The following is a 47,237-nucleotide window of genomic DNA, read 5'->3' as shown; positions in this document are numbered from 1 at the left end:
GCCTGTTGCTGAAAGTGGTGCAAGTTAAAAAACGTTTGAAAGTAACTTATAAATCAAGCGAAAAATAGCTGTTCCAGCGATCGCACCCAAAGCACCCAACCATCCCACAAACAACACGCCAGTGATCGCAGAATTCGGATAAATCGCAACTGCAGCCGTCTGTAAAGCCGGGAAAAACCACAGCAAAGCCACAGTACCTGCACCAATAATCAACATCTCAGTTTGTTCGATCGCCCTGCGGTACTGGCCGTAAATCAAACCCGCCACAATCATCCCCAACAATCCGATACTCAAGCCAGGAGAGGGCAGCAAACTCGTCAGGGCGATCGCCAGCACCCCCCCCTCAAAACCCGTAAACGCCGCCCCGGACAAAACCTCCCAAATCGAAAAAATCGCTCTCTGCGAAGGTTGCAGCCCTCCTGGAGGAGTCGCAGGAACAGGTACAGGAGGCTGCTGAGTCGGTGGTAGCTGCTGAGTCTGTAGGGGAGTCGGAGTCCGTAGGGTCGGTGGCTGCACGACGATGTTAGGCTGTTGAGGCCGAGACATCAGAGCCGCTTCCACCTCACTCGCAGATTGAAAACGCTGACTGGGAGCTGATAATAACATTCGATCGAGAACATGAGCCAAACGCGAACTTACCTGCACCCGCGACTGCCAATTCCACTCATTTCTATAACTATCAAAAAGCTCCGTCGGCTGCAAACCACTCAGCAAAGTAATACAAGTCACAGCCAAAGCATACAAATCCGTTGCCGGATAAACTTCTTGCCCGCTCATCTGTTCTGGCGGAGCATAACCCAAAGAATAAATACCAGTCGAAGCTTTTGAACTCCCAACACTTTGTGTTACTTGTTTAACAGCCCCAAAATCTAATAAATAAAGCCGACCGTTTTTACCCCGCATAATATTAGCAGGTTTAATATCCCGGTGAATCGAACCGCGAGAGTGTACAAAATCGAGAACCTTCAAAATTTCCCGCAGCACCTCCACCGTTTCCGCCTCCGAAAACCTGCCTTTAACAGCTAGTTCATCCTCCAAATTTTTACCGTCAATAAATTCTTGAACCAAATAGAAAAACTGATCGTTTTTTCCCGGCGGCAAACTCGAAACAGTCACCTCAAAAAACGCTAGCAAACTCGGAATTTGCGAATGTTCGTTTCCCAGCTCTTCCAGCACCGCCGCTTCCCGTTCAAACAGAGTTTGAGCGATTTTTAGCTGTGCCGGAGTCAGACTTACCGACGGCTGCAAAAGTTTAGCAACGCACTGCCGCATCGCCGGAGTATCGCGGTCTCTGGCCAAAAACGCCGCCCCAAAACCGCCTTGACCCAACAACCTCACGGGCAAATAGCGGCCCCTCAAAATCAGGGGCATCCCGCAAGTCGTGCAAAACTTTTGCTGCACCGTTTTTAGCCGCGAACTGTCATCGAGGTCGGGAAAATAGTTTTGAGGGCGCGGGCAGCCCGGGCGGGTGCAGTAAACTTCCATTTTGGTTTGGTAATTGGTTGTTGGTAATTGGTAATTGGGAATTGGTAATTGGGAATTGGTAATTGGTAATTGGCCATTTTTCCCAGGGGTTATCAAACCAGATTTTAATCTCTCAACTAACCGCAAACTGCTCACAACCGGCGACCTAATAGATTAAGCTCCCGCAGAGTTGGGAGTTGCTATTTCTATGAATCCCACATCGAGCGCTGGGGGTTCTTTCTTCTCCAGGATGGTCGAATAAGTAGCAAAGGAAGGCAAAATTTCATTGCTGAAAGCCTCTGCTGCTTTAGAACGGTAGCGGTTGGGGTTGTAAATCAGCGACAAAATGCGAGTTACCAAAACTTCGTCCATTTGAGATTTGTGCAAGACGCCCATGAGCAACTCTTTTTCGATCGCCGAAACCGAGACAAAAGCAGCTCCCAGCCCCGACTGAACGGCATTTTTAATGGCTTCGATCGAATTTAGTTCCATCTCTATTTTCAGGCGGCGCGTGTCAATGCCGCAGCGAGTCAGTACCTGATCGATTACTTTGCGGATCGTAGACTGGGAATCGAGGGATATAAACTGCAATTTGTAAAGGTCTTCTTTTTGGATACTTTCTTGTTGTACCATCGGGTGAGATGGAGGCAGAATTAGAGCCAGTTCGTCCTCAGCGTAAGGAACAATTTCTAAAGCTTCTACAAGTTCGGTAGGAATTTCTCCGCCAACAATTGCCAAATCGATTTGCCCGTTGGCCACACTCCACGCCGTGCGGCGAGTCGAGTGAACGTGAAGCTGTACTGCTACATCCGGGTACTTTTGGCGAAACATTCCAATCATCCGGGGCAGCAAATAGGTTCCCGTTGTTTGAGAAGCGCCAACAATCAAAGTACCGCCTTGGAGATTTTGCAAGTCTTCCAGAGCTCGACAAGTTTCCTGGCAAAGCGATAAAATTTTCTCGCCGTAACTCAGCAGCAGGTGTCCGGCTTCGGTCAGTTGCGCCCGCCGCCCCCCCCGGTCAAACAGTGGCACGTCCAACTGTCTCTCTAAGTTTTGCACCTGCAAGCTAACTGCGGGCTGGGATACATAGAGGCTGTCCGCGGCGCGTTTGAAGCTTCCTTCAGAGGCGATCGCCTTGAGAATGCGTAACTGGTCTAAAGTGAAAGGAAGGTCAGACATATATCTAAATTGTCAGTTGTCAGTTGTCAGTTGTCAGTTGACGGTTGACGGTTGACTGTAGGCAGCGAACAGCAAACAGCGAACAGTCAACAGCGAACAGTCAACAGCGAACAGCGAACAGTCAACAGCGAACAGTAAACAGTTAACTGACTGATAACCGCTGAATGCTCCCATAGATACTTTGTGACACAAATTGGCCGAGAATCAATAACTTTTCTTAATATTTGCAATGACGATCGACTTGGCGCTCGACTCCCACTTAGTTATTCTGGGCCTGTTACTGGTTTTTGCGATCGCCCACAGCGGTTTAGCAGCCCTCCGGCCCAAAGGTGAAAAGCTTATCGGGCCGAGACTTTACCGCGTTTTGTTTGCCCTTGTCAGTTTGCCGCTGGCCGTCATTCTGGTGGTCTACTTTTTCAACCACCGCTACGACGGCGTACAGCTTTGGCAAGTACAGGGATTACCCGGAGTTAAACCCGCAGTTTGGATACTTTCGGCAATTTCCTTTCTGTTTTTGTACCCAGCAACTTTCAACCTCCTAGAAATTGCCGCCGTCCAAAAGCCCCAAGTTCACCTCTACGAAACTGGCATCATTCGCATCACCCGTCACCCGCAAATGGTGGGACAGGTGATTTGGTGCGTCGCCCACACGCTGTGGATTGGCACTAGCTTTACCCTCGTCACTTCCATCGGTTTGGTACTTCACCACCTGTTCGGAGTGTGGCACGGCGACAGACGGCTTCAGGCTCGTTTTGGAGAATCCTTTGAAACCATCAAATCTCGAACCTCAATCATGCCTTTTTTGGCAATCCTACAAAAGCGTCAAACCCTTGATTTGCTTGAGTTTCTGCGCCCTTCCTACGTAGGTGTAGTCATTTTTACTGGTTTGCTTTGGGAAATTCATCCTTTTTTGATGCGTGTCACTAGGAACATATACTGGTAGCATGATCCCTAGGATAGAAAAAAATTATTAAATTTTGAGGGCTCATGGTGTTGTCGGTTAGCGAACGCACTTTTGCACAAGAGGTGTTTCAAGCCTCTACCCCCGTTTTAGTTCACTTTTCGGCTCCTTGGTGCGGTTTGTGCCGCGCGATCGACCCCACGCTTAAGACTTTTGAGGCACAGTGGGCAGAAAAAGTCAAGCTAGTTGGGGTGAATGCCGATCAATGTTTTAAGTTGGCCCACACTTATCGGCTGACAAGTCTGCCCACGCTGATTTTGTTTGAGGGCGATAAAGTTCGATTTAGATTGGAAGACTACCAAGGGCGCGAGGAACTGCGGCGGACTCTGGATTCCTGGATGCTTGCGGCTCACGTAGCTTCCCCATCTCAACGGCTCCAACTTCAGGAAGTCGCCAACAGGTAACGGTTCCAAGGCATTCGGCTCTTGTGAATGAAGGCCTTCGGCTTTTATGTCGGAAGCAAAAGGCTTTCCCCATTTGTCCATCAACCATCTGACACCAAAATAAATCTCGCCGTCTTGAACGCACAGGACTGTGAGATTTGTCGTAAAATAGTTTCCGTTTTCCCCGGAATAATAATTTTCGGCGTTGAGTACGATCGTCTCGCGATCAAAAAAGTAGTGCGATCGTCTCGCTCACGATTGCGCTCGGCTATAGAAATACTTAAAGAATTGGATCAAGTATTTTGGCCCAGTCGCGCAGGCGTGTGTCACAATTGTTTACAGTTTTGGCAATATCTAGTAGAAACTTTAAACTACCTATCAGTCATGGAACTGCTTTATCAATACGCTTGGCTGATTCCAGTCCTGCCACTGGCAGGCGCAATGCTAGTAGGTCTAGGCTTAATCACCTTTAACCAGGCAACCAACAAACTCCGACAAGCGAATGCGATATTAATCGTCTCCGCGCTCGGAGGGTCAATGGTACTCTCTTTCGCATTGCTGTGGAGTCAACTACAGGGCCACGCACCCTACACCCGCACTATTCAGTGGGCTTCTGCTGGCGACTTCTCGCTGAATATGGGCTATATTATCGACCCCCTAACGTCGGTGATGCTGGCGATCGTCACTACGGTCGCCTTTTTGGTGATGATTTACACCGACGGCTACATGGCTCACGATGACGGCTACGTGCGCTTTTACGCCTACCTGAGCATCTTCAGCGCCTCGATGTTGGGTCTGGTAATCAGCCCGAACATCGTTCAGATTTACATTTTCTGGGAACTCGTAGGTATGTGTTCGTACCTGCTAGTCGGATTTTGGTACGATCGCAAACCCGCTGCTGACGCTTGCCAAAAAGCTTTTGTCACCAACCGCGTCGGCGACTTCGGCCTACTGCTGGGCATTCTCGGCATTTACTGGGCCACCGGCAGCTTTGAATTTGAGGTGATGGGCGAACGCCTGCACTCATTAGTCGAATCCGGTGCTCTTTCGGCGACTCTGGCGACAATCTTCGGCGTCCTGATATTTTTGGGGCCAGCAGCCAAATCCGCTCAATTCCCCCTCCACGTCTGGCTCCCAGACGCAATGGAAGGCCCGACACCGATTTCGGCATTAATCCACGCCGCGACAATGGTAGCCGCCGGCGTATTCCTGATCGCTCGGATGTACCCTGTGTTTGAAGGGCTGCCGGCAGTCATGAATTTGATCGCCTGCACCGGCTGTTTTACGGCATTTATGGGTGCTTCGATCGCGATTACCCAAAATGACATCAAAAAAGGCTTAGCCTATTCCACCATCTCCCAACTCGGCTACATGGTGATGGCAATGGGCGTCGGCGCTTACAGTGCCGGACTTTTCCACTTGATGACTCACGCTTATTTCAAAGCAATGCTGTTCCTGTGTTCGGGTTCAGTGATTCACGGTATGGAAGCAGTTGTAGGCCACAACCCCGCTCTCGCTCAAGATATGCGAGTCATGGGCGGCTTGCGGAAATATATGCCGATTACCGCTTCTTGCTTTTTAATCGGAAATTTGGCAATCTGCGGAATTCCGCCGTTTGCTGGTTTTTGGTCAAAAGACGAAATCCTCGCCAGCGCCTTCTCCGCAAATCCCGCTCTGTGGGCTGTTAGCTGGTTGACGGCCGGGATGACCGCGTTTTATATGTTCCGAATGTATTTCAGCACCTTTGAGGGTGAATTCCGGGGAAATGACAGCGCCATCAAGCGACAACTCCTGCAACCCGGTGTTGTTTTCGGCCCTGGAGCGATGAACGTTAAGGAATTGGCATCAACTGGCGAAAGTCACGACGAGCACGACCATTTCCCTCACGAATCTCCTCTGACAATGGCTCTGCCGCTAGTGTTGCTGGCAGTACCTTCTGTGTTTATCGGTTTTCTCGGTACGCCCTTTGCCAATTATTTCGAGCAGTTTGTTCGCGCGCCAGGGGAGTCTCTGGAAGAAGTTTTGGAACACGCTGCTGAGTTCAATTTGACGGAATTTCTGATTATGGGGGGAAGCTCTGTAGGTATTGCTTTGTTGGGCATTACTTTGGCTTCTCTGATGTATTTGAGCCGTAAAATTGATGCTGGGGCGATCGCCCAAAAAATCAAACCGCTTTACGAGTTCTCCCTCAACAAGTGGTATCTCGACGATATCAACGAATTTCTCTTTGTCAAAGGCAGTCGCCGTTTAGCGCGGCAAGTCATGGAAGTGGATTTGCGAGTCGTCGATGGTGTCGTCAACTTAACAGGGTTTCTCACGCTGGTTAGTGGCGAAGGTTTGAAATACTTTGAGAGCGGTCGCGCTCAATTTTATGCCCTGATTGTGTTTGTCGCAGTTCTGGGTTTTGCGATCGTTTCTGGAGTCAGTTAAATCGGTAGGGACACGGTCTTGTCCAAATGGTGTCAACAAACAGGTAAAACCGATAGTCCGACAGGGAATGAATTCCCTGTCTCAAAGCTAAAGTCCTCTCAAGAGGACTGAAGAACTCCTTAAACCTCTTATTGTGGAACAGGCATCTTGCCTGTTCAATACTGGCTTTTTTGGAGATATCTATTAGTCCTCATAGCGAGGACTTTCGCTATTAGCCAGGGGTTGAAACCCCTGGCGGACTCGCCCAATTGCAGATGATCGGCTTAAGTTGACACCAATGGGCAATGCCATTTCGCACCAGAAGATATTTTAAGAACGGATATTAGCTCAAGAACTCACAATTGACAATTAGCAAATAGAAATAAATCTTTCATTAAAATTCACTGTTGCGATCGCATAAATTGTCCAAATAATAGCAAAAAAAAATGTTCCGTCTAAAGAAAGTATAAAATTTAGGCTAAAATTGCCAAAATGTGTTTAAACCTAATAACTGATGGATCATTTTAAAACGCAATGGATACAGCTAACTTTCCCTGGTTAACAACAACAATTCTGTTTCCCATTGCTGCGTCCTTGCTGATTCCTTTAATTCCCGATAAGGATGGCAAGACGGTGCGGTGGTATGCCCTAATTGTGGGTTTGATCGATTTTGCCCTACTTGTTTACGCTTTTTACACTCAGTACGACTTCAGCAATCCAGATTTGCAACTGGTAGAAAGCTATACTTGGGTGCAGCAACTCGATTTGAATTGGTCGGTGGGTGCTGACGGTTTATCGATGCCGCTGATTTTGCTGACTGGTTTTATTACTACGCTGGCTACTTTAGCAGCTTGGCCGGTCACATTTAAACCGAAGCTATTTTACTTTTTGATGCTGACAATGTACGGCGGCCAAATCGCAGTTTTTGCCGTGCAGGATATGTTGCTGTTTTTCCTAGTTTGGGAACTGGAATTAGTCCCGATTTACCTGATTTTGTCAATCTGGGGCGGCAAGAAGCGCCTCTATGCAGCAACTAAGTTTATCCTATACACCGCAGGCGGTTCGCTGTTTATTTTGCTGGGCGCGCTAACGATGGCGTTTTACGGCGATACTGTGACTTTCGATATGCGGGCGATCGCAGCTAAAGATTACGCCCCCAATGTAGAATTGCTCCTGTACTCAGGTTTCTTGATAGCTTACGGCGTCAAACTGCCAATTTTTCCTTTGCACACTTGGCTCCCTGACGCTCACGGGGAAGCAACCGCACCCGCCCATATGTTGCTAGCAGGAATTCTGCTAAAAATGGGCGGTTACGCTTTACTGCGGATGAATGCGGGAATGCTCCCAGATGCTCACGCTACCTTCGCACCCCTCTTGGTAATTTTGGGTGTGGTTAACATTGTTTACGCGGCATTAACTTCTTTTGCTCAGCGCAATTTGAAGCGGAAAATTGCTTATTCTTCGATTTCGCACATGGGGTTTGTGCTGATTGGGATAGCTTCGTTTACCGATTTGGGAACTAGCGGTGCAATGCTGCAAATGGTTTCCCACGGTTTAATCGGGGCGAGTTTGTTCTTTATGGTGGGTTGCACTTACGATCGCACTCACACGCTCATGCTCGACGAAATGGGCGGTGTAGGGCAGAAAATGCGTAAGGTTTTCGCGATGTGGACTGCTTGTTCTATGGCTTCTTTGGCTTTGCCGGGAATGAGCGGTTTTGTAGCAGAATTGATGGTATTTGTGGGTTTTGCAACCAGCGATGCTTACAATCCTGTGTTTAAGGTTTGCGTGGTATTTCTAGCTGCTGTCGGGGTGATTTTGACTCCAATTTACCTGCTGTCGATGCTGCGCGAGATTTTCTACGGGCCTGAAAATAAGGAATTGTCGGAGCACGAGGAATTGGTGGATGCGGAACCGCGAGAAGTGTTTATTATTGCGGCTCTGTTAGTGCCGATTATTGGCATTGGTTTGTATCCGAAAATTCTGACTCAGGTTTATGATGCGACTACTGTACAGTTGACTGCAAAGTTGCGCGATTCTGTGCCGTCGCTTGTGGCTAAGGCTGCTGCGGATAAAACTCTGTCTCTGCGTGCTCCGGCGATCGAGCCGAGTAAGTTGTGATTTGAATTGGATTTAAAAAGGAAACCCCCAAACTTGATTTTTAAAAGGGTTTGGGGTTTTCTATATACCGGATCGAAGTAAATCGATTAGATTTGGATTTTTAAACCGCAGATTTCAGCAGATAAACACAGATGAACGCTGATGTGATTTTCAGTATTGTCGTTCCTCAAAAAGCATAAAAGAGCATGAGAGACTATATTAGATTTTTCAACTGCAATATAATTAATAGTAGGGCAACATAAAAAGTTCTAGCCTAAGAGGGAGACGGAAAAATGAGTGACGACATACTTGGCTCGAAAGATGCGGTCGTGCTCTCAGCGGAAAGCATGAATAGCGATGATATCCGCGCGACGATCCAATCAAATATTGACTTTGTGAATGCACTATTTGAAGAGCTTCTCAATCTCTCAGAAATTTCTCACGACGCACTCCTCAGTTACTACGTTGATTATTACCTCGGGCAGGTGAATAATGGCGGTTTTGCTCAGTTTGTCTATAACACAAGGTGGCAGCCTGCTGTCATCGCGCTAGTTAAAGAAGGCCTTGGGCAAATCGGCGCGACACAACATACTGATCTTTTTGCAAAAGGAGAGGCGCTGGTTACAGCACGAAAGACAAAGTTAGCATCGTTCTTTTCGAGTGAGTTATTCGGCGAAAATGCTGAGAGAGACAGGCTAAATGGCATAAATGAGGACTTTTATTCGATCGCACAAGAGGAGAGTCTCGAACAATTAAATGCTAACTGGTTAAAAGCACGCCCCGGCCTGATTGTTGTAGCAGAAGATCGAATCCAACAGGAAGTCACTCGACGAGCATTGAGTATTTCCGATCGCGAGGCCCGGCTCGCCCAAGCCCGTGCTGCCGAGCCGAGATACATTAAACTGATACGAGCCTTGTGCCATGCAGCCGGCCATAAGCTTGAGCGCGTTACGGCAGGCGATACTATGAATGAGTACGGTGGCCAAAGAATACTCGCTTGGCACTTTATTACCGATAAGGGGCATCACTTTATGGTGGAGGCTGACGGGAAGGCAATGATGTTTTCTGGAAAGTCCAAGGAACAGATTGCGGAGCTGGTAGTCGTATAATTATGCGCCAAAATTAATAGTTAGGTTGATGTACTATCTTTTTTAGTCTTTACTCTTAGTTGTTCTAGTTTCTATACTTGCTAGAATAATCGATAATAAATAATATGCCATTTTCATTCTAAGAGAGTGCTAGCCATGACTGAGTTACTGGAGCGTGCGATCGCTAAGTTGAAAACCTGATCGGCCAGTGAGCAAGATGCGATCGCCTCAATGATTTTGGAAGAACTTCAAGACGCTCTAAGATGCGATCGAGCATTTGCTAGTTCTCCCGATGCTCTTGCCAAACTTGCAGCGACTGCAACTAATGCTAAAAACAATCGAATGAGCTTTATACTGAGGCATTTTTATGTTGAACGTGACAGTTGACGAAATTCAGCGCGATCCTTCAAAGTTTTTACGTCAAGTGGAGGCAGGTGAAACTTTTGTTATCCTGCTTGCAGATAAGCCGATCGCCGAACTCAGACCTATTTCTAGCAGCAAGCAATTGCGACCATTCGGTTTGTGTGCAGGCGAGTTTACCGTTCCAGATGATTTCGACGCTCCTTTGCCGGAAGATATCCTCAGTGCATTTGAAGGTAAATGAAGATTTTGCTAGATACGCATCCATAATAGGATCAAAAATTACAAAAAAGGGCAAATGTATGCAAACAATCCTTTTGAGTCGTGAAGAAGTCGCGCGTCGTGCGAAACATTTGTATGAGAGCACCATCCGCCAAAAAATTGAAATAGAAGAGAATATTGGCAAGATGGTCATCATTGATATAGAAACAGGTGACTACGAAGTTGATAAAACTGGGCTAAAAGCCGCACGTAGTCTGATGGCAAAGCATCCGTATGCTCGACTTTTTGGCATTCGTATTGGTTACAATGTGGCTGCTTCGTTGGGTGGTGTAATGGAGCGTGTCAACAAGTGATTTCTGGTATTGTGACCGATCGGCACGCGATCGTCGCGTTGACCTTTCTCCTCCCAAGCGGCTCTACTTTCCCGATCGAGTTTGTCATAGATACGGGCTTCACTGACTACCTATGTTTGCCACCGGAGGCAGTTACCTTACTGGGGTTGCCGTTCCTGTACGATCTGCCTGTAAACTTAGCAGATAACAGTGAAGTCCTAGTAGCAGTTCACGAAGCAATCATCCTTTGGGACGGGGAAGAACGAGAAGTTCGTGTATTTGCTACAGGGCGAAGGCCTCTGATTGGAACTGCTTTGCTGGACGAGCAAGAACTTGTGATTCAGTTCACTGAGGGGGTATTAGTGACGATTGATGAGTTGTAGTTTCCAACGCTCGATCGCAAAACCCAATACTTCAAAATTACCATTTGGTCGATCGCCCTTCAATTAAGTGCGATCGCTCTCTTAATTTCTAGCGTTATTGTTCTGCCAAGAGTGCGATATTTGTCAAGGGCGATCGCACCCTCGCAAGTTGTAATTTGAACCGGATGCGAGGAAGAAAACCCCAAAACCTCGATGATTAAACGGGTTTTGGGGTTTTCTATTTTTTTGAGAGCGATCGAGCTTTTAGAATTCTTATTACTTTTGTTTTGCCGGAACCCAGTAATTTTTGAAGCGAGGCGCTAAAATCCAATTCAGATAGCTATTAAAATACAGATTGCAAGCTTATTGGCTTTCCAGAATGCAAAATCAAGAGTCACCTATTGTTTTCGATCGAGAACGCGCTTCTTCCTACGACCAAAGATTCGCTAAATTCGCTCCGATGCGCGACGCACTTCATTTACTGATCCGCTTTGTACTTTCTGAACTTCCTACCGATGCACGGATTCTCTGTGTCGGTGCGGGAACCGGCTTGGAATTGATTTATCTCGCTCAAGCGTTTCCACAGTGGCAGTTTACTGCGGTAGAGCCTGCGGCACCGATGCTTGACATCTGTCGCCAACGCGCCGAAGAGTGTGGTATCGCGTCACGTTGCACTTTTCACGAAGGCTATCTCGATTCACTGCCGGAATCGCACTCTTTCGATGCGGCGACTTGCCTTCTGGTTTCTCACTTCTTTATGCAACAAGATGAGCGGCGCAACTTTTTTAGTCAAATTGCTTCACGACTTTGCCCTAACGGATATTTGGTCAGTGCGGATCTGGCTTCCGATATGTCTACTTCAGCGTACCAAAGCCTTTCCGAGGTTTGGCAGCGGATGCTGAGGTATGCCGAAGTGCCTGCTGAGGAGATTGAAAAGTTTTGTGCTTCTTATGGTCGAAATACTGCTGTGCTACCGCCACTTGAAGTCGAATCAATAATTGCATCCAGTGGCTTTGATACACCTGTATTGTTCTTACAGACCCTTCTGATTCATGCCTGGTATGCTAGGCTAACACCACGCTCGCTAGAAGTGTAGTTATCAACAGCCGCTGAAAAATCTCGTGAAGTGGACTGACCAAAACCAAGTGTGAGGTTGCAAAGTTTTCTGGAAGCCCCACAACCGAGTCGCGCCGAAGAGCGATCGCAATACTCAATACCCCATACTTCAAAATTACCAGTAGATCGATCGCTCTTCAATTCTGTGCGTAAGCGTTGCCCTCGAAGAGGATCGCTCTTAGGGTTTCTAGCGTTAAGTTTATTGGTGGGTGTTCTGCATCAAGTTGGATGGAGACATTTTTACACTTGGCAAATTATATTTGCTCGCCGAAAGCTGTGCAACCATTTCTGCACGAGACGAAACCTCAAGCTTGCGGAACATTCGCTTCAAAGCTTGCTTCACTGAATTCTCAGTAATCCAAAGTTCCCTCCCGATTCCTGCGTTGGTTCGCCCCAAAGCAACCAATTCGGCAATTTGCAATTCACGAGGCGTTAGGCGTGAAGTCTTGAAAGGTTGGTGTGGCGATTCCCTACGGGATAGCTTCGCCGCGCGTACTGTTGCAGCCCAAACAGACAAATGCAAACATATCGCACTCAAATCGGCTAGATTTTCTGTATCGAAAGCGGGCATTGACCGATCGCGCGTACAACCCACTACACCCATTAATTGACCGCGACTGACAATCGGCCCCGCCATCACGTGCCAATGATCGGGTCGGGGACAAATTATTGTCCAAACCTTGGGAGATGCCACCAATGCTTCATGGACAGGAGAGTGACGTTCCACTAGATAACGCACAACAGGATTATGTTCGATTGATAGTCCAATTTGCAGTGTTTTCTGAAGATTGCTATCTACCAAGGGCAGTCGATCGAAGAAAAAGATTCCCGATCGTTTAGCTGCAAAATACTCGCCGATTTTGGGCAGGACTTGCGATCGCAAATCTTGTTCGTCCTTTACCTGGTCGAGCGCTTCAAATAAAAGCTGCAAGGGACTTTTCATGGTCATGGTGTCAACCGATTTTAGATTTTAGATTTTAGATTTTAGATTTTAGAATTGACCCCACGGATGAATCCGGGCGCTTGTAACCAAATTGCTTGATTGTCAAAAAGAGTACCCGATCGAGGTCTAGAAGCATTGCAATACTCGAATTATATTACCCTTGTAATCTCAAACGCAACTTGACATGACAACAAGTTTGGAAACCGAGCCTGATCGCACTCCCACACGTGGGATACTCATCAGCTTTTATGTGACTTCAATCATCTTTAATGTCTGCTTGATTGCTCAGTTATTAACGGTTGGAGTTGCCTACTTCCATAATCCTGCATGGTGGAATATTCATGTTTGGCTAGTGCGAGGGTACAGTGGGCTGTCATTAGTATTACTGGGATGGTCGTTTCTCGCCCCATTCTCACGCAGAATACGACATCTCGCCGCCAGTTTGCCAATCCTGCTTGGACTACAATTTTCCAGCATTCATCTCAAAAGTCCTCTTCACCTAGAGATACTGCATCCTCTAATTGGATTTACGTTACTCTATGTTTCTTCCAGCCTTGTACATCGCATATCGTCTACTTTATCGTCCAGCAACTATCACAATAATCAAATTTGAGAGGTATAAATGACGCAAGAGGCAATCTTCACTCCCTTCTTTGCCACAGTGTTTCTAACACTCCTAGTCTGGGTGTATATGTACATCCGCCGTATCAGTTTTATCACCAGTATAAAGCTCGCCCCGAATGAACTTGCTGTACCGGGCGCACTAGCACAAATTTCGCCCCCCAGCGTATCCAATCCATCGGACAACCTAAAAAACCTGTTCGAGGTTCCGGTACTTTTCTATGCGCTTGTCCTATATCTGTTCATCACGAAGCAGGTAGATACAGTGTATGTGAACGCCGCGTGGGTCTTCGTTGTGTTTCGCACATTGCATAGTGCTGTCCATTGCACATTGAATCTCATCATACTTCGGTTCTACCTCTACCTATTTGCCACGCTCGCGGTGTGGTTCATCGCGATCCGCGCAGCACTTATCCACTTTGGCACAATTGATTAACCTCGCTCAAATGATCTAGAAGTTATCAACAGTCGCCGAACAATGAGCGTGCAGCCGAAAGCCCGCCCTGTTTCTGCCTGTGTGTTCGGGGTATTGCGGGGCGGTCTGCAACTGAACCAAGTCGTTAGGTCGCGATCACAATACCCAATACTTTAAAATTACCAGTAGAGCGATCGCGCCGGAGCAAGTTTTGAAGCGATGCGCTAAAATCCTGTTCAGATAGCTATTATAGATTAATCATGAAGATTAAGGCGAAATATGTTTCTGGCAAAGGACTCGGCAAAATGTTTGAGCGACATGGTTGGTCGCTAAAAATAACCGCTTTGTCTCGTTAGAAGGCTCTTTGGCTATCCATCCCTAATTATTCAATCCACCGGGTTGTATTCATCAATACAATTGAAAAACTCAAAGCATTTTTAGAGCCATGAAAGGGTTGATTCAATATCTTTACGAAATCCAATTAGATAAAGCTATTCTCTGGTGCTATCTCATTTGGTATATTATAGTAGTTTGTTTTCATTTTGATCCTTCGGTCAAGATATGGCTCAATTCAATTGGTATAAGTGCTGTAATCGGTACTGGTCTGATGCTAAGTGTTTCTTCTAGTAAAGGCAAAAGAGATCATTGGCAGGCATTCAGGTTATATCTCATGCCATTTTGTGTCTCAAGCTTCTCTGCCTTAATTAAAGATGAGGGATTTATCATATTCATATCACCCAATATCACCGAAACAATAGTGTCAGTATCATGCTGTATTCTGTTTTTATTACTTATTTTAGGAGTCAAAATATTCAAAAATAAAGTTATTTAGCGGGACGACAAAATTGGTTAAAAAAGCAGCAGAAATATGACATTTTAGGTTGAAATTACCCCGATCGCATTTAAGGGCGATCGAGCTTGTAGAGTTCTTACGCCCCCATGAAGCAATTGAATGGTTTATGGAAATTGCTTTCTTAGTTTCTAGTCGGATAGTTCTTTGAGTGCGATCGCTTTTTGGTTGGGCGATCGCCGAGTTGTACTATACTGGCCTCTGTAAAGAAATTACCAAGATCCCCAGACGAAGATCGGCGGTAAGGGGGCTGCTAAAATAGGTCAATCGCGCTGGCATTTTTGGCCCTCAAATCGCTTTATTTGGATTAATTGACGTTTTAAATTCTGCCTTCTACTTTCTCCTTTGGGGCGACAGAAGCGGCGGGTAATGCCCTCCCTACCGTCAATTGTCAATAACCAATTATTAATTGTTAGTATTCCATAAGGGCGCCAAAAAGATATATCATAACCTTAACCGGATCATTTCTTCCCAGATATGTTCTACTGTTCTAATCCCACGTGTTCTCATCCTTTCAATCCCGACAACTCTAAATTTTGTCAAAGTTGCGGATCGCAAGGCCTCACGCCTCTCTTTAGAAACCGCTACCGCGTGATTCGACTTTTGGGCGAAGGGGGATTTGGCAGAACTTATGAAGCGGTAGATACGGATCGTATGGACGATCCCTGCGTAATTAAGCAGTTTGTACCCCAATTTCAAGGAACCTCAGCACTTGAAAAAGCCTCACAATTGTTTAAAGAAGAAGCGAAACGACTTTACGAACTCGGTGAACATCCCCAAATTCCTCGATTAATTGCTTATTTTGAACAAGACAAGCGACTTTATTTAGTACAAGAGTTGATTGAGGGGCAAACTTTACTAGCAGAATTAACTCAGCAGGGTGCTTTTAGCGAAGAAAAAATTTGGCAGTTGTTGGCAGATGTACTGCCGATTTTGAAATTTGTGCACGATCGCCATGTCATTCACCGAGACATCAAACTTGAGAATATCATGCGGCGCCGCACCTCTGTTAACTCCTCCCTGCCAAAGGCGGGAAATTTTCGGAATTCAGCTTTCCGAAGGGGAGGGCGGGGAGAGTTAGTTTTGATAGATTTCGGCATTTCCAAACAAGTGACGGGCTCCCTGATGAGCAAAGTAGGCACGACGGTAGGAACGCCCGGATATTCGCCTGTAGAACAAATGCGCGGTCAAGTTTTCCCCGGAAGCGATTTGTACAGTTTGGGAATAACTTGCCTGAGACTGCTAACTCAATGTTTGCCCAAAGCTGACGGTTCCGATGACCTTTATGACCCGATCAACGGCGGCTGGATTTGGAGAGAACGGTTGCCAGCCGGCACAAAAATTAGCAGCGAGTTGGCAAATGTTTTAGACAAATTAATTCAAGATTATCTCAAAAATAGATATCAATCTGCTGATGAAGTAATCAAAGCTTTAAATCTCTATTCTTTACCTCCCCAACCCCATTGTGCCAATGGAGGACAAGTTGCTCTAAATTCTTTTAGGATAAAGGGAGGACAACTTGCTATCAATACCCCGCTCAATGAAAGCGGGCAAATCAATAGCAAAATCTCTGTCAATCCCAGGGAAAAATCCAACACCAATCCGCCAATAAACAAGGGATTGCAAAGAATTACTGCTGTCAAAAGCACTTTTGAATTTCAGGTAGTGACAGTAGACAAGCGCGGGAAGCTAACTAATTTTAATAGCCGCAAAGCGCGTTTTTTTGAAGAACATCTCGGTAGCAGTACAGTCCTAGAAATGGTATCTGTTCGGGGCGGTAATTTCCTCATGGGTTCCCCAAACGATCGGGGTGACAGCGACGAAAAACCGCAGCACCCGGTAACTTTAGTATCTTTCTATATTAGCAAATTTCCAGTCACTCAGGCCCAGTGGACAGCAGTTGCAGCCCTGCCGCAAATTAAAATATTTCTCAATCCCGATGCTGCCCGCTTTAAAGGTGCAAATCGACCTGTAGAAAATGTATCTTGGTACGAGGCTGTGGAGTTTTGCGATCGACTTTCTCGCAAAACGGGTAAGAATTATCGCCTGCCTAGCGAAGCCCAATGGGAATATGCTTGCCGGGGGCAAACTACGGGGCCGTTTCACTTTGGGGAAACGATTACCAGCGAGTTAGCAAATTACAACGGAAATTCTAATTACGCTGACGCGCCGAAGGGAGTTTATCGCTTTCAAACGACAGATGTTGGGAGTTTTAAACCTAATGCTTTCGGGTTGTACGATTTCCACGGAAATGTTTGGGAATGGTGCGCGGATTCTTGGCACAATAATTATAACGGTGCGCCTGCGGATGGTAGCGTTTGGGAGTCTGACGGGGACTCTTCGCTGAGGTTGTTGCGGGGGGGTTCTTGGAACGATCATCCTCCGAATTGTCGCAGCGCCTGCCGCCTCAGATATCAGCCGGATTGCAAGGCTAGTATTGTGGGTTTTCGAGTGGTTCTTTCTGTTGTTTGATATTGTGTGCGCTTCTATAGTTCGTCAGCGGCGCGGGTTTATGAAAATTTGGGTTAGTAATTAAAGATATTGGTGAACCCGTCCCGGAGTGATGTTCCGTTATACAAGAACGAATCGATTTTATAGCGTTTCCCCACCCAGTGAGGTACAGTTAAGAGTCTTTGCGGGCACCGAACACAGTACGAGTCGGAGCAAATAGGGTATGTTACGAACGCTCGAAATGACCAAATCTCATAATTTACATTATTTGCGTAACTCCTATGATCGATCTTCTATGGCAACCCCAGATAATGAGCCACTACCTTTGCATGAACTGATTTCCCACATTCTGGAATCTGAGACAGACTTATCTGAGCGCTCAGCTTGGAGAATTCCGGCACTAGGAACCATGCAGCCACTCAATCAACGGCTTGGCAATCAGCCTGTTTTGAATTTTTTCAATGCCACCTTGCGCGGCATTGGACAGGCAATATTTGTTAACTATCCCATTAGTGGGCTGCTGATTATCATTGCCATGTTCATCCAGTCTCCCTGCCTGGGGATTATGAGCTTAATCGGGACTGCTGCTGCAACATTAACAGCATCTCTAGAATGACGTTTTCTCGTCAAAATACTTTTGACTGTGTTAAAAAGTGCGAAATGTGGGCAGGAAGAGAAAAACGTGCTTTTTGTCATTTATGGTGATATGCTCCAAGACAGTATTGTTGAACCCCATACTTCGCCCAACCCAGGAGGACTATTGAGCGCCACCTTTGGTAATGCCACCGAATTGATTATTGCTTTAATTGCTCTCAATGCCGGACTGATAGATGTCGTCCAAGCGAGTATCATAGGCTAGATTATCAGTAACTTACTCCTAGTCATGGGCTTTTCCATGCTGTTGGGATGTCTACGCTACAAAGAGCAGAAATTTATGCCATTCGTGGCGCCATTTGGAATAAAATAGATGAGCGAACACAATCAGGCGATATTTATTCAGATTATGCTGGTGCGGTGTCTGGGGGTTCTTTTACAAAATTCCGATGCAACCATTTTTGCGGGCCGTAATATCAGTGTTTGGTGGTTTATTCTTGCTTTATATTGACGATATGAAGCTGGACGAACTTTAGGGTTTTAGGGTAATAGAGGAGATGGGAATCATGCCATCGCATGTTCTACCCCTCAATGCTGACGAAGATGAATCGATCAGTACCCAGGAAATGAATACGGCGCTCTCTAGTTTAGGAGAACCGCCTTTATCCATTGATGATATTGCGTTTTTGCGCGATCACACGGGGGGACAGCCGTTAACCTGGAATCGGTTTATTGAAGTGCTGCTAGTGACTTAAACCCAGCCTTTCCTTTACTACAAAACTAAACAATTATATTCAGGGGTAAAAGACTATGACGTTCACCGAACGGTTTAAAAGTTTCACAATTTTGCATTCAAATGATATGCACGGAGACTTTCTCGCAGAAGCTACGGGTCTAGCAGAGGGTCATGTAATTGGTGGGATGGCGCTGCTTTCAGGCTATATCAATAAAGTTCGCCAGGAAGAAAAAAACGTGCTTTTTGTTATTTCTGGTGATATGCTCCAAGGCTCTACGATTGATGTGGAGTATAAAGGTCTTTCAACCATAGAAATTATGAATTACCTCGCTCCAGATGTAGTGACTCTGGGGAACCATGAATTAGATTATGGGTTGCCTCACTTACTGTTATTGGAAAAAATGGCAAATTTTCCGATCGTGAATGCCAACTTGTACATCAAAAAGTACAACAAGCGCTTGATGAATCCTTATATCATCCTCAATGTAGATGGATTCGATATTATGTTCATCGGGATTATTACTGAAGAAGCTCTTAAAACCTTAAAACGTGACAGCAGTATTGGCACATTTGTAAGTCTTGAAGATGCTGCATCAGAAGTTGGTAAAATTTGCAACGCCTACAAAAATGATGACATTGACCTAACAGTCCTCCTGACCCACATCGGTTTTGAAGAGGATAAAAAACTAGCGGCATTGCTAGACCCGGAATGGGGTGTAGATATGATCATTGGCGGACACTCCCACACATTTTTAGAACAACCTGCGGAAGTTAACAACATTCTTATAGCACAAGCCGGAGTTGGCACAGACCAAATTGGGCGTTTCGATATTGTAGTGGATGACGATACTAACAGCATCGTTGAATGGAAGTGGCAACTCCTGCCTGTAGATAATAATCTGGCTGAGCCAGATACCGAAATCGAAAAGCTGATTGCTACTTTTAAAGAAGATGTAGATCGTAAGTACAATCGACTGATTGGACGATTAGCTCGTAAACTGACTCATCCTAAGCGTGAAGAAGAAACTGAATTGGGTAACTTATTCGCTGATATTTTTGCCCAATTAGATAGGTTAGATGTAGTTTTTGTAGCCAGTGGTGCAATCCGGGGAACAGAATTAGGCCCGCCCGTGACATTGAGCGATCTTAAACAAATTTTTCCTTACGAAGATCCTCTGCATAAATTTAGCGTTACAGGGGTACAGCTCACTAAAATATTCGCACATATTATGAGACTGGAAAACAGAATCCCCGGTGAAAGTGAGTATCTTCAGGTCAGTAAAGGTGTTGAGGCAGTTTATAGAGACGCGGAAGAAAAGCTTGAATCTTTGAGCATTAATGGACAACCTGTACAAGACGATAAACACTACACCATCTGTATGGATGGCTATCGTTTCCAAAATTCAGAGCATACTCTAGGCGTAACCCATGAAGAATTAACAAAATTAGCCGATCCAAAAGTAGTCACAACATCTTGCCAGGATGTCGTTGAAGAATACTTTAGTCATCATCAAAATCTTGACAGCCATATCGAAGGCAGATTTGTTTACAAGTAGAGAGACTTTCAACCCTTACTTTACGGGTTCCGCCTGTGTAGCCACGGTTTATATCGCCTTCTGATTAGTTTTATGGAGCAGTAATTAGCATGATCGCCCTTCAAAATCAGTCCGTGCCAGTAATAGTAGATACAGATGGTGGTGTTGATGATGCCTTGGCTCTGATTATGGCATTGAATTCACCCCAATTAGACCTGAAAGCCGTCACCGTTGTCGCTGGCAATATTAATGTCGAGCAGGCAGCTAATAATGTGTTGCGCGTCATCAGTATTGTTGAACCCGATACTTCGCCCATTGTTGCCAAAGGCTGTGAAAAACCACTGGTGAAACCCACCTTTAATGCAGCAGGAATTCATGGGGCAGATGGTTTGGGTGAGTTGGAGCAATTTAAGGAAGCTGATGGTACACCTCGCTATCCCAAACTGACTACTAAGCCATCTACAGAGAATGCTATCGATCTGCTGATCGAGGCAGCTCAAGAGTACGAGAATCTGACCATTATTGCATTAGGCCCGCTTACCAATCTAGCCACAGCGATTCAGCAAGATGGCGCAACCATGAAAAAAATCGGGCGAATTATCATCATGGGTGGGGCTGTTACAGTACCGGGAAATATTTCCGCCGCTGCTGAATTTAACTTTTTTGTCGATCCCGATGCGGCTCAAGTCGTGATGGAATCGGGGATTCCCCTCACCTTAGTTGGTCTAGATGTGGCGATGAAAGCTCCTTTACCCCGCCAAGTTGTTGAAGATAATTTACAGCGTCGTCCTTCAAAACTTACCCAGTTTATTGCCGATTGCACGGGGATTTATATGGCTTTCTATCGTGACAGCGAAGGCTTTCACGGGTGTTATTTACACGACCCCTTGGCAATGGCGGTTGCAATAGATCCCAGTTTGGTAACGACAGAATCGCTACATATGATGGTTGAAACCCAAGGACGATTCACGACGGGAATGTCGCTCGCCGATCGACGCGATCGCAGAGATGAGGAAACTAATCCGCCCAACGTAGAGGCTTGTTTGGATGTAGATACTGAACGGTTTATGCAGTTGTTTGCTCAACTCGTATAAAGCGGTTCTCAATTCGATTAGAATACATCGGGAGGCAGAAATCAGAAGACAGAGAATTGTGTGCAACTCATTTGAGCATAGCTATAAAGCGTTTGGTAATATAGCGTTTCCTAGTAAGCGTGAGGTACAGTACAGAGAAACCCGGTTTCTTCAAGAAACCGGGTTTTTAAATGGTCGATCGCCCAAATTATTGCCTTAACTAGCCTTTTTCTGAGGAGCGACGATGCGTTCCACACTCATAGCAGCCACGCTCAAAGTCACCACAGCCATGCCCATAATTGCCACAGGCTGCAACTTCTCATTGATAATTAGAAACCCGAAGAGTGCGGTCATTGCCGGCCCCAAAGTGCCAATTACTGACGCTAAGGCTGCCCCCGCGAACCGGATGGCAAAATTATTCAAAAGATAGCTAAACAGCGTCAGCACCCCTAAAACAACACCTCCCAAAATCAAACCAGGCCAAACATTTTGGTCGATTTTAGGAGAAAAATTTTCCGACAGTGGCACCCACAAACTCAGGGAGGAAAATACAAAAATTGCGGCGAAATTAACTAAACTAAAAGGAATTGGGTGCAGCTTGCCCGCGGCCATTTGCGTCAGCAATACGTAACCAGCAAAGGTAATCCCAGAAGCCAGTGCCGCAGCGACTCCTACTCCAACATTGCCGCCGCCTGGAGCTTGGGCAGCAAAACTCGGCAACCCAGCTAAAATCAGACCTACGGTAATCCCGAATATCGCAAAAAAGCCGACTCTGGTGGGGCGAGAACCAAACAAGATCCAAGAACCTAGTACGGTGACGATCGGGTAAATAAAGAAAATCGTAATCGCAATCCCCGCTGGAATATTGCCGATCGCCAAATAAATCAAAACCTGAGACAAAAACAGAAAAAATGCGCTTCCTAAAACCTTACTCCACAAAGATCGATCGCCCGACTGGAACAACCGCCTAATATCTTTCCACACAGAAGGATACAGAAATGTCGCCAAGATCGGCATCAAAGCCATCACCACGATCAGCCGCATCAACAAAATCAACAAAGAATTGCCAAAACCGGGAGTCACCACCCCCGGAAATTCAAACAAGCCAAAAACCACCCGAGGATTTCTGCCTTTAATCAGAATTCTCAAACAAACATTAAACAGCGACAATACCACCGCCGAAGACAAAGCCAGCACCAAACCTGTCTGTACAGAAGGTGCTTTAGCGGATGCGGTCGAGGGCACTGAAGAGGGTTCCGGCACGGGTTCCCGCGGCCTTTCCACAGGTGTTGGCTGCAGAAGTTGCGGGCGGACAGAATTAACAGAATTAGTTAATTCTTCGACATAGGAATCTTGAGCATCGAAAGGATTCTCAAGATATTCTTCTTCTTCTTCGAGTTCTTCCCTGATGCGGTTTACGAGATTTTGTAACAGCTCTTCCCCTTGCAGTTCCAGGGTTTTCATGTTGTTGAGCCGCACGGAAAGCTCGCTTTCGTAACTGGTTAAATCTTGTTCGATCATCTGGAAACTGCGATCGATCCTTTCATCCAGGGCCGCCAGCAACTGCGAGGCCCGTTCGTCGTAGTTGCTCGGTGGCAAGGGTATCGGGAACTCGCCACTGGGAATAGGGCTGCTGAGAGAATTTCCCGAATTAGCGCTGAGTTCGTTGAACCGCTGCACCAACAAATCCTGCAAATTGTGAGCCAAAACTTGAGCCAACTGCTTCAGCCACAATTGCTGCTGCTGAATGTATCGCCCCGACAGAGATTCCATTTGCTGAGACTGCAATTTGCGATATTGCTCCCGGAGGTCTTCAATATCTTCAATCAGGTGATTTTTTTCAGTTTGCAGCCGAGTAATGTCTTGATTTAACTGGCCTTTGACATTTTCATGCAAAGCGTCCAGTTCTTGCATTACTGAGTGAAGGACTTCTTCTGCTGATTGTGCATCCTCTGGCTCGCCCTTTGACGAGTATACGTTCCGCTGCGCCATTAGCCTATAACCTCTAATTTAAACTGCACGTTCAGTGTTCTTAAGTATTTTGCCTGCATCAGGTCGCAAGTTATAGTGAGTTGATCTAAAAGATTGCGAACACTGTTTAATCAATAGTAGTCGCTCAGTTGGAGATGTGAAAAATTTGCGTGAAGCAAAGCTATCCCGAAGGGAATCGCCCCAAGAACACTTTGTGCAATTAGAAATCATACTACACCTTGACCTCTCTACGGATTGCTCCCGGAAATTCTCACATCTAACTCACCCGATTGCACCCGAATCACAAGCCTCATGACCCCTTCTGCGACTAAATTTGATTGGGGGGTGGCACTCCTAGCCCCTCAACGGATAACTTGATCCTGGAGGCAGAAACCCCGTTTCTTTTGCCCGCGTCTCTCCCCCACTCCCGCACCCAGATTTATTATATTAAAGGTTCCGATCTTTTGCTCGCGAAAGTTTTAAGAGGCGATCGCACCCTCAAAAAGCCACCCCGCGCCATCAAAAAATTAACACATCCCATCCCCGAAGAGCAACAGATATGGCCTCCGAAATTTATGACAATTCCTTGACAAGCGATCAACAAAAACTGAATATTTCCTCAGAAGCCGAAGTGTTTGTCTTTCCGGCATCATTTGCCCAGCAGCGCTTGTGGTTTCTCGACCAATTCGCACCGGAAAATCCTTTCTATAATGTAGTAACAGCACTGCGCTTAACTGGTTCCCTCAACTTAACAGCCTTAGAGCAAACCTTCAACGAAATAGTGCAGCGACACGAAACTTTGCGAACCACTTTTGCAGCGGTATCAGGTCAACCAGTGCAGATAATCTCTCCCGCTTTCAAGACTAATTTAAAAGTATTAGACTTGCAAGATTTGCCGCCAGAACAACGGGAAACAGAAGCAAAGAAACTCTCCGCAGCAGAATCTCTTCGCCCTTTCAATTTATCCACCGGGCCGCTGATGCGAATCACCATCCTGCGGCTGACAGAAACCGAGCATATTCTCTTACTAAATATGCACCACATAGCCTCCGATGATTGGTCGATCGGCGTGCTAATTCGAGAACTAGAAGCTATCTATACAGCTTTGATAAATCAACAGCCATCTCCCCTGCCAGAATTATCACTTCAATATGCCGACTTTGCAGAGTGGCAGCGCGAATGGCTGCAAGGTGAAGTATTAGAAACTCAGCTTGCTTATTGGCGGCAGCAATTGCACGGGATTTCTGTGTTAAATTTGCCCACAGATCGCCCTGCACCAGCTAGGCAAAATTATCGGGGAAAAACTCAATATTTAGAAATGCCGAAAAAGCTGAAGGACGCACTTTTAGCGCTCTCGCAGCGAGCAGGAGCGACTTTATTTATGACAGTGCTCGCTGCATTTCAAACTTTGCTTTACCGTTACTCGCAACAAGAAGATATTGTTGTAGGTTCGCCGATCGCCAATCGCAACCGCAGCGAAATAGAAGCATTAATCGGTTTTTTTGTCAATACTTTAGTGCTGCGAACAGACTGCTCGGGAAACCCGACATTTCGAGATTTTTTGGGCCGGGTGCGGGAAGTAACCCTGGGAGCTTATGCTCACCAAGATTTGCCTTTTGAGAAGCTCGTCGAGGAATTGCACCCAGAGCGATCGTTGAATCGCCACCCGCTGTTTCAGGTGGTATTCGGGCTGCAAAATGGGCCAGTGGACGAGCTAGAATTGCCAGAATTAAAATTGAGTTCTTTTCATTTGGAGACTCAAACAACGCGCTTTGATTTAGAGCTGCATTTGTGGGAAGCTTCGGATAAGTTTAGGAGCAGATACGGCGAACATTGGGAAGATTCGGAAGGCCTCAGAGGCTTAGCTGTGTACAATACGGATTTATTTGATGAAGTTACGATCGCCCGAATGCTGAGGCATTTTAAAACGCTGCTGGAAAGCATTGTGGCTAATCCAGAACAAAGAATTGCTAACTTACCTTTATTGAGCGAGGATGAAGTGAATCAATTATTCAGAGAATGGAACGATACTCGCACAGATTATCCTCAAAATAAGTGCATTCATCAGTTATTTGAAGAGCGAGCCCGGCAGCATCTGGAGGATGTCGCCCTAACTTTCGACAGCCAGCACCTCACTTACAGAGAACTCAACAGTCGCAGCAACCAACTGGCGCGCTACCTACAAAAACTCGGCGTGGGGGCGGAGGTTTTAGTGGGGCTTTGTGCAGAGCGATCGATCGACCTAATTGTCGGGATGTTGGCTATACTGAAGGCGGGAGGAGCTTATCTACCGTTAGATCCGAGCTATCCGCGCGATCGGCTAAACTTGATGCTGGAAGATGCTCAAGTTAAAGTCTTGCTAATTCAAGATAAATTGATTGAGAATTTCCGAGACTTCTCAAACTCGGTGATTTACTTCGATCGCGACTGGGAAGACATAGCCAAAGAAAGCGCAGAAAATCCCGCCCACACCGTAACAGCAGACAACCTAGCTTACGTTATTTACACATCTGGCTCAACAGGAAAACCCAAGGGAGTTGCTGTCACCCACAAAGCAGTAAATCGGCTGGTACTCAACACCAACTATATAAAAATAGAACCTACCGATAAAATTGCCCAAGCATCAAACGCTTCATTCGATGCAGCCACATTCGAGATTTGGGGAGCCTTGCTTAACGGCGCTCAACTCGTGGGAATTAGCACAAATATTACCCTTTCGCCTCACGATTTAGCCTTAGAACTGCGCCAACAAGGCATCACAGTTTTGTTTTTAACCACTGCCTTATTTCAACAAATTGCTAGAGTTTTACCGCAAGCTTTTAATTCGCTGCGCTGCTTGCTGTTTGGCGGAGAAGCGGTCGATATGAGATGGGTTAAAAAACTTCTCCAAGAAAAGTCAAGCACTAAATTAATTCACGTTTACGGGCCTACCGAAAATACCACATTTTCTGCTTATTATTGTGTGCAAGATGTACCTGAAACCGCAACATCTATCCCCATCGGTCGCCCGATCGCCAACACGCAAATTTATCTCCTCGATGCGGATTTGCAGCCGGTGGCGATCGGTGTTATGGGTCAATTGTACGTCGGCGGTGACGGATTGGCGAAAGGCTACCTCAACCAGCCTGCTTTAACTGCTGCTGCATTCATTCCCAATCCTTTTAGCAATAAATCTGGTTGTAGCCTTTATAAAACAGGTGATTTAGGTCGCTATTTAGCTGACGGCAACATCGAGTTTTTAGGCCGCGTTGACGACCAAGTAAAAATTCGCGGCTACCGCATCGAATTGGGAGAAATTGAAGCGGCTTTGTGCCAGCATCCACAAGTGCGCGAAGCAGTAGTAATTGTCAGGGAAGACATCCCCGGCGATAAACATTTGGTAGCTTATGTTATTCCTGACGGCATTAATAAAAAATTAGAAATTCCCAATCTCAAGCCAAGTGACTTGCGCCAATTTTTGAAAGAAAAGTTACCAGGATATATGGTTCCTGCAACTTATGCAGTGTTGGAGAATATGCCACTGACGCCTAATGGCAAAGTAGACCGCCACGCCTTGCCTGATATAGATACAGACAGCGAGGATATAACAGAAAATTATGTAGCGCCTAGGACCGATCTCGAAAATGCGATCGGGAAAATTTGGGTTAAAGTTTTGGGAAAACAGCAGGTTAGTATCTACGATAATTTCTTTGAACTAGGCGGGCATTCCCTGCTAGCAACTCAGTTGATTTCTCGCATCCGAGACGCTTTGCAAGTCGAGTTATCGGTCAGCAATTTGTTTGAGGCTCCGACTGTGGCGAGTCTGGCAAAATACATTGAGACAATGCGCTGGGCTGCGAAAGGTTTGGATACTCCCAGAACCGACGAAAATGAGCGCGAAGATGTGGAATTCTAAGGCCGCCACAGCCAGAACCTACAGGATTTTAAGTCAATACGCTTGGGTTAACACTGTTTATTCCTCGGAGATCCCCCTAAATCCCCCTTAAAAAGGGGGACTTTGAATGCTCTTGTCCCCCCCTTATTAAGGGGGGCTAGGGGGGATCAGGCTTAACTGAACCTACAGGATTTTAACTCACATTTTTAGTTAGGAAATTTCAGTGCAGAATGCCCTGACAGCTTCTGCAAACTCCTGGTTATGCTCCATTAATGCCATGTGTCCTCCTTTCTGTATAGTAACTAGCTCTGCTTGAGGTAATTCTGCTTTCATTCGCAGGCTAGCTGGGGGCGTAGTAGCGATATCTGAATCGCCGCATATTACCAACACAGGAATGTCAATTGATGGCAAAGTTTTTGTTTCGTCAAATTTGAGCATTCCCAGTGTGCCGCGAGCGAGAACGCCGGGAGAACCCAAGGCTGATAAGAAAGCTGAGAATTCTAATTGACCGCGCGTTTCAGTGCCTTTAAATCCAGATAATTCTACACTGATGTGCAGTGAACCATTGAGATAGCTCAGCCAAGTCATTCCCCACATAATGGGTTCAAGAGCTGCGGTGAGGTAGAGGATTGGTTCGAGCACCGGCTTCTGCAAAGCGCGTAATAAACCGCTAAAAATAGCGGTTTTGACGGGATTAGTATAAGTCGTATCTACCAGAATTAAACCCGCTACTCGACTACCGAGAAGTTCTGGAAAAAGCCGACTGAATGTTAGAGAAATCATGCCGCCCATGCTGTGTCCGAGTAGGATAACAGGTTTATTTCCTGCTATCGCAATGACGGCTTCGAGATCGCGGGCAAATTTTTCTAGGGAGTAGTCGCTGTTTTTTGGTCGAGTGGATTTTCCCAGGCCTGGAAGATCCCAAACAATCACTCGGTAGCGATCGGTTAGTTGCCGTTTCGCGTAATACCAAACCATACTGTTGGGCCCCCAACCATGGGAGAGGATAATCGGCTGTCCGTCCTCTGGGCCGTAGAATTCTACTTGTAAAATAGTGCCATCAGGCCTCTCTACCCGCTGCACCGTACCCGTCCGCGTCGGCTTCGGTTCGTCAGCACCCGGGCGGCGGAACAACGGCAAACTGATAAAGCGGCCGCCAACACACCACAGAAGCATCAAGACTCCGCTGACTAAGTAGGAAATCCCTACAAGTGTGCCGATGTACCATTCATAAATAATGTATATACCTCCGCCAAGTACGCCGACGGACAGCAGTCCCACCAGCCATAAAAACAGGAAATTGAAGGGCATGAACGGCATAAGTTGAAACCTTGGGTAGGATTTTGGTTGCGGATTCAAACAGAATCATACTCAGGTTAGGCCACAGTCGGCAAGCGGTAAGTTAAGCTCTTAATTTGTGCGCTTGTAGAATTTATTTTATTGATTTGCACAAGTAATCATAGGATGACTCAAAATGCCAGAGCCAACAATATCGAGTTCATCGGCAAATGCCAGAGATTCTGTCACGGTAGAGTTAATTAAGTTTTTATCTTATCTTCGCAGTCTAGATATTAATATTTTTGTTGAGGGCGAGATCCTGCGCTGCAACGCTCCCGAAGGAATTATTACACCCGAACTGCGCGCCGAAATTTCTCAGAGAAAAGCCGAAATTATTTCATTTTTAAAAGCAGCTAATCGTACTTCTAGTTTCACTCCTACACCGATTGTTCCGATGGGGCGGGACGGAAATCTACCGCTTTCCTTTGCACAGCAGCGCTTGTGGTTTCTCGACCAATTAGTCCCGAACAATCCCTTCTATAATGTTCCCGCAGCATTGCGTTTGACAGGTTCGCTCAATTTTGCGGCGCTGCAACAAACCTTCAATGAAATTGTGCGCCGCCACGAAGCTTTACGCACGACTTTAGCAGTAGTTTCGGGGCAACCTGTTCAGAGAATAGCTGCTGCTTTCCACCTCCCGATTAAGGTAGTGGACTTGCGAAATTTCCCAAAGGAATCTCGACAAACTGAAGCAAACAGGCTCACCACTGAGGAAGCTCAACGCTCTTTCAATTTGTCCAATGACTTGTTGCTGCGAGTCACTTTATTGCAGTTAGATGATGCCGAATATTTACTAATGCTGAATATGCACCACATTGTCTCCGATGGTTGGTCTATCGGAGTGCTTATTCAGGAATTAGGGGCACTTTACACGGCATTTGCTAGCGAAAAACCTTCGCCTTTACCGGCTTTGTCGGTCCAGTACGCTGATTTTGCAAAATGGCAGCGCGAATGGCTACAAGGGGAAGTTTTAGAAACGCAGCTTGCTTACTGGCGACAGCAGTTAAACGGCATTTCTATGCTAAATTTGCCTGCGGATAGACCTCGGCCAGCAATTCAAAGTTACCGAGGCAAAAGGCAATTTTTGCAACTGCCAAAACAACTGAGCGAGACTTTAGAAACGTTGAGCCAGCGTGAAGGAGTGACGCTGTTTATGACAATGCTGGCAGCTTTTAAAACGTTGCTTTACCATTACGCCCAGCAAGAAGATATTGTTGTAGGTTCGCCGATCGCCAATCGCAACCGCAGTGAAATTGAAGCATTAATCGGGTTTTTTGTCAACAGTTTGGTGCTGCGTACAGATTTGTCGGGAAATCCAACTTTTCGGGAACTTTTAAACCGAGTCAAAGAGGTAGCATTAGGAGCTTACGCTCACCAAGATTTGCCGTTTGAGAAGTTAGTAGAAGAACTGCACCCCGATCGCGCGTTGAACCAAAATCCCTTATTTCAGGTGGCGTTTGCGCTGCAAAACGCGCCGGGGAATCAGTTAGAATTGCCAGAATTAACACTCAGCCCGCAGCAGTTAGATGTGGGTACAGCGCGGTTTGATTTGGAGTTTCATTTGTGGGAGCGATCGCCCAACAGCTCGGGAAGCAACCAATCGCCGAGCAATAAGCTGTGGGTTGATAGCTCCGAGGGCATCAGCGGCATGGTTATTTACAGCGCCGATTTATTTGATGAAACTACGATTACCCGCATGATCGGGCACTTTCAAACCTTGTTAGAAAGGATTGTGACAAATCCTGAACAGCGAATTGCCAACTTGCAATATTTGAGCGCCCAAGAGCGCGATCATTTGTTAGTTGAATGCAACAAGACTCAGGCGGATTATCCGCAAGATTTGTGCATCCATCAGCTATTTGAAATGCAGGCGGATCGGACACCGGATGCGGTGGCGCTGGTATTTGGAGAGGAGCAAGTCACCTATCGAGAGCTAAATCTCCGCAGCAACCAACTAGCACGTTATTTGCAAAAAATGGGGGTTGGGGCGGAAGTTTTAGTCGGGCTTTGCTGCGGGCGATCGCTCGATCTGATCGTGGGGATGTTGGGTATCCTGAAAGCGGGAGGAGCTTACTTAATTTTAGATCCGAGCTATCCTGCTGAGCGATCGAGCTTTATGCTAAAAGATGCTCAAGTGTCAGTATTGCTTACCCGCCAGGGAATAAATTCCCTGTCTAATAGCGAAAGTCGTCTAAAGACGACTGAAGGAGGACAAGTTTCCAGTCGGCTTCAGCCGACTTCAGCTATGAGCCAGGGAATTTATTCCCTGGTGGATGATGGCGAAGTGCAAAATTTAGAAACACAGTCAGTATTGCTTACCCGCCAGGGAATAAATTCCCTGTCTAATAGCGAAAGTCGTCTAAAGACGACTGAAGGAGGACAAGTTTCCAGTCGGCTTCAGCCGACTTCAGCTATGAGCCAGGGAATTTATTCCCTGGTGGATGATGGCGAAGTGCAAAATTTAGAAACACAGTCAGATGATAAAATTCACCATCCAAAGGTTGTTTTTCTAGACACAGACTGGGAGATGATTTCCCAAGAAATCGCCGACAATCCCACCAGCGCAGCCACAGCCGAAAATCTGGTTTACGCGATTTACACCTCCGGTTCCACGGGAAAGCCGAAAGGAGTGGAAATTGAGCACGGGAGCTTGTTAAATCTCGTTTTTTGGCATCAAAGAGAGTTTGGGGTGTCAGCGGGCGATCGAGCAACGCAAATTGCTGCGATCGGCTTTGATGCTTGCGGGTGGGAAATTTGGCCTTATCTCGCCGCGGGAGCTAGCATCTACTTTCCAGAAGATGACATCAGGCGAGATCCTGAAAAACTGCAAAACTGGTTAGTATCAAACGCAATTACAATTAGCTTTTTGCCAACACCTTTAGCCGAGAAAGTTTTGCTATTAGATTGGCCTCCAACAACAGCGTTGCGAATCTTGCTCGCAGGCGGCGAAAAACTGCAACAACATCCTTTAAAATCCCATCCATTTAAGCTAGTAAATAATTACGGCCCAACCGAGAACACCGTCGTCACAACTTCCGGTTATATTCCTGTAACAGAGCAAACAGACATCGCCCCGACAATTGGCCGCCCCATTGCTAACACTCAAATCTACATATTAGACAAATATTTGCAGCCAGTGGCGATCGGCGTTGTTGGCGAATTGTACATCGGCGGAAACGGACTCGCTCGCGGCTACCTCAACCGCCCAGATTTAACCGCAGAACGATTTATTGTCAATCCTTTTAAACCAAATTCAGACACCATTTTCAATGACTTGTTTAGGAACAGGCAAGATGCCTGTTCCACAAAAAAATTCATCTCTTGTGGAACAGGCATCTTGCCTGTTCTCGATAATGATGCAACATCTCAGTTTAAACCAAATTCAGGAGAGCGAATTTACAAAACCGGCGACTTAGTGCGCTACAGAACAGACTTCAACCTTGAATTTTTAGGACGCATTGACGAACAAGTAAAAATTCGCGGTTTCCGCATCGAATTAGGAGAAATCGAGACAGTATTAACTCAACATCCTGCCGTGCAGCAAACTGTAGCAATAGCTTCGGAAGATGGACAGGGAGATAAACGTTTAGTAGCTTATATTGCCCTGAATGCAGAATACAGCGTTGCCCGCGAAAAAAACCAAATAATGCAATTGCAGGACGAACAGGTTTTGCAGTGGCAAATGCTCTACAATGAAACTTACAATCAACCTGCTGTTGAGTCAGATCCAACATTTAATATTGTCGGCTGGAATAGCAGCTATACTAATCAGCCAATCCCAGCAGAACAGATGCGCGACTGGGCGAACAATCAAGCCGCCCAAATTTTAGCTTTGCAGCCTAGCCGAGTGTTAGAAATTGGCTGCGGCACAGGTTTGCTGCTGTTCCAAATTGCCTCTCGCTGCACTCTATATTGCGGAACAGACTTTTCACCTATTTCGCTCAACTATATTCGGCAGCACTTGGCAAATCAAGAGTTAGCTAATGTAACGCTGCTTCAGAAAATGGCGACTGACTTTGAAGGAGTAGAGACAGCAGCTTTTGACGCGGTGATTCTCAACTCAGTCGTGCAATATTTCCCGAATATCGACTATCTCGTGCAGGTGCTAGAAGGTGCGGTGAAAGCAACTGCCCCCGGCGGCTTTATATTCATCGGAGATGTCCGCAGCTTGCCGTTGCTGGCAGCTTTTCACGCTTCGGTACAACTGTATCAAGCCGAACCTTCTCTCGCGGGCCAACAGTTGCAGCAGCGAGTGCAAATGCAAATTTTTCAAGAAACAGAGTTAGTTATTGAACCAGATTTTTTTAGCGCATTAAAGCACCGCTTTCCGCAGATTTGCGGCGTAGAAATTCAATTAATTCGCGGTAGTTATCACAATGAGTTAACTGATTTTCGGTACAATGCTATTCTGCATATTTCGTCGGAAACAGCACGCCCAAAATCATCGCCAAAAGGGGAGTGGCGCGCCGAAAAAAGGCTGGATTGGTTGGAAGAAAATCAGAATCTGACTCTTACCAAGGTGCAACAAATATTATTACAAAATCCCCTCGATGTTTTAATAATTGCTAATGTGCCTAATGCGCGGGTAAGTGCTGCGCTGAAAGCGGCAGAGTTGCTGTCTGTTGTCGATAAATTTCCCACAGCAGGTCAGTTGCAGAAAGCCGTAGAAAAAGTCGAGGATTTAGGAGTAGATCCCGAAGCGTGGTATGCTTTGGAAGTTCCGTATAATGTTAATATTAGTTGGTCTAGTTCCGACAGTCAAGGGCGCTACGATGTAGTGTTTGCACGGGGCGAAACTAGAGATTTTGTGCCAGAAACCAGAAGCGATAACTTGCGTCCTTGGCGCTCTTATGCTAACAATCCCTTACAAGCAAAAGCAGCACGGAAATTAGTGCCACAGTTGCAGGCTTATCTAGCAGAAAAACTGCCGGAATATATGGTTCCGTCGGCTTTTGTGGTGCTGGAGTCGCTACCGGTGACGGCTAACGGAAAGGTCGATCGGCTCGCTTTGCCTGCACCGGAGCCGATTAAGTTAGAATGGGCTGGCGGTTATGTTGCGCCTCAGACTTCTATTGAGGAAGTTTTAGTGAAAATTTGGGCTGAGGTTTTGGGGATAAAGCGAGTGGGTATCCGGGACAATTTCTTTGAATTGGGAGGCCATTCGCTGCTGGCGACTCAGCTTGTTTCTAGAGTGCGAGATGCTTTCGCGGTAGAGTTGCCTTTGCGCCGGGTTTTTGAAGCACCGACAATTGCAGAATTATCTAAGATTGTTGAGAGCTTGAAAGATAAGAATGCTAAAAGTGAAGCTCCGGCTTTAGTGCCGATTTCGCGCGATAGTCGGCGGCGGAAGCTATCATCTTTTAATCAAGAAAATAAATAAAAATTAGGGCGGTAGAACGGGTGCAATTTCGATAAATATGCAGCAAGAAACTGAAGTTTTTGTATTCCCCGCCTCGTTTGCTCAGCAGCGACTTTGGTTCCTCAATCAATTAGCACCGGGCAATCCTTTCTATAATGTTTCAACAGCGCTCCGCTTAACAGGTGCGCTCAACTTAAGCTCTTTAGAGCAAACCTTCAACGAAATTGTGCAGCGGCACGAGACTTTACGCACCACTTTTACGCTTTTGGAAGGGGAACTCGTACAAGTTATTGCTCCCATTCTCACCGTATCGCTCCCCACAATCGACTTACAAAATCTCTCGCCAACTCAGCAGGAAACTGCTGCGCTGCAACTCGCAACCGATGCAGCGCAATGCCCTTTCGATTTAGCCGCCGGGCCGTTATTCAAAGTAACGCTGTTACAACTGAGTGAAACAGAACATATATTGTTGCTGAATTTACATCATATTGTGGCTGATGGTTGGTCAATTGGAGTGCTAATTCGAGAGCTGGGAACGCTCTACACAGCATTTGTAAAAAATGGGAGATCGCACTTACCAGCACTGCCCGTGCAGTACGCCGATTTTGCAGAATGGCAGCACCAATGGTTGCAGGGCGAAGTATTAGAAACCCAGTTAGCTTATTGGCGGCAGCAGTTAAACGGAATTACCACACTCAATCTACCAACAGACAGGCAAAGACCAGCCGTTCCCTCCTACCGCGGTGCTAAACAATTTATAACACTATCACCTGCTTTGAGCGAGGCGCTAAAGTCATTGAGCCAGGAAGAAAGCGCGACTTTATTTATCACTCTACTAGCCGCTTTTCAAACTTTGCTGTACCGCTATACAGGACAAGTAGATATTGCAGTAGGAACGCCGATCGCCAATCGCAACCTGAGCGAAATAGAAGCATTAATCGGTTTTTTTGTCAACAGTTTAGTATTGCGTGCAGATTTATCAGGAAATCCAACTTTTCGGGAACTATTGCATCGGGTAAAAAACGTCGCAATGGCAGCCTACGCCCATCAAGATTTGCCCTTCGAGAAGTTGGTTGAGGAATTACACCCCGATCGCGAGTTGAGCCGCAACCCCCTATTTCAAGTTAGTTTTAGCCTGCAAAACACTCCCGTAGCAGCGCTAGAATTGCCGGGAATTGTTGGAGAGGCGATCGACTTTGACGCGGGAACCGCCAAGCTCGATTTAGAGTGCCACTTGTGGGAAGATGCAGGAAGTATACAAGGGCAATTTGTCTACAGCACAGACTTATTTGATAGCGGCACAATTGCGCGCATGGCGGGACATTTCCAAACGCTGCTCGAAGCCATTGTTGCCAATTCCAAACAGCACCTCAACGACTTGGCTTTGCTGACAGCGCCAGAATACCAGCAATTATTAATCGATTGGAATGACACTCAGAGAGATTATCCGAAAAACCAGTGTTTCCATCACCTATTTGAAGAGCGAGTCGCGCGATCCTCTTCGAGGGCTCCGCTAACGCCAGATGCTGTCGCCGCCGTCTTTGAAAACCAGCAGTTAACCTACCGCCAACTCAACAGCCGAGCCAACCAACTTGCACGTTACTTGCAGCAATTGGGAGCAGCACCAGAAGTTTTAGTGGGCCTTTGTGTAGAACGTTCCTTAGATGCGATCGTCGGATTGCTAGGCATTATCAAAGCAGGCGCAGCCTACCTGCCTTTAGATCCAACTTATCCTCAAGAGCGCCTTAACTTCATGTTAAAAGATGCTGGCGTGTCGATTTTGGTAACTCAGCAGCACTTAGCCCAAAACTTGACGCAGCCGGAAAAAGACGGAGTTTTTTCAGTAGTGTGTTTGGACTCCGACAGAGAAATTATCGCCCGACAAAGCCCCGAAAATCCAACTACAAATATCCTACCAGAAAACCTAGCCTACGTCATTTACACATCTGGTTCAACCGGAAAACCCAAAGGCGTTTTAATCGAACATCGGGGACTCTACAACTTAGCCCTAGCTCAAATTGAAGCTTTTAACTTAAACTCAAATCACCGCATTTTGCAATTTGCCTCCCTGAGTTTTGATGCCTCAATATTTGAGATTGTCATGGCATTAGGAACCGGAGCAACACTTTACTCAGCAAAGAAAGAATCTTTGTTGCCCGGACAAACATTAATCCAATTTTTGCAGGACAATGCTATTACCCATGCTACCCTCCCGCCCTCGCTGCTAGCTGTCCTTCCAAACGCCGAACTTCCCGCACTGCAAACAATCATCTGTGCTGGCGAATCCTGTTCCCCGGATATTGTTAAACGCTGGGCTTTCCAGCGCAGATTTTTTAACGCTTACGGCCCTACAGAAGCGACAGTCTGGTCAAGTTTGGCCGAAATAGGCGATTCCCTGCCCGATAGCTTCGCTTCACGCAAAAAACCGCCAATCGGCCGCCCAATAGCTAACACTCAACTCTATATTTTAGATGAAAATTTACAGCCTGTACCCGTTGGAATTCCCGGTGAATTGTACATCGGCGGCAGCGGATTGGCGCGAGGCTACCTGAACCGCCCCGAATTAACCGCCAAGCGATTTATTGCTAATCCCTTTAGCCAGAAAGCAGGAGAACGAATTTATAAAACTGGTGACTTAGCGCGCTATTTTCCAGACGGCAATATTGAGTTTTTAGGCCGCACTGACGAACAGGTAAAAATTCGCGGTTATCGAATAGAATTGGGAGAAATTGAAGCGCTGCTGGTTCAGCATCCAGCAGTCAAAGAAACAGCGGCGGTTGCTGTGGATGATTTGTCGGGCAACAAACGCCTAGTTGCTTATGTGGTTCCCGATCGCAATCAAACGCTTAATCCCGTAGAATTGCGCCATTTCCTCAAACAACAACTGCCCAATTACATGATTCCCAGTGCTTTTGTGGCGATCGACTTTCTGCCCCTCACCCCCAACGGCAAAATCGATCGCCTGCGCCTACAAGCATCGGCAAATATCACTAGCAAATCAACAGATCAAAGCTGCATTGCACCTCGCACGCCAACCGAGTCAACCCTCGCCCAAATTTGGTCAGAAATCCTAAATGCCGAACCCGTTGGTATTCACGACAACTTCTTCGATTTGGGTGGAGATTCCTTGCTAGCAATCCGCCTCATCAATGAGATTAACCACCAATTTGAGCGCGAGTTGTCGCTATCTGCTCTTTTTTTAAATCCGACAATTGAAGGTTTAGCCGATTCGCTATCTTCAGAAACAAATTCTCTGGAATGGTCGCCTTTAGTTGCAATTAAGCCTCGCGGTAAAAATACCCCGTTTTTCTGCGTCCATCCCATCTTTGGCGTCGTGTTTCCTTATTGCGAGTTAGCATTTCAGCTAGGAGAAAATCAACCGTTTTACGGGCTGCAACCAAAGGGTATTGACGGCGAAAGTTCTCCGTTAACTAGCATTGAAGACATGGCGGCTGACTACATCGCAGCCTTGCGTACCGTTCAACCAAAAGGGCCTTATTTTTTAGGAGGCTGGTCTTTTGGAGGTTTGGTTGCTTTTGAGATGGCTCAACAGTTGCTCGCAGCGGGGGATGAAGTGGCTTTACTTGCTGTGCTGGATACTTTAGCGCCGGTTTCTGTTAACAAACCTTCTTTTTGGGACGGTTGCAAGTTTATTCTGACTACTGTTTCGCGCTCTATCTGGCCTTTTGTGGTAGATTATTTTCGCTTGGTGGCTGCTGCGGAAAATGTTCAAAGTGGCGGTATTGCTGCCAAATTTCCGACATTAAATAAGATGCTTAATTTGGCAGCTAATTTTTGGCATCGCTGGAATTGGAAACAGGCTGTTATGGTTAGCATCCTATCTCAGGAGTCAAAAGAACGAAGCTGGCGCGAGCTGGCAATTCCCTCGATGTTTACTGTATTTCAGGCTAATAGTCAAGCAACTCTCAGCTATGTACCGAAAATTTATCCGCAGCGAATTACTCTGTTTAGATCGAGGGAACAGCTAAGCATGAGTCATCAAGATCCGACTCTTGGCTGGAGTGAATTAACGACCCAAAAAGTAGAGGTGATTAGAGTTCCTGGGAATCATCTTACTATGTTGAGAAAGCCAGGGGTCGAGGTGCTGGCTCAACAGCTAAAGCATTGCTTGGAGAAGGAATTAAGTGATTGAGTGGTCCGCGTGCTGGTGTGCCGCAACCGGGTTTGATGTGCGAAATTTCTATTGGCCATCTCCAATAATTATTGTGGAACAGGCATCTTGCCTGTTCAAAGCTTGCTTTTCTGGAGATGTCTATTAGTGATGAAGAAGTGGGCAATCTCATGTCGGGTAAAATCACCGTTATCACCCTTGTAGTTAGGATGTCAAAAAATTGCGATCGCCCGAAGAACACTTTTTGCAAGTAGAAATTATCATGAAGCGCCACGCCACAGCACTCGAAGCTGAAGTCAGAGCTTTGCAAGCTGCTGACGAAACCGCCCAGTGGCCCGCTGACTGGAAGCGTGGCTATAATTGGCGTTTCGCTAAAATTTTCGCGTCTGTAAAGATTTTTCGCAACTGGGGTGCAGATGCTGCGGCTTGGAAACTTTTGCCTTCGCGAGTTTATCCCAACCGCAGCAATCAGAAGGATTAGTTAACTGTTGACTGTTGACTGTTGACTGTTGACTGTTCTGAAATGCCTCAATCTAAAATCTAAAATTGCCCAATGGATTGCGCGATGCTGAAGATGATAGCAGCCAAACCTGCTGCGATCGGAATTGTCACCAGCCAAGCCGAACCAATTGACAGCAAAGTTTCCAAGCGTACTGTTTTCCAAGCTTTGATCAGCCCGACTCCGACGACTGCACCCACTAAAGCGTGGGATGTGGAAACTGGCAAACCGAAGCGGGATGCTAGCAAGACTGTGGTGGCTGTGGCTAATTCCGCGCAAAATCCTCCGCTGGGTTGGAGTTCGATGATTTTTTCGCCGACTGTGGCAATTACATTTTTGCCCCAGATGGCTAAACCGATGACTATTCCTGTGCCTCCGACGACTAAAATCCACAGGGGCACGCTGAAATCTTCTGAGGGAAAGGAACCTGTGCGCCGGATGTAAGCGATCGCAGCTAGGGGCGCAACTGCATTGCCTACGTCGTTGGAACCGTGGGAAAATGCTACAAAACAGGCGCTCAAGACTTGAAATCTCGCCATTTGTTGCTCGATGAGAGAGTGGCGGGGAGGGGGAGAGGGGGAGAGGGGGAGAGGGGGAGATTGGGAAAATATTCCCTCTTTCTTATTCCTTGCATCCGTTACATCCGTTACAAAATCCGCTGCCGAACCTTCTTCCTTCTCAACTGATTCTAATTTTTTCCAGCTATTGAGTGTGAGAACGATCGCCCCAATACTCCCGATGCCAATGACAATATCGTGAGTTGGCAGATTCCAGCCAAATCGATCGTGCGCCGCGGCGATCGCCCCTGTCTGCACCAAAGCCACATCCACAACAGACGGCAGTACAATTATCCCAAATACACTCAGCATTGCTGCACTCAGCCAAGGTATCCACTCGCGCATTTGAGATAGAGGATCTGGCCGATCGAGAATCGAATACTTCACCACACTGTAAAATAGCGCGGCTAAAGCACCGCTAGCAAAAGGTGTCGCCACCCAAGTTAGGGAGATTGTGCCGATGGTTCGCCAATCAACTGCATTAATTCCGGCTGCAACACAGCTAAAACCCGCGATCGCCCCCACCACTGCATGGGATGAAGAAACCGGCAAACCTCGACTGGTAGCGATTTGCAGCCAGATCCCGCAAGCTATCAGCACTGACACCATCCCGATTAAAAATACTTGCGGTTGGGCAGCGAATACTTGTGCGTTCACAACTCCTGTTGCGAGAGTTTCGGAAACTCCTTGGCCGAACAGCACTGCGCCGGAAAACTCCAGTATGCCTGCAACAATTATTGCCTGCCGCAGCGTTAGCGCCTTCGAGCCTACGGATGTTCCCATCGAGTTAGCGACATCGTTGGCCCCCAAGTTGGCGGCGACGTAGAAGGCGAGTGCGGCCATTGCCCCTAGTTGCAGAAATACGACCCCAGAGGTATCTAACATAGAAATTTTTTGACATAAAACGGGCATTTCGATATATGATAAGGGATTGTGAGTTTTGGTAAATCCGATGAAAGGCGCAGAAATAATCCGTTCTATCGAAACGGAAGAAATAAATAGAGTCAAGCAAGAACTTAATAAACAAGTTCCCGAAATTTACGTGGGCGACACAGTGCGAGTCGGCGTAAGAATTAAAGAGGGTAACAAAGAACGGGTTCAGCCCTACGAAGGAACTGTGATTGCCATGCGTAACGGCGGGATTAATGAAACAATCACCGTCCGCCGCGTGTTTCAGGGCGTCGGCGTGGAACGGGTGTTTTTGATTCACTCGCCCCGCATCGCTACGATCCAAGTGATGCGCCGCGGGAAAGTCCGCAGAGCAAAACTTTACTACCTGCGCGATCGGGTGGGCAAAGCTACTCGCGTCAAACAGCGGTTCGATCGCTCCCTGTAGGAATGCACCCAGCTTTCCCTTGGTTCATGATTCATGGGAAATTAAAAAATTTCAAAAAAAGTTTCCCATTTACGAGCGCACTGTGTTAAAATAGAAATCTAGAGGTTAAGCGAATTTCAGCAACCTCACCTGTGCGCTCTTAGTTCAGTTGGTAGAACGCAGGTCTCCAAAACCTGATGTCGGGGGTTCAAGTCCTCCAGGGCGCGCTGAATCACCAAACTTTAAATTCTGCCCGAAAGCGCCCGGATTATTGGCTGGCAACAGTCAAAACCCCAAACTTTCGGGTAGAATTAATTTTTGTGGGCGGTTCGCAAAAAATGCCATCAACAAATGCTCGGTGTGGCTTCTCGATCATCGGTTTCGGCGATCGACATTTACGCCGTTGATGGGTTGGGCTTGTAAAAAAGTCGTGGCTTTGGATTTGAGATTTTGGACTTGAGCGTAAGTGGTTAGTGTCAAAAAATCAGAGAGCCGCGGGCCACTCACACCATCTAAAATCTAAAATCTAAAATCGCAAGGGGGATTAAATCGTGGCGAAAAAAGACGAAGCTCAAGAAACTCAAGAAATAACGGCGCCTGGGTTTAACCCTACGGGTTTTTTTAAGGAAACTAGAGAAGAACTCGACAAAGTGGTTTGGCCCAGCAGGCAGCAGCTAATCAGCGAGTCTTTGGCCGTGCTTTTGATGGTAATCCTCTCAGCAAGCCTGATCTATTTGGTGGATAACTTCTTTAACTGGGGCGCGGGAAAGGTGTTTGGGCCATGACTTTTGCATCAGAAGAATCTGAGTATTCCACAGAAGCGACGGGACAGGCAGCATCGCCAGATGTGCCGGAGATTGATGCTCGCTGGTATGCTGTTCAAGTTGCCTCTGGCTGCGAGAAGCGGGTGAAGGCAAACTTGGATCAGCGGATTCAAACTTTGGATGTTGCCGATCGCATCGTTCAAGTAGAAATTCCGCAAACTCCGGCGATCAAAGTCGGCAAAGACGGTTCCCGGCGGCAGTCAGATGAAAAAATCTTTCCCGGCTACGTACTCATCCGTATGTTTATGGACGAGGATACGTGGCAGGTGATCAAGAATACCCCGAATGTAATTAACTTTGTCGGGGCCGAGCAGAAACGCCGCTACGGGCGCGGCAGGGGTCACGTCAAACCGCTACCTCTGAGTCATTCGGAAGTAGAACGGATCTTCAGAAACGCTCAGGAATCAGAACCAGTTGTCAAAGTATCGATGTCTGCTGGAGACCACGTTGTGGTACTTTCCGGGCCATTTAAGGATTTTGAAGGTGATGTGATTGAAGTTAGCCCGGAACGAAACAAGCTCAAAGTTTTACTCTCGATTTTTGGGCGCGATACGCCTGTAGAATTGGAGTTCAATCAGGTTCAGAAACAGAACTAACTAATGGCAAAGAAAGTTGTTGCAGTAATTAAGTTGGCGATTACGGCGGGAAAAGCCAACCCAGCTCCTCCGATCGGCCCAGCTCTGGGTCAGCACGGCGTCAATATTATGATGTTTTGCAAGGAGTACAATGCTAGAACCGCAGACCAAGCAGGTCTGGTGGTTCCGGTAGAAATTTCGGTTTTTGAAGACCGCAGTTTTACGTTTATTCTCAAAACTCCGCCGGCGTCGGTTTTGATTCAAAAAGCCGCTGGCATTGCTAAGGGTTCGGGAGAACCTAACCGCAAGCAAGTAGGGACAATTACACAGGCTCAGTTACGAGAAATCGCTGAAACAAAAATGCCTGACCTCAATGCTAATGATGTTGAGGCTGCTATGAAAATTGTGGCAGGAACGGCTAAAAATATGGGCGTGGCGATCGCGGATTGAAGGAAGAAGGAAGAAGGAAGAAGGAAGAAGGAAGAAGGAAGAAGGAAGAAGGAAGAAGGAAGAAGGAAGAGTTTTCCTAGTCCAAGTTCCAAATTGCTAATCCAAAATTCCTGATTTTGAAGGTAAAATCTTTAATCCAAAATCCAAAATCCAAAATCCAAAATCGATCGGTTCAGGGGGAGAAGCAAAGCTTCGCTAGTAACCGAAAACTGATAGATTTTAAGATTGTCCGATAGGTTCAATCTAAAATCTAAAATCTAAAATCTAAAATCGACTGACCCCAGGAGATAACAATGGCAAAGAAAGTATCGCGAAGACTGCAAGAACTTCAAAAGAAAGTTGAAGAGAGACCTTATCTACCGCTGGAAGCTCTGCAACTTTTGAAAGAAACAGCAACCGCTAAGTTTGGCGAAGCTGCTGAAGCTCACATCCGTTTGGGAATTGACCCGAAATATACTGACCAACAGTTGCGGACAACTGTATCGCTACCAAAAGGAACTGGTCAAGTAGTCAGAATTGCGGTGATTGCTAAGGGCGAAAAAGTTAAAGAAGCTCTAAATGCCGGCGCGGATATTGCTGGTTCTGAAGAGTTGATCGAGGAAATTCAGAAGGGCATGATGGACTTCGATTGCCTGATTGCTACCCCAGACGTGATGCCGTTGGTGGCAAAATTGGGTCGGTTATTGGGCCCACGCGGTTTGATGCCTTCTCCGAAAGGTGGCACGGTGACGACTGACATTGCTCAGGCGATCAACGAGTTTAAAGGTGGTAAGATGGAATTCCGTGCCGATAAAACTGGCATCGTTCATGTTATGTTTGGCAAGGCAGCTTTCTCAGCGGAAGATTTGCTGGTCAACCTTCATGCTTTGCAAGAAACTGTTGACCGCAACCGTCCTTCTGGTGCTAAAGGTCGCTACTGGCGCAGTTTGTACGTATCCGCAACAATGGGCCCATCGATCGAAGTCGATATCAGTGCTCTGCGCGATACCAAACTTGATGCTGCCTAGAAAGAATTAAGCAGAAGGCAGAAGGTAAAAGACAGCTTCGGCTGTCTGTGTAAATCTCTCACAAGACTTACGCCAGACCCTTGCTCATCTCTGCCTTCTGATGATAGCCTAATCAAAAATCAATAAGCTGAAGACCGCAGGTGCCGATCGCTTAATTTCCTGCCGAGGCTGAAGAAATAAAAACTCAAGACTCAAAGATTAGAAATTTTCTATTTTTAATTCTGACTTGTTAATTTTTAATTCTCTGCCCCGGCTCGAAGGTCGGGGTTTTTGACGGGCAGTTTTCGATCCTAAAAGGAGGTGAAATAAGTATGGGCAAAAGTTTAGCAGTAAAAAATGAGATTATTGCAGACCTCAAGCAAACCTTGAGCGAATCTCAACTGGCGATCGTGATTGACTACACGGGCTTAACTGTTGCTGAAATCACAGATTTGCGTCGGCGTTTGCGTCCGAAAGGCAGCAGTTGCCAAGTGGCAAAAAACACGCTGATGCGAATTGCGGTTGAAGGCAACGAAACCTGGCAGCCAATACAAGAATTGCTGACAGGTACGTCGGCATTTCTGTTCGTGCAAGAAGATATTGGCGGCGCGATTAAAGCTTACCAAGAATTCCAAAAAGTCTCTAAGAAGACTGAACTTCGCGGCGGCGTGATGGAAGGACGGGTACTGAAAGAAGCTGATGTTAAAGCATTAGCTGATCTGCCGTCGAAAGAACAACTCATGGCTCAAATTGCTGGCGCTATCAACGGTGTCGCAACCAAGTTGGCTGTGGGTATCAATCAAGTTCCTACTTCGATCGCGCGCGGTCTTAAAGCTTATGCTGAAAAAGACGGCGATTCCGCAGAAGTAGCAGCAGAAGCACAAGCACAACCTGAAGTAGAACCTCAAGCAGAAGCAGCAGTAGAAGCACAAGCACAACCTGAAGCAGAAGCAGAAGGCGCATCGGCGTAAGTCATTAGTAATTAGTCGTGAGTTATGAGTCGTTAGTTTTGAGAAACAAACTGATGATTTGAGACGAGAGACTAATAATTAATGAGCAATCGAAAATCTCAAATTCCAAATCTACAATCGAACTAGGAGTTCAAAAAATGTCTACAGCAACTGACGAAATCTTGGATAAACTTAAGTCTCTGACTTTGCTCGAAGCTTCTGAATTGGTCAAGCAAATTGAAGAAGCTTTCGGCGTCAGCGCTGCTGCTCCTGTAGGCGGCATGATGATGATGCCTGGTATGGGTGGTGGTGCCGCTCCTGAACCCGTAGAAGAGCAAACCGAATTTACTGTCATGCTCGAAGAAGTTCCTGCTGACAAGAAAATCGCAATTCTCAAGGAAGTCCGCGCAATTACCGGTCTGGGTCTGAAGGAAGCAAAAGACTTGGTAGAAGCCGCACCGAAAGCAGTTAAGGAAGCTATTGCTAAGGAAGCTGCTGAAGAAATGAAGAAACAGCTTGAAGCTGTGGGCGCAAAGATTTCTATCAAGTAGTTAAAGAATGTAGTTAATATCAATTCCGGTGACACCGGAATGATGGTTGACTGTTGACCGTTGACTGTTAACTATTCCTCCCTAAAATTAATCGCGCGATAGTTACATCTCTCGCGCGATTAATTATTTTTGGCGCAGGGAAACGACACCATGCCGTTTCCTCTTAGGATGGCGAATTAAATAATTTACAATTTTAATTGTTATTGTGGGATGGGCGTCCCGCCCGTCCAAAAAAGACGGGCGGGACGCCCATCCCACTTTCAAGAGTGGAAGTTATTTAATTCTCATTCCTTAGATTTTAGAGGCGGCTTCCATTTGCCGCACTACTGTTAAAGCTGAATAGGAAACGCCGGCAGTGCCTTCTCCGGGATGGGTGGAGTCGCCTACTAACCACAAGTTTTTAATTGGTGTGCGATTGGCAAATCCGAAGGGGCCGAAGGTTGGTATTCGCTGCCCGATGCCACCCACAACGCCTCTATCTCTCGCTGTGTAGCGGGCAAAGGTGCGGGGGGTGGCGGCTTCTTGGTGTACGATCGACTCTGGCGTCAAATTGAAATATTCGCTCAAACGCGCGATCGCTCCTGCGGTATATTTTTGCTTCAATCCTTCATAATCAACCGAATTCCACCACATTCGAGTATCAGTAAATGAGGAAGCGATAATTGTCGCCATTCCCTCCGGTGCTCGCCCATCACCCGGATGACTGACTGAAACAAATAATGAATTATTCTCGCCAATCTCGCCGTCGTAATCGTAGAGAAACTGAAGGTGGGGCGGACAATTTTCTGGAATTGCGCTTTCATGCACTCCCAAATATATGACAAAGGCACCGGATGCGGGCGGCAATTTATCGACTCGATATTTGTAGCCAGCCATTTGATTTGGGAGTTGGTTTGTTGTCTCTGAAGTCTCTGATTTAACAGATAAATTATCTGTTAAATTATCTGTTAAATCAGAGACAATCGGCTCGCTTGACAACAATTTTACTAGATTTTGCGCTGTCACGTTGGCAACAATGCGATCGGCAGTTTCTGTCCAAACTTCGCCTGTTTTTTGATTGCGAATGACTGTAGCGGTGGCTTTGCCGTTGGCGGTGACAATACTTTCAACTGTGTGCCGCAACAGGACTTTGCCGCCGTCTCGTTCGATCGCCTCTACGAGTCGATCGCTCAATACCTGCATACTTCCTTGTAGATGATACAATCCCTGTGGCTCTTGCGAAACTCCTAAAGCCGTCGCCGCGTAAAGTAGCGCCGTTTCTTCAGTATCAACTTGAGAATATAATTTTAACTGCAAATCCAGAAAAGTTTTCAAGCGCAAATTGTCGCCCAACCCACAAAGCCGCAAAGCATCTCCCACTGTCATAAAAGTGAAAGGCAAGGTAATTAAAGTATCGGGGCGAACAGCTTGAATTAATTGCCACAAATCCCATAAGTTTCTGGGCGGTAAAACTGGATCGCGCCCTTGAAATTTCCAGCTAGCTTTGAACAATGCAGACAATAATTGCCAAAAAGGTTCGCTTCCGGGAAACTGCCGCTGCCTTTCTTGCTGCCACTTTTGCGGATCTCGCCACACGCTAATCGGTGCGGTTTCTCCCGGCAAAAACACCGCACAAGCGGGATCGCAGGGTGTGGCGGCGGGAAGTTCTATGTCTAATTCTGAGAAAATTCGGTGGTGAATGCCTCCGGGTTCCAATCCTGCAACCTGCGTGGCGCCGACATCGAAGGTAAAGCCTTTGCGTTTGAAGGTGGAAGCGCATCCGCCGGGGACGATCGCCTGGTCTAAGACTAGCACTTTGTATCCTCTGCGGGCTAGCAGGGCTGCTGCTGTGAGCCCGCCGATGCCGCCTCCAATTACCGTGACGCGGATCTTAGTGTCTGTGGGACTGGATTTGCCAAAAGGGGTGCGATCGCCTGTCATAAATTTATTTATTGTAATATTTCTTAATAGTATGCTCATATTTTGCAATAAAAAGCTCTTGTAGCGACAGGTTGAAATCTATCGCTACAAGAGGAAGGAGGCCGAGTTTAGAGGACGTTTTGTTTTAGGGATAAGGTGCTCCGGGCGCACCCGGATTGTTAGACAGTGCCGTGTTGATTAGAGAATCACTGACGGCGCCACTTGTTGAGATAAGCTTCGCCAATCCCAGCCACAGCCTGCATTTGACCTAGCTGTTCCCGTAAAGCTTTGATGGTTCTTAGCTGTTCTTGAGACTGTTGCTGCAAAGCGTCGTAATTTCGCTGTATCGCCGCAGTCTGGCTCAATTGATTTTCTAGAGAGTGCAACTTGGTTAGTTGAACTTGGAATTCGCCGATCGCACTTGACTTTTCTCCTAACTCGTGCTGCAAAGATTCGTAACTCGACTTCGACACGGTTTCCTGGAATTGGCTTTCGAGATTTTGCTTTTCGGTGGCGAATTGCTGCTGCAAAGATTCCAGAGCACTAGATTTTTCGGCGAGTTGCTGCTGCAAAGATTCCAGAGCACTGGATTTTTCAGCTAGCTGTTGCTGAAACTCCTGTTCCCGGTGTTCTTTTTCGGCGAATTGCTGCTGCAAAGATTCCAGAGCACTGGATTTTTCAGCTACCTGTTGCTGAAACTCCTGTTCCCGGTGTTCTTTTTCGGCGAATTGCTGCTGCAAAGATTCCAGAGCACTGGATTTTT

The 47,237-nt window shown here is 46.6% G+C and carries 36 protein-coding genes, 1 tRNA gene, 2 pseudogenes and 1 other annotated feature; of the genes and pseudogenes, 31 read left to right on the top strand and 8 right to left on the bottom strand.

Going from position 1 to position 47,237, the window contains the following annotated elements:
* Positions 1–24: 24 nt before the first annotated feature.
* Positions 25–1,485, bottom strand: a complete 1,461-nt coding sequence (locus tag QUB08_RS01065) for a serine/threonine-protein kinase (RefSeq protein WP_333222930.1) — start codon at positions 1,483–1,485, stop codon at positions 25–27.
* A 153-nt stretch (positions 1,486–1,638) separates the two neighbouring features.
* Complete coding sequence (locus QUB08_RS01060) at positions 1,639–2,643, bottom strand: LysR family transcriptional regulator (RefSeq protein ID WP_333222697.1); 1,005 nt, start codon at positions 2,641–2,643, stop codon at positions 1,639–1,641.
* A 229-nt stretch (positions 2,644–2,872) separates the two neighbouring features.
* On the opposite strand from QUB08_RS01060, the gene QUB08_RS01055 reads away from it, so the two are divergent.
* From QUB08_RS01055 to QUB08_RS01015, 9 genes are all read left to right on the top strand, one after another.
* Positions 2,873–3,586, top strand: coding sequence for an NnrU family protein (locus QUB08_RS01055; protein WP_333222695.1), 714 nt, complete (start codon positions 2,873–2,875; stop codon positions 3,584–3,586).
* 44 nt (positions 3,587–3,630) lie between these two features.
* Complete coding sequence (locus QUB08_RS01050) at positions 3,631–4,008, top strand: thioredoxin family protein (protein WP_006635621.1); 378 nt, start codon at positions 3,631–3,633, stop codon at positions 4,006–4,008.
* A 363-nt stretch (positions 4,009–4,371) separates the two neighbouring features.
* On the top strand, positions 4,372–6,417 hold the full coding sequence (locus tag QUB08_RS01045) for an NAD(P)H-quinone oxidoreductase subunit 5 (protein ID WP_333222928.1): 2,046 nt from the start codon (positions 4,372–4,374) through the stop codon (positions 6,415–6,417).
* 513 nt (positions 6,418–6,930) lie between these two features.
* Positions 6,931–8,517 (top strand): photosynthetic/respiratory NAD(P)H-quinone oxidoreductase subunit D1, encoded by a 1,587-nt coding sequence (ndhD1, locus tag QUB08_RS01040; RefSeq protein WP_445300876.1) that lies wholly within the window; start codon positions 6,931–6,933, stop codon positions 8,515–8,517.
* A gap of 272 nt (positions 8,518–8,789) precedes the next feature.
* Positions 8,790–9,605 (top strand): DMP19 family protein, encoded by an 816-nt coding sequence (locus QUB08_RS01035; RefSeq protein ID WP_333222692.1) that lies wholly within the window; start codon positions 8,790–8,792, stop codon positions 9,603–9,605.
* 346 nt (positions 9,606–9,951) lie between these two features.
* Positions 9,952–10,188: a type II toxin-antitoxin system Phd/YefM family antitoxin gene (locus QUB08_RS01030; protein ID WP_333222690.1), complete on the top strand. Its 237-nt coding sequence runs from the start codon at positions 9,952–9,954 to the stop codon at positions 10,186–10,188.
* Positions 10,189–10,246: 58 nt separating this feature from the next.
* Positions 10,247–10,519, top strand: coding sequence for a hypothetical protein (locus tag QUB08_RS01025; protein WP_333128278.1), 273 nt, complete (start codon positions 10,247–10,249; stop codon positions 10,517–10,519).
* Entirely contained in the window at positions 10,516–10,881 is a 366-nt protein-coding gene (locus QUB08_RS01020; RefSeq protein ID WP_333222688.1) for a clan AA aspartic protease, read from the top strand. The genes QUB08_RS01025 and QUB08_RS01020 overlap by 4 nt, the downstream gene beginning before the upstream one ends.
* Before the next feature lie 334 nt (positions 10,882–11,215).
* A complete protein-coding gene (locus QUB08_RS01015) occupies positions 11,216–11,956 on the top strand; it encodes a methyltransferase domain-containing protein (RefSeq protein ID WP_333222686.1) in 741 nt (246 codons plus the stop codon).
* A gap of 219 nt (positions 11,957–12,175) precedes the next feature.
* Here QUB08_RS01015 and QUB08_RS01010 read toward each other — a convergent pair whose 3' ends face one another.
* The gene (locus QUB08_RS01010; RefSeq protein ID WP_333222684.1) at positions 12,176–12,919 is read right to left on the bottom strand and encodes a LuxR C-terminal-related transcriptional regulator; all 744 of its coding nucleotides are present in this window, start codon (positions 12,917–12,919) and stop codon (positions 12,176–12,178) included.
* Positions 12,920–13,103: 184 nt separating this feature from the next.
* Here QUB08_RS01010 and QUB08_RS01005 point away from each other — a divergent pair, with 184 nt between their 5' ends.
* The 8 genes and pseudogenes from QUB08_RS01005 to QUB08_RS00970 all read left to right on the top strand — a co-directional run bounded on the left by QUB08_RS01005 (position 13,104) and on the right by QUB08_RS00970 (position 21,215).
* The gene (locus QUB08_RS01005) at positions 13,104–13,532 is read left to right on the top strand and encodes a DUF6220 domain-containing protein (RefSeq protein WP_333222682.1); all 429 of its coding nucleotides are present in this window, start codon (positions 13,104–13,106) and stop codon (positions 13,530–13,532) included.
* A gap of 9 nt (positions 13,533–13,541) precedes the next feature.
* Entirely contained in the window at positions 13,542–13,976 is a 435-nt protein-coding gene (locus QUB08_RS01000) for an MAPEG family protein (RefSeq protein ID WP_333222680.1), read from the top strand.
* 1,306 nt (positions 13,977–15,282) lie between these two features.
* Positions 15,283–17,277, top strand: a complete 1,995-nt coding sequence (locus QUB08_RS00995; RefSeq protein WP_333222678.1) for a bifunctional serine/threonine-protein kinase/formylglycine-generating enzyme family protein — start codon at positions 15,283–15,285, stop codon at positions 17,275–17,277.
* Positions 17,278–17,479: 202 nt separating this feature from the next.
* A complete protein-coding gene (locus tag QUB08_RS00990) occupies positions 17,480–17,872 on the top strand; it encodes an urea transporter (RefSeq protein ID WP_333222676.1) in 393 nt (130 codons plus the stop codon).
* A gap of 126 nt (positions 17,873–17,998) precedes the next feature.
* Positions 17,999–18,205, top strand: a pseudogene (locus QUB08_RS00985) (calcium/proton exchanger); the annotation flags it as partial.
* Positions 18,206–18,416: 211 nt separating this feature from the next.
* On the top strand, positions 18,417–18,605 hold the full coding sequence (locus QUB08_RS00980) for a hypothetical protein (protein ID WP_333222674.1): 189 nt from the start codon (positions 18,417–18,419) through the stop codon (positions 18,603–18,605).
* Between the two features lie 55 nt (positions 18,606–18,660).
* A complete protein-coding gene (locus QUB08_RS00975; RefSeq protein WP_333222672.1) occupies positions 18,661–20,142 on the top strand; it encodes a bifunctional UDP-sugar hydrolase/5'-nucleotidase in 1,482 nt (493 codons plus the stop codon).
* Positions 20,143–20,231: 89 nt separating this feature from the next.
* On the top strand, positions 20,232–21,215 hold the full coding sequence (locus QUB08_RS00970) for a nucleoside hydrolase (RefSeq protein ID WP_333222670.1): 984 nt from the start codon (positions 20,232–20,234) through the stop codon (positions 21,213–21,215).
* A gap of 195 nt (positions 21,216–21,410) precedes the next feature.
* Here the strand turns inward: QUB08_RS00970 and QUB08_RS00965 are convergent, their stop codons facing one another.
* A complete protein-coding gene (locus QUB08_RS00965; RefSeq protein WP_333222668.1) occupies positions 21,411–23,186 on the bottom strand; it encodes an EamA family transporter in 1,776 nt (591 codons plus the stop codon).
* A 538-nt stretch (positions 23,187–23,724) separates the two neighbouring features.
* Here QUB08_RS00965 and QUB08_RS00960 point away from each other — a divergent pair.
* Complete coding sequence (locus QUB08_RS00960) at positions 23,725–27,060, top strand: amino acid adenylation domain-containing protein (RefSeq protein WP_333222665.1); 3,336 nt, start codon at positions 23,725–23,727, stop codon at positions 27,058–27,060.
* Between the two features lie 189 nt (positions 27,061–27,249).
* On the opposite strand, the gene QUB08_RS00955 is transcribed toward QUB08_RS00960, so the two are convergent.
* Positions 27,250–28,359 carry an alpha/beta hydrolase gene (locus QUB08_RS00955; RefSeq protein WP_333222663.1) on the bottom strand — a complete coding sequence of 370 codons (1,110 nt, stop codon included), beginning with the start codon at positions 28,357–28,359 and terminating at the stop codon, positions 27,250–27,252.
* 154 nt (positions 28,360–28,513) lie between these two features.
* Between QUB08_RS00955 and QUB08_RS00950 the strand changes: the two genes are divergently transcribed.
* The 3 genes from QUB08_RS00950 (at position 28,514) to QUB08_RS00940 (ending at position 38,349) form a co-directional block, all read left to right on the top strand.
* The gene (locus QUB08_RS00950; protein ID WP_333222661.1) at positions 28,514–33,757 is read left to right on the top strand and encodes an amino acid adenylation domain-containing protein; all 5,244 of its coding nucleotides are present in this window, start codon (positions 28,514–28,516) and stop codon (positions 33,755–33,757) included.
* 37 nt (positions 33,758–33,794) lie between these two features.
* The gene (locus QUB08_RS00945) at positions 33,795–37,889 is read left to right on the top strand and encodes an amino acid adenylation domain-containing protein (RefSeq protein WP_333222659.1); all 4,095 of its coding nucleotides are present in this window, start codon (positions 33,795–33,797) and stop codon (positions 37,887–37,889) included.
* 223 nt (positions 37,890–38,112) lie between these two features.
* Positions 38,113–38,349 (top strand): hypothetical protein, encoded by a 237-nt coding sequence (locus tag QUB08_RS00940; RefSeq protein ID WP_333222657.1) that lies wholly within the window; start codon positions 38,113–38,115, stop codon positions 38,347–38,349.
* A 59-nt stretch (positions 38,350–38,408) separates the two neighbouring features.
* On the opposite strand, the gene QUB08_RS00935 is transcribed toward QUB08_RS00940, so the two are convergent.
* Positions 38,409–39,809 (bottom strand): inorganic phosphate transporter, encoded by a 1,401-nt coding sequence (locus QUB08_RS00935; RefSeq protein WP_333222655.1) that lies wholly within the window; start codon positions 39,807–39,809, stop codon positions 38,409–38,411.
* A 67-nt stretch (positions 39,810–39,876) separates the two neighbouring features.
* Between QUB08_RS00935 and rplS the strand changes: the two genes are divergently transcribed.
* The 10 genes from rplS to rplL all read left to right on the top strand — a co-directional run bounded on the left by rplS (position 39,877) and on the right by rplL (position 44,575).
* Entirely contained in the window at positions 39,877–40,260 is a 384-nt protein-coding gene (gene rplS, locus QUB08_RS00930; RefSeq protein ID WP_242721249.1) for a 50S ribosomal protein L19, read from the top strand.
* Positions 40,261–40,393: 133 nt separating this feature from the next.
* A tRNA-Trp gene (locus QUB08_RS00925) sits at positions 40,394–40,466 on the top strand.
* On the top strand, positions 40,437–40,646 hold the full coding sequence (locus tag QUB08_RS00920) for a hypothetical protein (RefSeq protein WP_333149513.1): 210 nt from the start codon (positions 40,437–40,439) through the stop codon (positions 40,644–40,646). Before QUB08_RS00925 ends, QUB08_RS00920 begins: the two co-directional genes overlap by 30 nt.
* A 144-nt stretch (positions 40,647–40,790) precedes the next feature.
* Positions 40,791–41,024 (top strand): preprotein translocase subunit SecE, encoded by a 234-nt coding sequence (secE, locus tag QUB08_RS00915; protein WP_333166850.1) that lies wholly within the window; start codon positions 40,791–40,793, stop codon positions 41,022–41,024.
* Positions 41,021–41,659, top strand: coding sequence for a transcription termination/antitermination protein NusG (gene nusG / locus QUB08_RS00910; RefSeq protein WP_015174942.1), 639 nt, complete (start codon positions 41,021–41,023; stop codon positions 41,657–41,659). Before secE ends, nusG begins: the two co-directional genes overlap by 4 nt.
* Positions 41,660–41,662: 3 nt before the next feature.
* On the top strand, positions 41,663–42,088 hold the full coding sequence (gene rplK, locus QUB08_RS00905; RefSeq protein ID WP_006635588.1) for a 50S ribosomal protein L11: 426 nt from the start codon (positions 41,663–41,665) through the stop codon (positions 42,086–42,088).
* Positions 42,042–42,188 (top strand): hypothetical protein, encoded by a 147-nt coding sequence (locus tag QUB08_RS00900; RefSeq protein WP_172186495.1) that lies wholly within the window; start codon positions 42,042–42,044, stop codon positions 42,186–42,188. Before rplK ends, QUB08_RS00900 begins: the two co-directional genes overlap by 47 nt.
* Positions 42,189–42,381: 193 nt before the next feature.
* Positions 42,382–43,095 (top strand): 50S ribosomal protein L1, encoded by a 714-nt coding sequence (gene rplA / locus QUB08_RS00895; protein WP_333222652.1) that lies wholly within the window; start codon positions 42,382–42,384, stop codon positions 43,093–43,095.
* A gap of 109 nt (positions 43,096–43,204) precedes the next feature.
* Positions 43,205–43,377: a sequence feature (ribosomal protein L10 leader region), on the top strand.
* A 29-nt stretch (positions 43,378–43,406) separates the two neighbouring features.
* On the top strand, positions 43,407–44,045 hold the full coding sequence (rplJ, locus tag QUB08_RS00890; RefSeq protein WP_333222650.1) for a 50S ribosomal protein L10: 639 nt from the start codon (positions 43,407–43,409) through the stop codon (positions 44,043–44,045).
* A 137-nt stretch (positions 44,046–44,182) separates the two neighbouring features.
* Positions 44,183–44,575: a 50S ribosomal protein L7/L12 gene (gene rplL, locus QUB08_RS00885; protein WP_039887983.1), complete on the top strand. Its 393-nt coding sequence runs from the start codon at positions 44,183–44,185 to the stop codon at positions 44,573–44,575.
* Positions 44,576–44,866: 291 nt separating this feature from the next.
* Here the strand turns inward: rplL and QUB08_RS00880 are convergent, their stop codons facing one another.
* The gene (locus QUB08_RS00880; protein WP_333222926.1) at positions 44,867–46,495 is read right to left on the bottom strand and encodes an FAD-dependent oxidoreductase; all 1,629 of its coding nucleotides are present in this window, start codon (positions 46,493–46,495) and stop codon (positions 44,867–44,869) included.
* A 185-nt stretch (positions 46,496–46,680) separates the two neighbouring features.
* Positions 46,681–47,237: pseudogene (locus QUB08_RS00875) on the bottom strand (CopG family transcriptional regulator); the annotation flags it as partial.

Source organism: Microcoleus sp. BR0-C5, assembly GCF_036705045.1.
GTDB lineage: Bacteria > Cyanobacteriota > Cyanobacteriia > Cyanobacteriales > Microcoleaceae > Microcoleus.
Note: the sequence above shows the minus strand (reverse complement) of the source record. Positions and strands in the feature narration are given on the sequence as shown.

Bases quoted from the DNA above. Each gene is read 5' to 3' on its own strand.
- QUB08_RS01065 (WP_333222930.1), bottom strand. From the start codon at position 1,485: ATGGAAGTTTACTGCACCCGCCCGGGCTGCCCGCGCCCTCAAAACTAT.
- QUB08_RS01060 (WP_333222697.1), bottom strand. From the start codon at position 2,643: ATGTCTGACCTTCCTTTCACTTTAGACCAGTTACGCATTCTCAAGGCG.
- QUB08_RS01055 (WP_333222695.1), top strand. From the start codon at position 2,873: ATGACGATCGACTTGGCGCTCGACTCCCACTTAGTTATTCTGGGCCTG.
- QUB08_RS01050 (WP_006635621.1), top strand. From the start codon at position 3,631: ATGGTGTTGTCGGTTAGCGAACGCACTTTTGCACAAGAGGTGTTTCAA.
- QUB08_RS01045 (WP_333222928.1), top strand. From the start codon at position 4,372: ATGGAACTGCTTTATCAATACGCTTGGCTGATTCCAGTCCTGCCACTG.
- ndhD1 (WP_445300876.1), top strand. From the start codon at position 6,931: ATGGATACAGCTAACTTTCCCTGGTTAACAACAACAATTCTGTTTCCC.
- QUB08_RS01035 (WP_333222692.1), top strand. From the start codon at position 8,790: ATGAGTGACGACATACTTGGCTCGAAAGATGCGGTCGTGCTCTCAGCG.
- QUB08_RS01030 (WP_333222690.1), top strand. From the start codon at position 9,952: ATGTTGAACGTGACAGTTGACGAAATTCAGCGCGATCCTTCAAAGTTT.
- QUB08_RS01025 (WP_333128278.1), top strand. From the start codon at position 10,247: ATGCAAACAATCCTTTTGAGTCGTGAAGAAGTCGCGCGTCGTGCGAAA.
- QUB08_RS01010 (WP_333222684.1), bottom strand. From the start codon at position 12,919: ATGAAAAGTCCCTTGCAGCTTTTATTTGAAGCGCTCGACCAGGTAAAG.
- QUB08_RS01005 (WP_333222682.1), top strand. From the start codon at position 13,104: ATGACAACAAGTTTGGAAACCGAGCCTGATCGCACTCCCACACGTGGG.
- QUB08_RS01000 (WP_333222680.1), top strand. From the start codon at position 13,542: ATGACGCAAGAGGCAATCTTCACTCCCTTCTTTGCCACAGTGTTTCTA.
- QUB08_RS00995 (WP_333222678.1), top strand. From the start codon at position 15,283: ATGTTCTACTGTTCTAATCCCACGTGTTCTCATCCTTTCAATCCCGAC.
- QUB08_RS00990 (WP_333222676.1), top strand. From the start codon at position 17,480: ATGTTACGAACGCTCGAAATGACCAAATCTCATAATTTACATTATTTG.
- QUB08_RS00980 (WP_333222674.1), top strand. From the start codon at position 18,417: ATGCCATCGCATGTTCTACCCCTCAATGCTGACGAAGATGAATCGATC.
- QUB08_RS00975 (WP_333222672.1), top strand. From the start codon at position 18,661: ATGACGTTCACCGAACGGTTTAAAAGTTTCACAATTTTGCATTCAAAT.
- QUB08_RS00970 (WP_333222670.1), top strand. From the start codon at position 20,232: ATGATCGCCCTTCAAAATCAGTCCGTGCCAGTAATAGTAGATACAGAT.
- QUB08_RS00965 (WP_333222668.1), bottom strand. From the start codon at position 23,186: ATGGCGCAGCGGAACGTATACTCGTCAAAGGGCGAGCCAGAGGATGCA.
- QUB08_RS00960 (WP_333222665.1), top strand. From the start codon at position 23,725: ATGGCCTCCGAAATTTATGACAATTCCTTGACAAGCGATCAACAAAAA.
- QUB08_RS00955 (WP_333222663.1), bottom strand. From the start codon at position 28,359: ATGCCGTTCATGCCCTTCAATTTCCTGTTTTTATGGCTGGTGGGACTG.
- QUB08_RS00950 (WP_333222661.1), top strand. From the start codon at position 28,514: ATGCCAGAGCCAACAATATCGAGTTCATCGGCAAATGCCAGAGATTCT.
- QUB08_RS00945 (WP_333222659.1), top strand. From the start codon at position 33,795: ATGCAGCAAGAAACTGAAGTTTTTGTATTCCCCGCCTCGTTTGCTCAG.
- QUB08_RS00935 (WP_333222655.1), bottom strand. From the start codon at position 39,809: ATGTTAGATACCTCTGGGGTCGTATTTCTGCAACTAGGGGCAATGGCC.
- rplS (WP_242721249.1), top strand. From the start codon at position 39,877: ATGAAAGGCGCAGAAATAATCCGTTCTATCGAAACGGAAGAAATAAAT.
- QUB08_RS00920 (WP_333149513.1), top strand. From the start codon at position 40,437: ATGTCGGGGGTTCAAGTCCTCCAGGGCGCGCTGAATCACCAAACTTTA.
- nusG (WP_015174942.1), top strand. From the start codon at position 41,021: ATGACTTTTGCATCAGAAGAATCTGAGTATTCCACAGAAGCGACGGGA.
- rplK (WP_006635588.1), top strand. From the start codon at position 41,663: ATGGCAAAGAAAGTTGTTGCAGTAATTAAGTTGGCGATTACGGCGGGA.
- rplA (WP_333222652.1), top strand. From the start codon at position 42,382: ATGGCAAAGAAAGTATCGCGAAGACTGCAAGAACTTCAAAAGAAAGTT.
- rplJ (WP_333222650.1), top strand. From the start codon at position 43,407: ATGGGCAAAAGTTTAGCAGTAAAAAATGAGATTATTGCAGACCTCAAG.
- rplL (WP_039887983.1), top strand. From the start codon at position 44,183: ATGTCTACAGCAACTGACGAAATCTTGGATAAACTTAAGTCTCTGACT.
- QUB08_RS00880 (WP_333222926.1), bottom strand. From the start codon at position 46,495: ATGACAGGCGATCGCACCCCTTTTGGCAAATCCAGTCCCACAGACACT.